Annotated in this window: 39 protein-coding genes and 2 pseudogenes (1 of these 41 running past the window's edge); 17 read left to right on the top strand and 24 right to left on the bottom strand. The window is 71.0% G+C overall.

Going from position 1 to position 57,671, the window contains the following annotated elements:
• Positions 1-112, top strand: partial view of a TcmI family type II polyketide cyclase gene (locus V6U90_RS23155; RefSeq protein ID WP_334440375.1) — the final stretch only. It extends 221 nt beyond the left edge of the window; only the last 112 of its 333 coding nucleotides appear in the window; its start codon lies off the left edge, out of view; the stop codon is at positions 110-112.
• A gap of 53 nt (positions 113-165) precedes the next feature.
• Positions 166-1,464: an FAD-dependent oxidoreductase gene (locus V6U90_RS23150; protein WP_334440378.1), complete on the top strand. Its 1,299-nt coding sequence runs from the start codon at positions 166-168 to the stop codon at positions 1,462-1,464.
• Positions 1,465-1,492: 28 nt separating this feature from the next.
• Here V6U90_RS23150 and V6U90_RS23145 read toward each other — a convergent pair whose 3' ends face one another.
• On the bottom strand, positions 1,493-3,220 hold the full coding sequence (locus V6U90_RS23145; protein WP_334440372.1) for a M28 family metallopeptidase: 1,728 nt from the start codon (positions 3,218-3,220) through the stop codon (positions 1,493-1,495).
• A gap of 253 nt (positions 3,221-3,473) precedes the next feature.
• On the opposite strand from V6U90_RS23145, the gene V6U90_RS23140 reads away from it, so the two are divergent.
• From V6U90_RS23140 to V6U90_RS23130, 3 genes are read left to right on the top strand one after another with little or no spacing between them, the layout of a single operon-like run.
• Entirely contained in the window at positions 3,474-4,403 is a 930-nt protein-coding gene (locus tag V6U90_RS23140) for a carbohydrate ABC transporter permease (RefSeq protein WP_334440370.1), read from the top strand.
• Positions 4,400-5,230, top strand: coding sequence for a carbohydrate ABC transporter permease (locus V6U90_RS23135; protein WP_334440367.1), 831 nt, complete (start codon positions 4,400-4,402; stop codon positions 5,228-5,230). Before V6U90_RS23140 ends, V6U90_RS23135 begins: the two co-directional genes overlap by 4 nt.
• Before the next feature lie 19 nt (positions 5,231-5,249).
• Entirely contained in the window at positions 5,250-6,650 is a 1,401-nt protein-coding gene (locus tag V6U90_RS23130; RefSeq protein ID WP_334440363.1) for an ABC transporter substrate-binding protein, read from the top strand.
• Positions 6,651-6,732: 82 nt separating this feature from the next.
• Here the strand turns inward: V6U90_RS23130 and V6U90_RS23125 are convergent, their stop codons facing one another.
• The gene (locus V6U90_RS23125; RefSeq protein ID WP_334440360.1) at positions 6,733-7,074 is read right to left on the bottom strand and encodes a Beta-galactosidase C-terminal domain; all 342 of its coding nucleotides are present in this window, start codon (positions 7,072-7,074) and stop codon (positions 6,733-6,735) included.
• A gap of 68 nt (positions 7,075-7,142) precedes the next feature.
• On the opposite strand from V6U90_RS23125, the gene V6U90_RS23120 reads away from it, so the two are divergent.
• Positions 7,143-7,766: a hypothetical protein gene (locus V6U90_RS23120; RefSeq protein WP_334440358.1), complete on the top strand. Its 624-nt coding sequence runs from the start codon at positions 7,143-7,145 to the stop codon at positions 7,764-7,766.
• A gap of 328 nt (positions 7,767-8,094) precedes the next feature.
• Here the strand turns inward: V6U90_RS23120 and V6U90_RS23115 are convergent, their stop codons facing one another.
• The 3 genes and pseudogenes from V6U90_RS23115 to V6U90_RS23105 form a co-directional block, all read right to left on the bottom strand.
• The gene (locus V6U90_RS23115; RefSeq protein WP_334440355.1) at positions 8,095-9,063 is read right to left on the bottom strand and encodes a carbohydrate ABC transporter permease; all 969 of its coding nucleotides are present in this window, start codon (positions 9,061-9,063) and stop codon (positions 8,095-8,097) included.
• A pseudogene (locus V6U90_RS23110) lies at positions 9,060-9,485 on the bottom strand (ABC transporter permease subunit); the annotation flags it as partial. The pseudogene V6U90_RS23110 and the gene V6U90_RS23115, both read right to left, overlap by 4 nt.
• A gap of 409 nt (positions 9,486-9,894) precedes the next feature.
• On the bottom strand, positions 9,895-10,161 hold the full coding sequence (locus V6U90_RS23105) for a hypothetical protein (protein WP_334440352.1): 267 nt from the start codon (positions 10,159-10,161) through the stop codon (positions 9,895-9,897).
• Between the two features lie 189 nt (positions 10,162-10,350).
• On the opposite strand from V6U90_RS23105, the gene V6U90_RS23100 reads away from it, so the two are divergent.
• The 4 genes from V6U90_RS23100 (at position 10,351) to V6U90_RS23085 (ending at position 17,290) form a co-directional block, all read left to right on the top strand.
• Complete coding sequence (locus V6U90_RS23100; RefSeq protein WP_334440349.1) at positions 10,351-11,745, top strand: ROK family transcriptional regulator; 1,395 nt, start codon at positions 10,351-10,353, stop codon at positions 11,743-11,745.
• Between the two features lie 316 nt (positions 11,746-12,061).
• On the top strand, positions 12,062-14,485 hold the full coding sequence (locus tag V6U90_RS23095; protein ID WP_334440346.1) for a glycoside hydrolase family 3 C-terminal domain-containing protein: 2,424 nt from the start codon (positions 12,062-12,064) through the stop codon (positions 14,483-14,485).
• 55 nt (positions 14,486-14,540) lie between these two features.
• Positions 14,541-15,554: a LacI family DNA-binding transcriptional regulator gene (locus V6U90_RS23090; RefSeq protein WP_442933652.1), complete on the top strand. Its 1,014-nt coding sequence runs from the start codon at positions 14,541-14,543 to the stop codon at positions 15,552-15,554.
• 161 nt (positions 15,555-15,715) lie between these two features.
• Positions 15,716-17,290 (top strand): NAD(P)-binding domain-containing protein, encoded by a 1,575-nt coding sequence (locus tag V6U90_RS23085; RefSeq protein ID WP_334440338.1) that lies wholly within the window; start codon positions 15,716-15,718, stop codon positions 17,288-17,290.
• A gap of 6 nt (positions 17,291-17,296) precedes the next feature.
• Here V6U90_RS23085 and V6U90_RS23080 read toward each other — a convergent pair whose 3' ends face one another.
• From V6U90_RS23080 to V6U90_RS23070, 3 genes are all read right to left on the bottom strand, one after another.
• Complete coding sequence (locus V6U90_RS23080) at positions 17,297-17,941, bottom strand: nitroreductase family protein (protein WP_334440335.1); 645 nt, start codon at positions 17,939-17,941, stop codon at positions 17,297-17,299.
• Positions 17,942-18,007: 66 nt separating this feature from the next.
• Complete coding sequence (locus V6U90_RS23075) at positions 18,008-19,195, bottom strand: carboxylate-amine ligase (protein WP_334440332.1); 1,188 nt, start codon at positions 19,193-19,195, stop codon at positions 18,008-18,010.
• 75 nt (positions 19,196-19,270) lie between these two features.
• Positions 19,271-20,467 (bottom strand): M20/M25/M40 family metallo-hydrolase, encoded by a 1,197-nt coding sequence (locus V6U90_RS23070; protein WP_334440328.1) that lies wholly within the window; start codon positions 20,465-20,467, stop codon positions 19,271-19,273.
• 474 nt (positions 20,468-20,941) lie between these two features.
• Here V6U90_RS23070 and V6U90_RS23065 point away from each other — a divergent pair, with 474 nt between their 5' ends.
• Positions 20,942-21,415: a hypothetical protein gene (locus V6U90_RS23065; protein WP_334440325.1), complete on the top strand. Its 474-nt coding sequence runs from the start codon at positions 20,942-20,944 to the stop codon at positions 21,413-21,415.
• A 34-nt stretch (positions 21,416-21,449) separates the two neighbouring features.
• Here the strand turns inward: V6U90_RS23065 and V6U90_RS23060 are convergent, their stop codons facing one another.
• From V6U90_RS23060 to V6U90_RS22990, 15 genes are all read right to left on the bottom strand, one after another.
• Complete coding sequence (locus tag V6U90_RS23060) at positions 21,450-22,466, bottom strand: DMT family transporter (protein ID WP_334440323.1); 1,017 nt, start codon at positions 22,464-22,466, stop codon at positions 21,450-21,452.
• The gene (cofC, locus tag V6U90_RS23055) at positions 22,463-23,188 is read right to left on the bottom strand and encodes a 2-phospho-L-lactate guanylyltransferase (RefSeq protein ID WP_334440320.1); all 726 of its coding nucleotides are present in this window, start codon (positions 23,186-23,188) and stop codon (positions 22,463-22,465) included. The genes V6U90_RS23060 and cofC overlap by 4 nt, the downstream gene beginning before the upstream one ends.
• Entirely contained in the window at positions 23,185-24,015 is an 831-nt protein-coding gene (locus tag V6U90_RS23050) for a nitrilase-related carbon-nitrogen hydrolase (protein ID WP_334440317.1), read from the bottom strand. Before V6U90_RS23050 ends, cofC begins: the two co-directional genes overlap by 4 nt.
• A complete protein-coding gene (npdG, locus tag V6U90_RS23045; protein ID WP_334440314.1) occupies positions 24,012-24,707 on the bottom strand; it encodes an NADPH-dependent F420 reductase in 696 nt (231 codons plus the stop codon). Before npdG ends, V6U90_RS23050 begins: the two co-directional genes overlap by 4 nt.
• Before the next feature lie 4 nt (positions 24,708-24,711).
• Complete coding sequence (locus V6U90_RS23040; protein ID WP_334440311.1) at positions 24,712-25,719, bottom strand: LLM class flavin-dependent oxidoreductase; 1,008 nt, start codon at positions 25,717-25,719, stop codon at positions 24,712-24,714.
• A gap of 47 nt (positions 25,720-25,766) precedes the next feature.
• Positions 25,767-27,182, bottom strand: a complete 1,416-nt coding sequence (hydA, locus tag V6U90_RS23035; protein WP_334440308.1) for a dihydropyrimidinase — start codon at positions 27,180-27,182, stop codon at positions 25,767-25,769.
• A gap of 44 nt (positions 27,183-27,226) precedes the next feature.
• Positions 27,227-28,576, bottom strand: a complete 1,350-nt coding sequence (locus V6U90_RS23030) for an aminotransferase class III-fold pyridoxal phosphate-dependent enzyme (protein ID WP_334440305.1) — start codon at positions 28,574-28,576, stop codon at positions 27,227-27,229.
• 28 nt (positions 28,577-28,604) lie between these two features.
• On the bottom strand, positions 28,605-29,168 hold the full coding sequence (locus V6U90_RS23025) for an amino acid synthesis family protein (protein ID WP_334440302.1): 564 nt from the start codon (positions 29,166-29,168) through the stop codon (positions 28,605-28,607).
• Positions 29,169-29,341: 173 nt separating this feature from the next.
• A complete protein-coding gene (locus V6U90_RS23020; RefSeq protein WP_334440300.1) occupies positions 29,342-30,190 on the bottom strand; it encodes a nitrilase family protein in 849 nt (282 codons plus the stop codon).
• Positions 30,184-31,668 carry an NAD-dependent succinate-semialdehyde dehydrogenase gene (locus V6U90_RS23015; protein WP_334440297.1) on the bottom strand — a complete coding sequence of 495 codons (1,485 nt, stop codon included), beginning with the start codon at positions 31,666-31,668 and terminating at the stop codon, positions 30,184-30,186. The genes V6U90_RS23020 and V6U90_RS23015 overlap by 7 nt, the downstream gene beginning before the upstream one ends.
• Positions 31,669-31,726: 58 nt before the next feature.
• A complete protein-coding gene (locus tag V6U90_RS23010) occupies positions 31,727-32,518 on the bottom strand; it encodes an IclR family transcriptional regulator (protein WP_334440294.1) in 792 nt (263 codons plus the stop codon).
• A gap of 111 nt (positions 32,519-32,629) precedes the next feature.
• Positions 32,630-33,793, bottom strand: coding sequence for an ABC transporter substrate-binding protein (locus tag V6U90_RS23005; protein ID WP_334440292.1), 1,164 nt, complete (start codon positions 33,791-33,793; stop codon positions 32,630-32,632).
• A gap of 32 nt (positions 33,794-33,825) precedes the next feature.
• Complete coding sequence (locus V6U90_RS23000) at positions 33,826-34,647, bottom strand: ABC transporter permease (RefSeq protein ID WP_334440290.1); 822 nt, start codon at positions 34,645-34,647, stop codon at positions 33,826-33,828.
• Positions 34,644-35,435, bottom strand: a complete 792-nt coding sequence (locus V6U90_RS22995; protein ID WP_334440288.1) for an ABC transporter ATP-binding protein — start codon at positions 35,433-35,435, stop codon at positions 34,644-34,646. Before V6U90_RS22995 ends, V6U90_RS23000 begins: the two co-directional genes overlap by 4 nt.
• Positions 35,436-35,473: 38 nt before the next feature.
• The gene (locus tag V6U90_RS22990; RefSeq protein ID WP_334440285.1) at positions 35,474-36,427 is read right to left on the bottom strand and encodes an ABC transporter permease; all 954 of its coding nucleotides are present in this window, start codon (positions 36,425-36,427) and stop codon (positions 35,474-35,476) included.
• Positions 36,428-36,702: 275 nt separating this feature from the next.
• On the opposite strand from V6U90_RS22990, the gene V6U90_RS22985 reads away from it, so the two are divergent.
• From V6U90_RS22985 to V6U90_RS22965, 6 genes and pseudogenes are all read left to right on the top strand, one after another.
• Positions 36,703-37,236: a YlcI/YnfO family protein gene (locus V6U90_RS22985; RefSeq protein ID WP_334440283.1), complete on the top strand. Its 534-nt coding sequence runs from the start codon at positions 36,703-36,705 to the stop codon at positions 37,234-37,236.
• Positions 37,237-37,312: 76 nt separating this feature from the next.
• Positions 37,313-38,158 (top strand): DUF4097 family beta strand repeat-containing protein, encoded by an 846-nt coding sequence (locus V6U90_RS22980; RefSeq protein ID WP_334440281.1) that lies wholly within the window; start codon positions 37,313-37,315, stop codon positions 38,156-38,158.
• A gap of 30 nt (positions 38,159-38,188) precedes the next feature.
• The gene (locus tag V6U90_RS22975; RefSeq protein WP_334440279.1) at positions 38,189-39,148 is read left to right on the top strand and encodes an ATP-binding cassette domain-containing protein; all 960 of its coding nucleotides are present in this window, start codon (positions 38,189-38,191) and stop codon (positions 39,146-39,148) included.
• On the top strand, positions 39,145-39,978 hold the full coding sequence (locus V6U90_RS22970) for an ABC transporter permease (protein ID WP_334440276.1): 834 nt from the start codon (positions 39,145-39,147) through the stop codon (positions 39,976-39,978). Before V6U90_RS22975 ends, V6U90_RS22970 begins: the two co-directional genes overlap by 4 nt.
• 169 nt (positions 39,979-40,147) lie before the next feature.
• Positions 40,148-40,416, top strand: a pseudogene (locus tag V6U90_RS33980) (IS3-like element ISMyma8 family transposase); the annotation flags it as partial.
• 354 nt (positions 40,417-40,770) lie between these two features.
• Entirely contained in the window at positions 40,771-42,783 is a 2,013-nt protein-coding gene (locus V6U90_RS22965) for an Hsp70 family protein (protein WP_334440273.1), read from the top strand.
• Positions 42,784-42,827: 44 nt separating this feature from the next.
• Here V6U90_RS22965 and V6U90_RS22960 read toward each other — a convergent pair whose 3' ends face one another.
• Positions 42,828-57,449 (bottom strand): toxin glutamine deamidase domain-containing protein, encoded by a 14,622-nt coding sequence (locus V6U90_RS22960; RefSeq protein ID WP_334440265.1) that lies wholly within the window; start codon positions 57,447-57,449, stop codon positions 42,828-42,830.
• Between the last annotated feature and the right edge of the window lie 222 nt (positions 57,450-57,671).

Below are 57,671 nucleotides of genomic sequence, written 5' to 3'. Positions count from 1 at the left end.
CCAACGGCTGGCCGGCTGTACCGAGCCGTACCTGCCGACCGCGCGCGACCCACGCGACGCCATGGCCGCCTGCTTCTACCGGTGGGACGCGCCGGGCGTGGTACGGCCGTGACCACCGCCCCGCGCCCCTTCCGGGTCATCATCGTCGGCGCCGGGACCGGTGGCATGTGCCTGGCCCACGGGCTGCGCCGGTCCGGGATCGCCGTCACCGTCTACGAGCGCTACCGCACCCGGACGGACGGGCTACTCGGCTACCGGATCGGCATCGGACCGATCGGCAGCCGTGCGCTGCGGGAGTGCCTGCCCCCCGAGTTGTTCGACACCTTCGTCGTCACCTGCGCCCGTACCCCACGCTACTTCAACGTGCTCACCGAGAAGCTACGCGAGACCGCCTCGTTCACCCTGCACGCGGATGCCGACGCGACCGACACCGACCAGTCGGTGTCCCGGATGACCCTGCGGCAGGTCCTGCTCACGGGCATGGACGACGTGGTGCGGTTCGACAAGACCTTCACCCACTACGAACAGCACGACGACGGGACGGTCACCGCGTACTTCGCCGACGGCACGCGGGACACCGCGGACCTGCTGGTCGGCGCGGACGGTACCCACTCGGCGGTACGGCGGCAGTACCTGCCGCACGCCCGGGTCCACCCGGCCGGCACCATCAACATCGCCACCAAGACCCCGCTCACCGGGCGGATCCGGGCCCTGCTGCCCGAACCCGTCCTGGGGGGCATCTCACTGATCTTCGGCAGCGGCGGCATCATGGGGGTGCTGCACGTCATGGAGTTCAAGTGGGACCGCAACGGCACCGTCAAGGCCGGCGTCGACGAGAAGGACGCCGAAGTGCTCGCCCGGTGGCCCGGACTGCGCTACGACGACACCCGTGACTACGTCGCCCTGGTCATCTGGACCGCCGGCCACCGCTTCCCGGCCGACATCATGGAGCGGCGCGGCGAGGACCTGGTCAGAGTGGCCCTCGGCCTGACCCCGAACTGGCACCCGCACCTGCGGGAACTGCTCGCCAGCAGCGACCTGGGCAGCGCGATGCCGGTCAAGGTGTCCACCTCGGAGCCGGTAACCCCGTGGAAGAGCAGCACCGTCACCCTGCTGGGTGACGCCATCCATACGATGACCCCGGGTCGCGGGATCGGGGCGAACACCGCGCTACGCGACGCCGCGCTGCTGCGCCGGCAACTCGTCGCCGCCGCGTCCGGAAGGAAGTCCCTGCTGGAGGCGGTCGCGGACTACGAGGCGAAGATGATCCCGTACGGCTTCGCCCGGGTCGCCGACTCGCTGCGCAACAGCGGCACCGACGGCGACGACCCGCTCTACAAGCCGGTGGTCGGGCGGCTCGCCCTGATGGCCGCCCGGGGCTACTTCACCGTCACCAGCCGGGTGCCGCCGCTGCGCCGCAAGTTCGTCGAGGGGATATACGCCTACCGGGGCGCCGAGGACTGACCGGTCTCCGGCACCCACCCGTCGGCCGTCAGCTCGCCTGCAGGGTCACGTCGTCGATGACGAAGCTGGTCTGCAACGAGGAGTCCTCCACACCGGTGAACTTCACCGTCACCGTCTGCCCCGCGTACGCCGCCAGGTTGAACGTCCGCAGCACGTATCCGGCGGCCTTGTTCAGGTTGGAGTACGTCGCCACGGTGGTGGTGCCGACCTGGACGGTGAGCCGGTCGTACGCGGTGGTCGTGGTGGTCTCCGCGGTGTCGATGTGCAGGTAGAACCCGAGGGTGTACGACGCACAACCCGCCGGGATGGTCACCGACTGCGACAACGTGTCGGTACGACTGGAGCCGTACCCGTTCAGCCACGCCTTGTACGAACCCGTCCGGGCCGGCTGGTCCACATCGTTGGTGATCACACCCGACGTGGCGGTCCACGGCGCACTACCACTCTCGAAACTGCTGTTACCGATCAACTGACCACCCGAGCAACCACCGGTACCGGTCACCGTCACGCTGAACGACGCCGTCCGCGTCACCGAACCGGCCCCCGTCACCGTGATCGGGTACGTACCGGCCGGCGCCGACGCGGACGCGGCAACGGTCATCGTCGACGACCCGCCCGAGGTGACCGACGACGGGCTGAACGACACCGTCACCCCGGCCGGTACACCCGAGGCGGAGAGGCTCACCGTCTGCGCCGAACCACTCGTCGTCGCCGTCGACACCGTCGCCGTGATCGAGGTACCCGGCGCGACACTGCCCGACGTCGGGCTCGCCGACACCGAGAAGTCATTCGTCGGGGTACCCGAGCCGACCGCGAGCTGCCAGAGGGCGTACGCGATGCCGTCCGCGGCCCGGTTCAGGTGGGTCGTGCCGATGTTGCTGGTGGTGTCGCAGGAGCGGTGGTAGCAGGGGTCGTACGAGGCGTTGGCGGTACCGCCCCACTTGGCGGCCTGGGTCGAGGTCTTGCGGGCGCTGGCGCCGGCGGCGTACCCGGAGGTCTGGATGCTGTAGCGGGCGAACGAGTAGTCGTCCGACCGGCCCTGACCCTCCACGTTCTCCTCGGGCTGCAGGTTCAACGAGTCCCAGTACGCCTTCAACGGCGCCGCGGTGGCCGAGGTGATCCGGTTGATGAAGTATCCGCCGTTGGTGGAGCCCACCATGTCGAAGTTGTAGTACCCCTTGATGTAACCGCGCTGGGTGGCGGTCAACGAGCGGACGTAGAAGTCCGACCCGTTGAGCCCCTGCTCCTCGTCGGTCCACCAGGCGAACCGGACCCGCTTGGTCATCGTCGGGTTCTGCTGGGCGAGGACCAGCGCGTTCTCCAGCAGCGCCGCCGAGCCGGAGCCGTTGTCGTTGATCCCGGGACCGGCCGAGACGCTGTCCAGGTGCGCCCCGAACATGACGACCTGGTCGGCCGGTCCGCCGGGCCACTCGGCGATCAGGTTGTTGGACGGGTACGTGCAGTCCGAGCAGTACTGCTCGGTGACCGTGTAGCCGGCCGACTGGAGCCGGGTCTTGAGGTAGGCGACCGAGGCGGTGTAGCCCGCCGAGCCGGCCCGCCGGTTGCCGCCGTTCTGGGTGGCGATGGTGTTGAACTGGGTCAGGTGGGCCTGGATGTTGGTGATGGAGATGTCCGGCGCGGCCAGGGCAGCCGGCGCGGCGGGCGGCACCGCCGGTACCGGCTGGGCGACGAACACCGCCGTCGCCCCGGCAAGGAGGGCGACGGCGGTGCCCAGGTTCAACGTTCTGCGTCTCATGGAGACTCCTAGGTGGGAGCGACGGACCCTGCACCCGGGGCAGGACCCGTGGTGCCGGCCGCTCGGCCAGCTCCTGCGGCAACCCCGGCGGGCTGCGCTGTCCATGCCCAGGTGACCGGAACAATGACATGCATCTATCTTGCAGTCAACGGTCATTCAGTCGGCCACGAAACCGCAGGTGAAGGTTGCTGTCAGGCAAACGGCAGGTAACTGGAGCATTTCTTCAATCGACCATCGTTGGTAGGGTGCGGCGGTGTCTCCCCCTCTGGTCGTGGAACGGTCACCCAGCGGAGCAACCACCACCTCCGGTCCCCGGCGCGAACGCGCGCTGTCCTGGTTGCTGCTGCTGCCCTCGGTGGCGGTCTTCGCGCTGTTCATCTTCTGGCCGCTCGGCCGGACCCTCTACCTGTCCACCCACGGCAACGACATCTTCGGCGCACCGGGCGCGTACGTCGGCCTCGACCACTACGCCGACATGCTCTCCGCCTCCTTCGCCGGGATCCTCGCCACCACCGCACTGTTCACCCTGATCAGTGTCCTGCCGGCGGTGCTCGGGGCACTGCTGGTGGTGCTGCTGCTGGAATCCCGGATCCGGGGCGTACGGGTGCTGCGTACCGCCTTCGCGCTGCCCTTCGCGTTCAGCGTGGCGACCGCGTCGGTGGTCTTCGCGGTCATCTACAACCCGGCCATCGGGATCGCCAACGGGCTGCTCGGCGCGGTCGGCGTCGACCGGGTCGACTGGCTGACCGACCCGTCCATCGCCCTGCCCGCGGTCGGCGCGGCCACCGTCTGGATGAACCTGGGCTACAACGTGCTGGTCCTCTCCGCCGGGGTGGCGGCCATCCCGCAGGAGGTGGTAGAGGCGGCCCGGCTCGACGGCGCCACCGGATGGCGGCTCGCCACCGGCATCACCATCCCGTTGCTCTCCCCGCAACTGTTCTTCCTCGTGGTGGTCTCCACCATCCACGCACTCCAGAGCTTCGGCCAGATCCACATCCTGACCAAGGGTGGCCCGGACGACGCCACCAGCACGCTGGTCTACTCGATCTACGAGCGGGCGTTCGCCTACGGCTCCTCGGACTTCGGCGCGGCCAGCGCCCAGGCCGTCGTCCTGCTGCTGATCATGCTGGCCTGCACGGCGGTGCAGTTCGGCATCCTGGAACGGCGGGTGCACTACCGGTGAGACATCTCCGACCCGGCCGGATCGTCGTCTACGTGGTCCTCACGCTGGCCCTGATCCCGGTCCTGTTCCCGGTCTACTACGCCTTCGCCGGCTCCGTGATGGGCCCCGGTGACCTGGCCAGCTACCCGCCGGCCCTGATACCGAGCGGGCTGCACTGGCGCAACTTCACCGACGTCTTCACGACCGTGCCGCTGGGCCGGTTCTACCTGAACTCGGCGGTGCAGGCCGGGGTGATCACCCTGGCCCAGGTGGTGACCAGCATCCTCGCCGCGTACGCCTTCGCGTTCCTGCGGATGCCCGCCCGCGCGGCCACCTTCGCCCTCTTCCTGGCCACCCTGATGGTGCCCTGGGAGACCATCATCATCCCCAACTACCTGGCCATCTCCGACTGGGGACTGACCCGGGGCGGACTCACCTACCTCGGGCTGGTGCTGCCGTTCCTCGCCTCGGCGTTCGGCACCTTCCTGCTGCGTCAGGCCTTCCTCCAGTTCCCGACCGAGTTGCGCGACGCCGCCGTGATCGACGGTTGCGGGCACTGGCGGCTGCTGTGGCGGGTGATCGTCCCGCTGTCCAAACCGTCCATCGCCGCGGTCGGGGTGTACGTCTTCCTCTCCGCGTGGAACCAGTACTTCTGGCCGCTGATCCTGATCCGGGACACCGAGTACCAGACCCTCCAGATCGGCATCTCCCAGCTCAACGACGCCGAGGCGGCCCAACCCGGCCTGATCCTGGCCGGCGTCGCGCTCTCCCTGCTGCCCACGCTGGCCGTGGTGATCTTCGGCCAGCGGTACATCGTCCGCGGACTCACCGCGGGCGCACTGCGTTGAACCCCCAGGAGGAGTGGCAATGGCACATTCGCGGTTACGCCGGACGAGCCGGGCGGTCGTCGCTCTGCTCACCGCCACCGCGCTGGTCAGCGGGTGCGGATCCGGCTCGGACGACGGTGGATCGTCCGACGCACTGGACGCCCCCGGCGCCGAGGTGCTCGACGGCAGCAAGACCACAGTGGAGTTCTGGCACGCCATGAAGGGCGCCAACGCCGCCGCGGTCGACAAGCTCGTCGCCGACTTCAACGCCGCCAACGGCGGCAAGGTCGAGGTCAAGGCGGTCTACCAGGGCAACTACGACGAGACCATCGCCAAGTACAAGGCGTCGGTCCAGCAGAAGAACACCCCCGCCCTGATCCAGGTCTACGACATCGGCACCCGGTTCATGGTCGACTCCAAGCAGGTCGTCCCGATGCACCGGTTCATCGAGAAGGACGGCTTCCCGCTCGCCGACATCGAACCGAACATCGCCAGCTACTACTCCATCGACGGCAAGCTCTGGTCGATGCCGTTCAACACCTCCACCCCGCTGCTCTACCTCAACAAGGAGGCCTTCGAGTCCGCCGGACTCGACCCGACGAAGCCGCCGAAGACCCTCACCGAGATCGGCGAGCTGGCCAGGAAGCTGACCGTCAAGGACGCCTCCGGCAAGACCACCCGGTACGGCTTCGGCGCCGCGATCTACGGCTGGCTGCTGGAGCAGCTCCTCGCCACCGACGGCAAGGAGTACTGCGACAACGGCAACGGCCGACAGAAGCTGGCCAGCCGGGTGCAGTTCGACCAGCCGGCCGCCGTGCAGGTCGCCCAGTGGTGGGCCGACCTGGTCAAGAACGGCTACGCGACGAACACCGGCCGTAAGACCGACGACGCCCAGGCCGCGTTCAAGGCCGGCACGGTCGCCATGCACCTGGAGTCGACCAGCGTGCTGCGCGGCTACGTCGACGCGGCGGCCGGGAAGTTCACCGTGCTGACCGCCCCGTACCCGAAGATCAGCGACGCCTCCACCGGCGGGCCGATCATCGGCGGCGCGTCCCTGTGGATCAACGGCGTCGGGCACAGCGCGGCCGAGAAGCGGGCCGCCTGGGAGTTCGTCAAGTTCGCCGCCGGGGCGACCCCGCAGGCCCAGTGGCACACCGGCACCGGCTACGTACCCATCAACGTCAAGGCGATGGAGCAGATCGACAAGGCGTGGACGGCGAAGTACCCGCAGTTCCGTACCGCGGTGGACCAGTTGCACGCGCTGCCACCGTCGGTCGCCTCCGCCGGTTGTCTGCTCGGGGTCATGCCGCAGGCCCGCAAGGCGTCCGAGGACGGCCTGGAGGCCGCCATCGTCGGCACCAAGCCCGCCGAGCAGGCGATGAAGGAGGCCGCTGCCAGCGTCACGGCGGCCATCGACAGCTACAACACGTCGGTGCGCTGATCCGGGATCATCGCGCCCCGGGGGAGGTCCAACGGTCCTCCCCCGGGTGCGGTGGCGGTGTGGACCACCGCCGCCCCGGGGTTCACCGGCCGGCGGGCTGCTCCCGGATCACCGCCACCCCACCGGGGGCCAGGGTCACCGCATCCGCGACCGGAGCCCCGGTCAGCAGGTCCACCCCGGCGGCCGGTACCCGCTGCGGCCGGTCGGTGTGGTTGAGCAGGAACAGCCAGCTCGTGTCTGCGGACCGTCGACGGACCGCCTCCACCCCGGGCGGGGCCGCCGGGCAGGTCGGTACCGCCCCGGCGGCGTGCGCCACGTCGGTCAGCAGCCGGCAATGGGTGGCGTCGTCGAGCCGGGTGGAGACGTACCAGGCCGTCCCGGCACCGAACCGGTGCCGGGTCACCGCCGGCTGACCGGCCAGCACCCCGGCGGCATACGCGCTGACCGAGCCGCCTGCCGTGGGACTTCCCGGCCGCGACCGAACGGGACGCGGTGGCGGCCCTGCGGCTGCGCTACCGGCTGATGCCGTACCTGTGGTCGTCGGCGGTCGAGGCGGCCCGGACCGGTGCGCCGATGATGCGGGCCCTGCTGGTGGACACCCCCGAGGATCCGGCCGCCTGGCGGACCGACCTGGAGTACCGGCTCGGCACCGACCTGCTGGTCGCCCCGATGACCAACCCGGACGGGCGACGGGAGGTCTACCTGCCGGCCGGCGACGACTGGGTGGACACGGTCACCGGCGACACCCACCACGGTGGCCGGTACCTGCGCATCGACGTGCCGCTGGACCGGGTACCGCTGTTCGTCCGGCACGGTGCGCTGCTGCCGGTCGGCCCGCCGGCCGAGACGGCCGCCGACGGCCCGTTCACCGACGTGACCCTGGTGAGCTGGGGCGGCACCACCGGCCAGACCGTGGTGCACGACGTCGACGGGGACACCGTCGTCGAGGCGGTCCGCGACGGGGACACCCTGCGGGTGGGCACGAGCGGTCCGCTGCGGCTGCGCGGGGTGGCGCTCGCCCCGGTGGCCGGGGCGGACGCGCCGGCCCGGGTACTGCTCAACGGTGAACCGGTGATCCCGGTCGACCTCGGCAACCTGTTCGGCGTCCGGGACTGACCACACCTCGACAACGTGCGGGAGGCGCTGGGTATCGCCCGGTAGTACCGGACGATCCCCGCGCCAACCGTGTCCGGTGGATAGCGGTGGTGGCATACCCGCCGGTCCTGTCGAGCTGCTGGCGTGGACGGGGCGCTCAGGTCGCTGACCGGGCCACGGCAGTGAAACCCCCGGCCCTCCACCGCTGACCGGGCCACGGCAGTGAAACCCCCGGCCCTCCACCGCTGCCCGCTCGCCCGCCGCTGCTAGCGCATCCGGTGCAGCTCGACAGCGTACGCCCACCCAGGTTGTCCCTGACGCGACAGCACCCGGCGACGGGTCGGCGGGGTCAGCCCTTGACCGCTCCGGTGATCACACCCTTGGTGAAGTGCCGCTGCACGAACGGGTAGACGATCACCGCCGGCAGGACGGTCACCACCACGACGGCCACCTTGACCGCCAGCGTCGGCGGGTACGCGGTGATCCCGGGCAGGCTCACCGAACCGCCGGACAGGTGCGGGGACTGCCCGGCGAGGATGTAGCTCTGCAGCACCCGCTGGATCGGGAACTTGTCGTTGTCGTCGATGAACAGCACCGCGTTGAAGTACGCGTTCCAGTAGCCGACCGCGTAGAACAGGCCGACCACGGCGACCACCGCCCGGGACAGCGGCAGCACGATCCGGGCGAGGATGCGGAACTCCCCCGCCCCGTCCATCCGCGCGCTGTCGATCAGCTCGGACGGCACGTTCATGAAGAACGCCCGGACCACCACCAGGTTGAACACGCTGATCGCGCTCGGCAGGATCAGCGACCAGAGGCTGTCCTTGAGCCCGAGGCCGGTGACGACCAGGTAACTGGGTACCAGTCCGGGGAAGATCAGGAAGGTCAGCAGGAACAGGAACAGCAGGAACCGGTGCCCCACCGAGCCGGGGCGGGACAGTCCGTACGCGGCGAGCACGGTCAGTGCCAGGCTCAGCGCGGTACCGACCACGGTGACCAGGGTGCTGGTCCAGACTGCCTGGGTGATCTGACCGCCCGAGAAGATCGTCACGTACGCCGAGGGGTCGAACTCTCTCGGTACGACGACCATCCCGCCGGTGTCGTTGATGGTCTCCCGGGAGGCGAGGCTGGTCACCGCCACCGACCATATCGGGAAGAGCACGGCCAGCACGAGCAGGACGAGTACGCCGCCCTTGCCCAGCCGGCCCACCAGCGACGGCGGCTCCTCCCAGACCGGGCGCCGGGACCGTCCGCGACGGGGGGTGACCGGGCCCGCCCGCACCGGTACCGGGCCCGCCGTTCCGAGTTGTGCGGTCATGACGTCGAGTACACCCCCTGCTCACCGAGTCGGTGTGCCACATGGTTGGCGGTGAGGATGAGGATCAGCCCGACCACGGCCTTGAACAGACCGGCGGCGGCGCCCAGCCCCCACTGCTGGGTGGCGATGGCGTTGTAGTAGACGAAGGTGTCCAGCACCTCCGCAGCCTGCGGGCCGACCGCGTCGCGTTGCAGGATGAACTGCTCGAAGCCGACCGACAGCGCGTCACCGAGCCGCATGATGAGCAGCAGGACGATCACCGGCCGCAGACCGGGCAGGGTGATGTGCCACAGCCGCCGCCACCGGCCGGCCCCGTCGGCCGCCGCCGCCTCGTACAGGTTCGGGTCGATCGCGGAGAGCGCGGCCAGGAAGACGATCGCGCCCCACCCGACGTCCTTCCAGACCGCTGGAACAGTGCCCAGGCGAAGGGACCGTCGGTGGGGAACGGCACCGCGTAGAGCCGACCGCCCCAGACCGAGTACTCCCAGGCCCCGGTGGGCAGCGAGGCCAGATAGGGGTAGGCCTTGGCGGCGTCACCCTTGAGATGGTCGGTCAGGTCCTCGAAGAGCGCCCTGACCGCGTCGGAGAACCGGGCGATCTTGTCGATCTCCCAGTTCGGTACGGAGAGCAGGTCCGGTACGTCCCGGGCGCCGAGCATCGCGTTGAGCTTGTCGGCGTAGGTGACGCCGTCCTGCAGGCTCGGGTTCACCTCGACGCCGAGCTTGGCGTTGACCGCCGTCAGGTAGGAGTTGCGACCCAGCCCCGGGGGTGTCGGCCCCCACCACGGGGTCATGGTCTTGATCTGCGGTCCACCCCGGCCGGGCTGCTCGGTCACCGCGTCGACCAGTTGGCGGGGTAGTTGAGGAACCCCTGCGGGATCGGCCCCTGGCCGGGGATGTCGGGTTTGACCAGCTCGGCGGGCTGGTAGGTCGGCAGGACCGCCTTGATCGCGTCCGCCTGGGTCGCGGTGCCCTTGCTTCCGGCCTCCTCACTGCAACCGGCGAGGGTACCGCCGCCCAGCGTCGCGGCGGCGCCGACTCCGAGCAGGCGGAGCACGTTCCGGCGATCGGTCGATGCGCCCGGCAGGGACGGCTTCACGGCGCACTCCCTTCATCCACGTGACGGGTGTACGGATCGGGCACACCCGGATATAGTTAGTTGGTCTTCTAGCCGAACAAACTAATCCACGGTGATCGGGCCCACAAGGGAGCACCAGCGCGGTGACCGCTCACCTGGACGTGGCCCCGACCTGCCGGCGGGGTCAGCGTCGGCCGGTGGTGGCGCGTGGTGGGAGGCGCCACCACCGCCGACGGCCCGGTCCGGGCACCGCCGGGCAGGCTCGACGGACGCCGGCCCGGCGGACAACCGGGCCGGCCGGGCAGGTACGGCATGATGGACGCGCCGGTCGGGGCGGGCGCGCCGGCCGGACACCGTAGGCGCAGGGAGCGGGACGTGATCACGATGCACAACGGGCCACAGCCGACCGACCTCGGTGACGTCCGGGCCACCAACCGCGCCGTGGTGCTGCGCCACGTCCGCGACCACGCGCCCTGCTCCCGGGCCGACATCGCCACCCACACCGGCCTGAACAAGGCCACCGTGTCCAGCCTCGTCGGCGAGCTGATCGGGTACCGGCTGCTGCGCGAGACCGGCGTGACCGAGAACCGGGTCGGCCGACCGGCCACCATGCTCGTCCTCGACGGCGAACCCTACGCGGCCCTGGGCATGCAGGTCAGCGCCGACGAGCTGGTGGTGGTCGCCGTCGACCTGGGTGGCACCCGGCTGCTCACCTGGCGCCGCGCGTTCACCACGCTGACCGCCACCGCCGGGGAGACCGTCACCGCGCTGGCCGCACTGGCCCGCCGGGCCCTGGGCCGGGTCACCGGGCAGGGTCGCCAGGTGCTGGGCCTCACCGTCGGGGTACCCGGCCTGGTCGACACCGACGGCACGGTGCCCCTGGCCGCCGCCCTGGGCTGGCACGACGTGCCACTCGCCGCCGACCTGCGCAAAGCACTGCGTGAGCCGGCCTTCCCGGTGACCGTCGACAACGAGGCCAACCTCGCCGTCCTGGCCGAGCAGCGGCACGGCGGCCACGCCGACATCGCCGACCTGGTCCACCTGACCGGTACCGCCGGTATCGACGCCGGGATCATCGTGGCGGGCCGGCTGCTGCGGGGCGCCCGGGGCTTCGCCGGCGCCATCGGCCACCTGCCGCTGGACCCCGCCGGTCCGCTGTGCCGCTGCGGCCGGCGCGGCTGCCTGGAGGCGTACGCCGGACTGCCGGCCCTGGTCGACCGGCTGCTGCCGGACACCACCCAGGACGGCCCGGTCACCGACTTCGCCCCGGAGATCGAGCGGATCCGTGCCCTGGCCCGGGCCGGGGACCCGACGGTCCTGACCGGACTGGCCGGGACCGGCCGGCATCTGGGGCACGGGGTCGCCCTGCTGGCCGGGGTGGTCAACCCGGCAACGGTCCTGCTCGGCGGGCACTTCGCGACACTGGCACCGTGGCTGCTGCCGGCGGCCCTCGAGGAACTGGCCGAGCGGACCGTCGCGCCCGGCACCGGTGGCTGCCACCTCGACGCCTCCACGCTCGGCGGCATCGCCGCAGCCCTCGGTGGGGCCACCGCGTCGCTGTCCAGAATCGAGGCCGGCCGACTGCCGAGCACCACCGGCGGATGAACCGCGATTGATTTCGCGGCCCCCCTTGACCCGGTCGGCGCGCTGGTGCAAGCCTCAGAGCGCCACCTCGAAACACGCGGGTAACGACGGTGGCGTGTTCAGCTGCGTCGTCGGAGCGCTTCGCGCTTACCGGGCACGACGGCCGCCCCCTGCTGCGATCCCGTCTGTCCGGGCCAGCGTCGAAGCGCTTCGACGATCCCCGGGCCACCGGTCCCGAAAGGCGACAGAGCAACCATGAACGACACCCCCGACGCACCCCGCCCCCCTCCGCGACCGCGTCACCGACCTGCTGGATCAGCTCACCCTGGCGGAGAAGGTGGCACTGCTGCACCAGCACCAGGCCGCGGTCCCCCGGCTCGGGCTGCCCGCGTTCCGCACCGGCACCGAGGCCCTGCACGGGGTGGCCTGGCTGGGACCGGCGACCGTCTTCCCCCAGGCGATCGGCCTGGCCAGCACCTGGAACCCCGACCTGCTCACCGCCGTCGGCACCGCCGTGGGCACCGAGGTCCGCGCCCTGCACCACGGCGACCCGGACCGGGTCGGCCTCAACGTCTGGGCGCCGGTGGTCAACCCGCTGCGCGACCCCCGCTGGGGCCGCAACGAGGAGGGCTACGCCGAGGACCCCTGGCTGACCGGCCGGCTCGCCACCGCCTACGCCACCGGCCTGCGCGGCGACCATCCCGACCGGCTGCGCACCGCGCCGACGCTGAAGCACTTCCTGGCCTACAACAACGAGACCGACCGGGCCACCACCTCCAGCAACCTGCCACCCCGGGTGCTGCACGAGTACGAACTGCCCGCGTTCCGCGCCCCGCTGGCCGCCGGGGCCGCCGTCGCCGTGATGGCCTCCTACAACCTGGTCAACGACGTACCGGCACACCTGAGCCCGCTGATCGAGGGCACCCTGCGCGGCTGGGCGCCGGAGGAAATCATGGTCGTCGGTGACGCCGGGGCGGTCACCAACATCGCCGACCTGCAAAAATACCTCCCCGACCAGGTCAGCGGCTTCGCCGCCGCCGTACGGGCCGGCATCGACAACCTCACCGAGAACGACGCCGACTCCGGGCCCACCGTCGAACGGCTCACCGAGGCACTGCACCGGGGCCTGCTCGACTCCTCCGAGGTGGACCGGGCGGTACGGCGCATCCTCAGCGTCCGGATCCGCCTCGGCGACCTGGACCCACCGCACACCGACCAGTACGCCGACGTCCGGCCCGACGTGGTCAACTGCCCCGCCCACCGGGAACTGGCCCGGCAGGCCGCCCGCGAGTCGCTCGTACTGCTGCACAACGACGGACTACTCCCCCTCGAACCCCGGCCCGGGCTGCGCGTCGCCGTGCTCGGTCCGCTGGCCGACACGCTCCACGAGGACTGGTACAGCGGCACCCTGCCCTACCGGGTGACCGCGTACGACGGCCTCGCCGAACGGCTCGGCGCGGACGCGGTCCGCACCCACGAGGGCGTGGACCGCATCGCACTACGGGTCGACGACCGGTACCTGCGCTGCACCACCGCACCCGACGGCGCCGAGGTCACCGCCACCGGCACCACCGCCGACGAGCAGACCTGCTTCGACGTGTTCGACTGGGGCCGGGACGTGGTCGCCCTGCGGGCGGTCGCCAACGGCCGCCACCTCGGCGCCGACGACTCCGGGCTGGTCCGCAACGACCGGCCCGGACCGGGCGAGTGGATCGTCCGGGAGACCTTCCGCCTCCGGTCCGGCCCCGACGGCACCGTCGCCCTGCACCACCTCGCCAGCGACCGGTACCTCACCGTGGACGCCGACGGCACACTACGGGCCGACGCCACCGACCCGGCCGGGGCGACCCGGTTCACCGTCGACCTGGTCCGCGACGGGGCCACCGACGCCGCCGCCCTCGCCACCGACGCCGACGTGGCGGTGGTGGTGCTCGGCAACCACCCGATGGTAAACGGACGGGAGACCGAGGACCGCGCCGACCTGGCCCTGCCCACCGGGCAGGAGACGCTGCTACGGGCCGTGCACGCCGCCAACCCGCGCACCGTGCTGGTGCTCAGCAGCAGCTACCCGTACGCGATCGGCTGGGCCGACGCGCACCTGCCGGCGGTGCTGTGGTCGTCACACGGCGGCCAGGAGTACGGCCACGCGCTGGCCGCCGTGCTCGTCGGCGACACCGACCCGGGCGGCCGGCTCACCCAGACCTGGTACCGGGACACCGCCGACCTGCCCGATCTGCTCGACTACGACATCATCGACGCCGACGCCACCTACCTCTACCACCGGGGTGACCCGCTCTACCCGTTCGGGCACGGCCTCAGCTACACCCGGTTCGACTACGCTGAGCTGAGCCTGAGCGCTGAATCGGTGACCGGCGACGGGGAGGTCGTGGTGAGCGTGACCGTGACCAACACCGGCGCCCGCCCGGGTGACGAGGTGGTGCAGCTCTACACCCGGCAACGACGCTCCCGGGTCAAGCAGCCCCTGCGGCAGCTACGCGACTTCGCCCGGATCACCCTCGACCCGGGCGAGCAGCGGGTCGTCCGGCTCCGGCTGCGCGCCGCCGACCTGGGCCACTGGGACACCGACCGCGACCGTCACCTGGTCGAGACCGCCCGGCACAGCATCATGGTCGGCCGGTCGGCGACGGACATCCGGCTGGTCGGCACGCTCACCGTGACCGGGACCGACCAGGACACCCGGTACCCGGCGGACACCGACCGGCTGCCGGTGGGGGGACCATCCGGTGCCGGCTGGGCCTGACGATCCGACACCCCCGGCGGACGGCACGGCCGAGCCCACCGCGAAGTCCCCGGACCTGGTCACCATCGCCGATGTGGCCCGCCATGCCGGGGTCGCGCTGAGCACCGTGTCGTACGTGCTCAGCGGCAAGCGGGCCATCTCCGCCACCACCCGCAACCGGGTGCTGACCAGCATCCGGTTGCTCGGCTACCACCCGAACGCCGGGGCCCGGGCCCTGGCCAGCCGGCGGGCCAACGTCATCGCGCTGGTGCTGCCGCTGCGCTCCGGCATGCAGGTACCGGTGCTCATGCAGTTCGCCATGGCCGTGGTGACCACCGCGCGGCAGTTCGACCACGACGTCCTGCTGGTCACCGCCGACGAGGGGCCGGCCGGGCTGCGCCGCATCGCGGCCAGTGCGATGGTCGACGGCATCCTGCTGATGGACGTGGAGATGCACGACCTGCGGGTACCGCTGCTGCGGGAGCTGGCCCGGCCCAGCGTGCTGATCGGCTTCCCCGCCGACAGCACCGGCCTGACCTGCATCGACCTGGACTTCCACCGGGCGGGTGAGGTCTGCGTGGCGCACCTGGCCGGCCTGGGGCACCGGCGGATCGCACTGCTCGGCGCCCCGGCGGCGGTCTACGACCGGGACACCGGCTTCGCCCACCGGACCCGGGCCGGCGTGCTGGCCGCCGCCGAACGGCACGGCATCACCGCCGTGGCGCTGCCCTGCCCGGAGGGCGCCGCCGCGGTCCGCACCGCACTGGTCGACCTGCTGGCCCGGCAACCGGACCTGACCGGGCTGGTGGTGCAGAACGAGGCCGCGGTCGGGGACGTCCTGGCCACCCTGCCCACCCTGGGTCGCCGGGTACCCCAGGACGTGTCGGTGGTGGCGATCTGCCCGGACCAGTTCGCCGAGCAGGCCAGTCCACGGCTGACGTCGGTACCGGTACCGGCCGAGGAGGTCGGCCGGCAGGCGGTGTCCCTGCTGATGCGCAAACTCGTCGACGCCACGGTGCCGGAGGCGACCATGCTCGACCCGCACCTGACGGTACGCGACAGCACCACCGCCGCCCCGCCACTGCCCTGACCTGTCGGTCAGCGACGCGGCGCGCCGTTCCCGCCACCCACTGCGCCGTGGGGTGATGGGAGATTCCGGGGCACCCGCAAATCGATCTCATCCGGCGTTGACAGAAATCCTTCCATCGGCCATGGTTCGCTTGCGGTACAAGCCTTCGGGAAGGTGTCCACATGGGACATGGCGGCAACCGGACGGACCTCGGCGACAACGAGGCGCACCGGTACGTCATCATCGGCGCCGGGCCCGCCGGCCTCCAACTGAGCTACTACCTCCAGCAGGCCGGCTGCGACTACCTCACCGTGGACCGCGCAGCCGCCCCCGCCGAGTTCTTCCGGCACTTCCCCCGGCACCGGCGACTGATCTCCCTCAACAAACAGCACACGGTGAGCACCGACCCGGAGATCCGGCTGCGCTGGGACTGGAACTCCCTGCTGCACGAGCCCGCCGACCTGCCCTTCGGCAAGTACAGCAGCGAGTACTTCCCGCACGCCGACGACATGGTGCGCTACCTGACCGACTTCCAGCGCTACCACCAGCTCGCCGTCCGCTTCGACACCACCGTGCACCGGATCGAACGCGACGGCGACGGCTTCCTCGTGCACACCGACGGCCCGGCCCTGCGCGCCCGGTGCCTGATCGTGGCCACCGGCTGGGGCCGGCCCAACGTCCCCGACATCCCCGGCATCGAACACGCCGTCGGCTACGAGGACATGGACACCGAGCCCACCGCGTACGCCGGCAAACGGGTCCTCATCCTGGGCAAGGGCAACTCGGCCTTCGAGACCGCCTCGGCGATCCTCGGCCACGCCGCCATGGTGCACCTGGCCAGCCCTCGCCCGATCCGCCTGGCCTGGAACACCAAACACCCCGGCGACGTACGCGGCCACCACGGCGCGGTCCTGGACAGCTACCAGTTCAAGACCCTGCACGCCGTACTGGACTGCGTCATCGACGAGATCCGCCCCCTCGGCGACCGGTACCAGGTGCACCTGACCTACACCCACGCCGACGACGAGACCGCCGTCGGAGAGTACGAATCGGTGCTGCGCTGCACCGGATTCGCCATGGACACCTCGATCTTCGCGCCGGACTGCCGCCCCGCGATGGTCGCCAGCGGCCGGATGCCCAGCACCGGATCCGACTGGCGGTCCACCAACGTCGACGGCCTGTACTTCGCCGGCACTCTCGCCCAGGCCCGGGACTTCAAACGCGCCTCCTCCGCCTTCATCGACGGATTCCGCTACAACCTACGCACTTTGACCGCGCTGCTGCGCGAGCGCTACGAGGGCGTACCCCTGCCCCACGACGTCGTCGACGGCGACGCCGACACCCTCACCACCCTGATCCTCGACCGGCTCAACTGGAGCTCGGCCCTGTGGACCCAGTTCGAGTACCTCTGCGACGCCCTCGTCGTCGACGAGGCCACCGGGCAGGTCCGGCACTACGTCGACCTGCCCGAGGACCACGTCCGCGACCGGTTCCACGACCAGCCGCACTACTACACGCTCGGGCTGCGCTGGGGCCGCGACGACTACCGGGACGTGTTCGCCATCGAACGCCACCCGGCACCCGACCGGGCCGCCGAGAGCGCCTTCATCCACCCCGTCATCCGCCGCTACCACGGCGTCACCCTGGTCGACGAACTGCACCTGCTGGAGGATCTGCTCGCCGAGTGGCGCCGCCCCGACCGGCACGTCGCACCCCTGCGGGCGTACCTCGAACGGGAACTCCCGCTGCGCCGGTGACCACCCTCAGTCCCTGATCAGGATCTCCGACAGCGGCTTCCGGGGCAGGTCGGGCACCGTCGCGTCCGGCGCCGCGTACCCGACCGGCATCACCAGGTACGGGCGCTCCTCCCGGGGCCGCCCGCACACCTCGTTGAGGAACCGCATCGGGCTCGGCGTGTGCGTCAACGTGGCCAGACCCGCCTGGTGCAACGCCGTGATCAGCATGCCCACCGCGATGCCCACCGACTCCTTCACGTAGTACGGCTTCGGGGTGCGCGGACCCTGGTGCACCTCGAACACCACGATCACCACCGGCGCCACCTCAAGGAACGGCTTACGCCAGTCCAGACCCAACGGCGCCAGCGCCGCCAGCCACTCCGGGGTCGCCCGCCGCGCGTAGAACTCCCGTTCCTCGGCCTCCGCCGCCGCCCGCAGTCGACGCTTGCGCTCCGGGTCGGTCAGCACCACGAACCGCCACGGTTGCAGGTTCGCGCCGCTCGGTGCCGTCCCGGCGGCCCGGACCGCCTCCTCGATGACCTCCATCGGTACCGGATCGGGCCGGAAGTCCCGGATGGACCGACGGGCGGCCATCCGGTCGGCGAAGGCCCGCGTCACCTCGACCATCTCCGCCGGCGTCAACCTGCCGACGCCGATCTGCCCTGTCGTCATGCCCAACGGAAGGCCTCCCTCATCCGGTCGACCAGTCCAGCATCCGGTACCGCCGCACGGATCCGGTTACGGCACCTTGCTCTCCTCCACCGGCAGCCCGACCGCCACCCGGCCGGACCCCCCGCCGCCGTCCCCGCCGGAACCGCCGCCGGTCTGCGCGACCAGGAAGTCCACCACGTCGGTGAGCCGGCCCCGGCGGGCCGCCGCCGCCCGTTGCCGGTCCGCACCACAGCCGACCGCCAGCAGCCGATCCGCCCCGGCGTCCACCAGTTCCTCGTCGCCGTGTGCCCGCAGCACCGGCCGTACCGCGCGTACCACCTCCGCGAGCAGCTCCCGGGCGGGCACCAGCCGGCCGGTACGCACGTCCAGCAGCTCGCCGGCCAGCCCGTCGCGGGCCGCCCGCCAGTACGCCACCCGCAGCACCTCCGCCGGGATGTCCGGCCCGTCATCCCCCCGGTCCACCGCCTCCGACGCGGCCACCACCAACGCCCGCACCAGCGCGGCGTACAGCACCGACTCCTGCGCGGTCACCGGCACGTCCGCCACCCGGACCTCCAGCGTCGGGTGGGTCACCGACGGCCGGATGTCCCAGAACAGGGTGCCGGTGTCCACCGTCGCCCCCGCTGCCAGCAGCATCTGAACCACCTGCTCGTAGTGGGCGACCGAGGTGAACCGCGGCGGCGGCCCGCCGACCGGCCACCGTGGCCAGATCATCGTCCGCCAACTCGCGTACCCCGAGTCCCGCCCACCCCAGTACGGCGAGTTGGCGGTCAGCACGATCAACAACGGCAGGTACGCCCGCAGATGGTTGCTGACCCGCAGGGCCCGCTCCCGGTCCGGCAGCTCCACGTGCACGTGCAGGGCACAGATCGCCAACTCGTCGTGCAGCCCCCGGAAGGTCGCCGTACCCCGGTCCTGTCTCGGCCCCTCGGTCACCGGCGGCACGGACGGACCGGGCAGCACCGGCGTGCCGGCCGCGACCACCCGCAGTCCCTCGGCGGCGGCCGACTCGACGACCACCCGCCGCGCCTCGGTCAGCTGATCCAGCAGCGCACCGGCCGACGACACCGGATCCGTCCGGGTCTCCACGTGCAGCTTGGTGATCTCACCGGACACCCTCGGCCCGAGCCGCGCTGCGGCCCGGGCGATGACGGGTGCCGCGTGCGGCACCACACACCGGGTCACCGGATCGACGACCAGGAACTCCTCCTCCACGCCGAAACGTGGACCTGGCGGGGCGTCCCGCTCTGCCACCTGCCCGGGAACCATGCGGAGCCGACCCGCCCTCCACTCGCCGCGACCGCCGCGCGACTGCGGCAGGCTGCCAGGCTAACGGCTGCCGTCCGCCGGACCCGGTAGCGACGAGCCGGCCGCCACCGACCCGACCGCCATCGACCCGACCGGCTCGGCCCCGGCGAGCAACCGGGCCATCAACCCGGCCAGCAGCGCCGCCCGCTCCGGCATCCGGGACACGTCGACGTACTCGCCCCGGGCGTGGGGACGACCACCCACCCCACCGAGCCCGTCCAGGGTCGGTACCCCCAACGATCCGGTGAAGTTGGCGTCCGAGGCGCCCGGCGCGGACACCCCGCGCACCGGCGGCAGCCCCAGCTCCGCCGCCACCACCTGCGCCACCTCCAGCACCGATACCGCCACGGCGGCCGGCAGCGGGTACCGGTTGATGCCACCACCGACGGTCAACCGGGCGCCGGGCAGGCGGGGCGTCAACGCCCGGATCAGCCGGTCCACCCGGTGCAGTTCCTCCCCGCTCCAGGCCCGCACATCCACGCAGAAGACCGCCGACTCCGGTACGACATTCGTCATCGTGCCCGCCGACAGCACCGTCGGCGTCACACTGGTCTCCCCGGCGGCGAAGTCCCGCACCGCGAGGATCTGCTGCGCCAGCTCGATCCCCGCGTTCACCCCCCGGTGCGGCTCCACCCCGGCGTGCGCCGCCCGCCCGTGCACGGTGACCCGGTAGACCGACCCGCCCTTACGCGCGATCTTCAGCTCCCCCGACTCGGTACTCGGCTCACCGACCAGCACCGTCCCCGACCGGCCGGCCTCCTGCTCGATCAGCGGACGGGAGGTCACCGAGCCGCTCTCCTCGTCGCAGGTGAGCAGCAGCCCGATCCGTGAGGTGTCCGGCAGCAGCTCCAACGCGGTGAGCATCTGCACGATCCCGGCCTTCATGTCGCAGACCCCCGGGCCGGTGGCGGTCACCCCGCGGACCGAGAACGGCCAGTCGCGTACCGTGCCCGCCGGCCAGACGGTGTCGTAGTGTCCGAGCAGCAGGATCCGCTGGTCCACCGCCGGCCAGAGCAGATGCGGAAGACCATCCACGACGACCCGGCGGGCCGGCCGGCCCAGCACCTCACTGCCCCAGGCGTCCAGCAGGTCGGCACAGGAGGTCAACTCGCGGACCGCCCCCGGTGGTGACTCGCATATCACCAGCTTCCGCAGCCGGGCCGTCATGAGTGCACCACGGGCCTCGGCCCCACGCCTGATCTCCGCACCATCAGCCATGCCTGGATGGTGACACCGGGTACCCCGCCAACCACGGTGCGCAGCAAGCTTCCTTGCAGCCCACCGCCCCGACCCGCTGGTCCCGGCAGTGGATCCGGCAAGGTGGGAGAACCAGGCTGGTCGAGCCGGGACCGCCGCTGACCCGGATCCAGCCCGATTTCCGCGATCCGCCGCTCGGCGAGGGCCGGCGTTTCGAACCGACGACCCGTGGACCCGGGCCATCGGGGCAAGCATTTCCGCACACCATCGAGCCATTGTCAACGATCAATACTTTAGGGCGGCGAGTTGTGGCACGCCGCCAACATGGGTCGCGGCCACAGCTTGGAAGGTCAATTCCCGCCGGGCCAATCCACCTGAAGCTCCTGGTCAGCGGCAGTGTCGACCTCTTGACGCATTGATGCTTGACACTTAATCTAATTTTGTTAACAGCTGCGACATGTCTCGGCTACTGTCCACTCAGAAGGAGAGCAAGTCATGCGACACCGCAAGCTGATCGGACTCTCTGCGCTGGCAATCATCTTCGTTGGGGCGCAGCCGGCCTATGCCGCCAGCAATGTGGTCGATGGGAGCATCACCGCCGGAAGCGCGGTCTGCAGCTGGACCAACGGCCGGACCAGCGCCAACCCGCCGAGCACCCTGACCATCGACCGCGCGAGCATCAACCCGCCTGGCGGCAGCCTACAGTGCAGTAGCGGCACGGCCGTGACGCTCAACAACAGTCCGACCGTGACGTTCAATGACGCGAACGCCACCGCCACCGGCGATGCCGTGGACGTGAGCGTTTCCCTCATCGGGATCATCTGCCGGTACAAGGTGAGCAATCCCGTCTTCAACCGCCAGGGCACCGCCCGCGACTACGTCGGCGGCCCCTACACCGCCAGCCGTGTCTCCGGCTTCCTCTGCCCGAGCACTACCACGATCGACCAGGCAACGTTGTCGTTCCGCTGAGGCACGGCCCCGGTGAGGCTCCCGCCCGGGAGCCTCACCCCCGATCGGTCACCGCCGATCCGCCGGGTTCACGCGCTGGCACAGGTACCTGGCGTACGGGTATGGACGGCCGACGCCGCGTCGACCCACGGTCGGCCCGGTGCCGCACCGACGGGCGCGTGCTGCGGTTCTCGTGCAGCGCGAGCAGGGCGACCGAGGCCAGGACCATCACCAGGCCGAGCCACTGGCTCGCGTCGAGGTGCCCGTCCAGCAGGGTGAGCCCGACCACGGCGGCCGTCAGCGGGAAGGCCAGTTCGGCCAGGGCCGCGCTCGAAGCGGGCGTCCGCCGGAGGGCGTGGTAGTACAGCACCAGCGCAAGAAGGCCGGGCACGGCCGCGAGCAGCACCAGCCGGGGCACCAGTTCCACCGGTACCGCGACCGGTGTGCGGGTCGCCCCGGCGAGGATGACGAGCGTGACCAACCCGACGGCGAACCGCAGCGTCGTGACGTGCAGGAAGGGCAGTTCGGCGCTGACCATCCGGCCGAGGACGGTGCCGGCCGCCCAGAGCACCGCGGCCCCGGTGGCGAGCCCGGCGGCGGCCAGGCTCTGCGGTTGCGCCCCCAGCGGATCGGGGAAGGCCAGCAGCCAGGCACCCGCGAGCGCGGGCACCGCGAAGAGGAGGAACCGCCGGTTCACCCGCTCGCCGAGCAGCGCGGCGGCCAGGACGATCGCCAACCCTGGCTGCAGTTTCTGCAACACCTGCGGCGTGATCGGGTCACCCAGCCGGAACGCGGCGGTGAACAACGTCGTGGCCAGCGCCGACGAGCCGGCCCCGATCACCAGCACGCCCACCTTCGTCCGGGCGGAGCACCGGGCGACGGACCGTACGGCCCCGACCAGCCAGGGCGACACCAGGAGTACGAGGACGACATGTTCGGCCAGGACCACGCTCAGCGCCGGAAGTTGCCGAGCGAGCGGCTCCCGCAGCAGGCCGGAGAAGCCCCAGAGACTTGCGGCGACGGCGACCAGCCAGGTGCGGTCGCCGGAGGCGCGGGCGACAAGGGGAATCATCGTGTCCTTTCCCGGGCCGGTAGGGCGCCGAGCAGCGGGCCGGCATCGCGTTCGTCAACCCTTGGCGGCAGGCCGGGTGGGCCGGTCCGCATCCCCGCCGGTGAGCCGGCCCACGAGCGGGTCGTGGCGCCGAGTCGGTCGATCCCGAGCGAGACCAGGTGGGCGACGGTGTCCACGTCCCGCCGCAGCCCGGCGGCGGTCACCGGGAGATCGTGGTAGCCGCCGGCGAGGAACCTGCGCCGCGAGCCGGGTCCCAGGAAGGGCCGGAACTCGCCGGGAGCGGTAACCATCACCATGGTGGTCCCGGTGCCGTCGGCGTCCGAGACGATGGCCCGTGGGCGGGATCCGGCCGCCGCCAGTGCGTCGTCGAAGTCCGAGGGCTCCGCTCCGACGAGATCGGCCATGGCGACGGCCAGCCGCGCGTCGGGGAGCGCCGCCGAGGCGGCGGTGAGCGCGTCGATGACCTCCTGGTTCAGGTCCGGTCCTCGGGTGGTGCCGGCGACCGCGGCGCCGCAGGCCAGTGCCGCGCCGACCACGTCCGGGTCGGTCGCGGCGACGACGACGGCCCGCACCCGGCGGGCCTGCGTCAGCCTGCCGACGACGTCGACCAGCATCGCCCGGGCGAGGGTGCTCCGTTCGGAGCCGTCGAGTCCGGCGCACCTGGTCTTGGCCGCGGTGAACGGCTTGGCGGGTACGACGACGACCCACGAGCCGTCCGTCACGTGTCGGGTTCCATCCTCGTCAGCCGTTCGTAGAGCTCGGGGCGCCGGTCGCGGAGGAAGGGGCGCCGGCGCCGGGACAGGTCGACCAGGCTCAGGTCCACCTCGGCCACCGCCACGTCGTCCTGGTCGTCGGCGGCCTGGGCCAGTACGTCGCCGCTGGGGCCGTAGACCGCGCTGAGCCCGAAGTAGTCCTTCACGCCCTCCTTGCCGACCCGGTTGGAGCAGATCACGAAGAGCCCGTTGAACACGGCGTGGGCGCGCAGTTCCAGTTGGAACACCTCGCGCATCGGGGCACTCGCCGACGCGACGGGGACGCAGAGCACCGATCCCCCGCGCAGGGCGACGATGCGGCTCAGCTCGGGGAAGTGCCGCTCGTAGCAGATGATGGTGCCGACGCCGGTCTCACCGGTCTGGACCACCTCCGGTTCGGTGCCGCCCGGTTGGAAGTAGAACTTCTCCGGGAAGCCGTTCGAGAACGGCAGGTGCGACTTGCGGTACACCGACCTCAGTTCGCCGTCGACGTAGGTGCAGGCGGTGTTGTGGTACACCCCCGGCACCTGCCCCGCCTCGAAGATCGACGAGACGACGGTCATCCGGTGTTTCAGCGACCGTTCGGCCGCCATCCGGTTGGACGGGCCGTCCAGTCCCTCGGCGAACCGGAAGTAGTCGAGGTCGGGTTCCGGCTGGACGAACGGCACCGCGAACAGCTCCGGCAGCAGCAGGATCCGGGCGCCCTGGGCTGCCGCGTCGTCGATCAGGTCGGCGGCCCGGCCGATCGTCTCGGCCCGGTCGTCGGTGGCGCGTAGTTGCAGCGCGGCGAGTTTCACGCGGGGACCTTTCCGATAGCCGGGGCCAGGCCGGTGACGGCCAGCCCCGAGCGGGTCTTGTACCGCTTGTTGACGCTGAGCAGTACCGCGGTCAGTGGTTCAAGCTGGCGGGCCAGCCGCAGCCGGCCGGCGTCGACCGCGCGTCCGCCCGTCACGTCGGTGGCCAGGGCCATCACCCGTTCCTTGGCAGTGATGTCGTCGCCGCAGACCAGGACGTCCTCGTGGCTCAGGTCCGCCTCCGGATCGAGCAGGAGAGGGGCGGCCAGGTGGTGGAACGCCCCGATCACGGTGGCCGAGCCGACGATCCCGGCGGCCTCCTCGGCGGCGCTTCCGGCGGGTACGGTGCGGCCGAACGGCCCGAACCGGTCGAAGCCCAGCGGGTTGACGCAGCTGACGACGATTTTGCCGGTCACCGCCTCCGCCAGGCTGGTCACCAGTTCGGCGTGTCCGTCGTACGGCACGGCGAGCAGCACGATGTCGGCGCTGTCCGCCGCCGCCAGGTTCGACGTACCGGTGATCCTGGCGCCGTCGGCGAGTAGGGACAGTTCCTCGGCGGCGACGGTGGCCCGCTCGGCGTCACGTGACCCGAGGACGACGTCGTACCCCGCACGGGCCAGGCGGTAGCCCAGCCCCCGGCCCTGCGGCCCGGTGCCGCCGACCACCGCGATCCGGGTGGGAACGCTGTCGGTCACCGGGTCACCCCTTCGCTGCCTGGGCGAGCCGGGTGAGGGTCTGCTCCTTGTCACCCAGCGTGGAGATGATCGGGCTGCGCACCCCGGCCTCGTGGTACGACACCAGCTTCTCGAAGGCGTCGTCGGTGGAGCCACAGGCCGTGACGTTCTGCACCAGGCTGTTGGGGACCAGTTGCATCGCCCGCTTGATGTCCTCCGGCGAGGCCGGCCAGCCGGCGATCTCCTGCAACCGGTCGACGAGTTCGCGTTCCACTCCGCAGTGCTCGGCGATGTGCGGTTGCTGGCAGAGGTAGAGGGTGAGGAAGGCCTTGCACGCGTCGATGGCCTCCTGCGGGTCGTCGTCGTTGACGCTGCACGCCACGATCTGGGTCAGGTCGATGCCGTCGCGGCCGTCGGTCCGCTTGGCGACGCCCCGGTCGATCGCCTCGCGGGCGCCGACCAGGTACGACGGGGGCAGCAGGAAGTCCATGTGTACGCCGTCGCTGATCTCGCCGGCGAGTTCGAGCATCCGGGGGCCGACCGCGCCGATGTAGATCGGGATGTCGACCGGCTTGTTCTCGCGGTACATGCTGTCGAAGCGCACGTCCCGCATCTGCACGAATTCGCCGTCGAAGGAGACGACCTCGTTGCGGAAGAAGGTCTGTAGGACGGTGATGTACTCGCGCATCGACTTGAGCGGCTTGGACAGCGGCTGGCCGACCTTCGTCGCCAGCGGTTCCCACCACGCGCCGATGCCCAGGATCGCCCGGCCCGGCGCAACCTCGTCCAGGGTCTTGAAGGTGACCGCCATCAGGGCCGCGTTGCGGCTCTTGTTGTTGACGACACCGGTGCCGATCTTCACGTTCCTGGTTCGGCTCGCGATGATCGCCGCCGGGACGATGCCGTCGCGGGCGAGTCGTCCCTCGGCGACCCACACGGACTCGAAGCCGTTCTGGTCGGCGAACTCGGCCTGCCAGTAGGTCTGCTCAAGGCTGAGTCTCTCGCCGACGTGGATGCCCAGGGGAATTTTCATCTCGGTTGTCAGCTCCGCTCGGTGCATGGGGTCAGGTCAGGAGTCGGTTAGAAGAGGTGCGGTTCGGCGCGGGTCAGGAAGGTTCCCCGGCCGGGCGTGTCCTGCCGGAGGCCGGTCCCGTCGACCAGGTGCTCGCCCCGGGAGAACACGTGTTCCGGCTTGCCGGTCACCCGCATGCCCTCGTAGATGTTGTAGTCGGTGCGCATGTGCGAACCCGCCGCCGTGATCACGTGGTCGGCCGCCGGGTCCCAGACCACCAGGTCGGCGTCCGCTCCGACGGCGACGACCCCCTTGCGGGGGAAGAGGCCGAACAGCTTGGCCGGCCGGGTGGCGACGAGGTCCACGAACCGGCACGGGTCGATCAGTCTGCCGGCCACCCCGGCCTGCCAGAGGACCATCAGCCGGTCCTCGATGCCGGGGACGCCGTTGGGCACCTTCGGGAAGTAGCCCGGACTGCGCATCTTCTGCGGTGGCAGGTCGTCGGGCTGGTGCAGGCAGAAGCCGGCGTGGTCGGTCGCGACGGTCGACAGGGCGCCGGTGGCCAGCATCCGCCACAGGCCGGCCTGGTTGCTGCGTTCCCGGATGGGCGGGGAGCAGACGTACGCGGCGGCCCGTTCCCCGAGGTCCGCGTAGTCCTCGTAGGCCACGACCAGGTACTGCGGGCAGGTTTCGCCCCACACTCTCGACCCGGCCGCCCGGGCCCGGCTGATCTCGTCGGCCGCCGCCGCGCTGGAGACGTGTACCACGTACAGCGGCGTACCGACGTGCTCGGCGAGCACGACCGCCCGGTGCACCGCCTCGGCCTCGGACTCGTGTCCGTGCGCCCGCAGGTGGAAGCTCTCGGCGGTCCGGCCGCTGTCGACCAGCCGCCGGACCTCCCGGGCGACCATGTGTCCGTTCTCGGCGTGCACCATCGGCAGTACGCCGTACTCGCGTGCCAGTTCGAACCCGTCGAGCAGTTCGCTGTCGTCGACCATCTGGCCGGGGTAGGCCATGAAGAACTTCCAGCTCGCGGCGCCCTCCTTGACCAGTCGGCGCAGATCGTCGAGGACGTCGGGCTGGGCGGCGCGGGGCGGGACGATGGCGTGCAGGCCGACGTCGACGACGGCCTTGGCCGCCGCCACGTCCCGCCGACGCAGGTAGGTGTCGTACAGCGACCGGTCCGGCTCCTTCTTCACGAAGTCGAGGACGGTGGTCGTGCCGCCGTACGCCGCCGCGATGGTCCCGGTGTGGAAGTCGTCGGCGGTGTGGGTGGTGAACCCGTCGACCGGGTACTCCAGGTGGGTGTGCGCGTCGACACCACCGGGGATGACCAGCTTCCCGGTCGCGTCCACGACGTGGTCGGCGGTCCAGCCCGGCCCGGCGCCGAGGGCGACGATCCGGCCGTCGCGTACCAGCACGTCGGCGCGGACCGCCGCGTCGGCGTTGACGACCGTCCCGTTCTTGATCAGCGTCGATGGCATCGTGTCTCTCCTCCCTGTCGGGTTCCCACCCGTTGCGCCGCCGGTCAGCCCTGGTAGTGCTCGTCGGCGAGGGACAGGACCTCGTCGAGGACGCCGAGCGCGAGGTCGATCTCCTCAGCTTTGATGACCAGTGGCGGGGTCAGCCGCAGGACGTTGAAGTTGGCGGTCAGGTAGACGCCCTGCTGCATCGCGGCCTTGAGCAGGCGGCTGACCGGGGCCGCCGCCGGCCCCTTGGCGTTGAACGGGACGAGCGGCTCCCGTGTCTCGCGGTTGCGGACCAGTTCCACGCCGTAGAACAGCCCCCGGCCGCGGATGTCGCCGATGCTCGGGTGACGTTCGGCCAGCCTGGCCAGGCCGGCCCCGAGCCGCTCCCCCATCGCCCGTGCGTTCTCGACCACGCCCTCGTCCTGCATGATCCGCAGGGAGGCGACGCCGGAGGCGCAGGCGAGCGGGTGCCCGGCGTAGGTCAGGCCGCCCCAGAACATGTTGTCCCGCAGCCAGTCGGAGAGCCGGGCGGAGACCGTCATGGCGCCGAGGGGGACGTAGCCGGAGTTCAGTCCTTTGGCGGTGGTGAGGATGTCGGGCACGACATCCCAGTGGTCGCAGGCGAACCATTCACCGGTACGGCCGAAGCCCGCCATCACCTCGTCGAAGATCAGCAGGATGCCGTGCCGGTCGCAGACCTCGCGCAGCGACCGCAGGTAGCCGTCCGGTGGGTAGAGCAGGCCGTTCGTGCCGGTGACCGGCTCGACGATCACCGCGGCGACCGTCTCCGGGTTCTCGTACTGGAGGATCTCCTCCAGGTGCGGGCCGCCGGAGCAGACCGGGCACGGGTCGGGGTGTCCGGACGGGCACCGGTAGGTGTAGGGGTCGAGCATGCGTACCACGCCGGTCATCCCCGGCTCGGCCGCCCACCGGCGCGGGTCGCCGGTCAGCGACATCGCGCCGGCCGTGGCACCGTGGTACGAGCGGTAGCGGGCGATGATCTTCTGCCGGCCGGTGACGTGCCGGGCCAGCCGGACGGCGTTCTCGTTGGCCGCCGCCCCGCCGGTGGTGAAGAAGCTCATCTTCAGGTCGCCGGGGGTCAGTCCGGCCATCAGCTCGGCCAGCTCCGCCCGGGAACGCTCGGCGAAGCCGGGTCCGATGTAGCACAACTGCTCGGCCTGGGCGCGGATCGCCTCGACCAGCCGTGGGTGCTGGTGGCCCAGGTTCAGGTTGACCAGTTGCGACTGGAAGTCGAGGTACCGGCGGCCGTCGTAGTCCCAGAACCACGAACCGGATCCGCCGGCCACGGGGATCGGGTCGAGCGCGCCCTGCACCGACCAGGAGTGGATCACGTACTCCTTGTCGACGTCCTTGAGCCGCTGGCTGGTCCAGGTGTCGGTCATCGTCATCGGCTGGCCTCCGTCCCGTCCGGCTGGGTCAGTTGCTCGTCAGCTCGGCGCCGAAGGCGGCGAGCCGGGCCAGCGGGCGTCCGGCGTTCGCCGCGGCGCAGACCACGAAGATCTCCCGTGGCCGGGGCACGTCGGCCACCTGGAGGGTCACCGTCTGGTGGTGCGAACGGGTCTTGGCGTCCAGCTTGTGCTTGAGCGGGATGTCGATCGGGCTGCCGGGCAGGCCGATCTTCTCGGCGGCGGGCAGCAGTTCGGTGCCGCCGGCCGCACCGCGGAAGACGTTACCGAAGCGGAGGTTGTGGATCAGCGCCGAGCCGTGCTCGACCTCTCCGTCGATACCGACGAGAGCCGCCTTGCCGAACGCCTCGACCTCGTCGCCGAGCAGTTCCACGCAGGCGGGGCCGACCAGGTTGCCGATCTCCTCGCCGATCTCGTCGGCCAGGCTGACCAGGTCCTGGACGTACTCACTGGGGTAGGGATTCTCGATGACCGCCCCGACGAAGGCGACCCGGTGCAAGGGCTGCACCGGGTGGCCGTTCTCCAGCCGTGTCTCTTCGAGGTGACGGATCAGCTTGCGAACCCGGATGCTCACGACCACTCCTCTTGTCGGTTCATTGAATGAACCATCGGTTCATATATTGGCTTTGCGGGGAGAGCGAGTCAATAGCCTTCGAGGACAGATCCCGTTGATCGGAACGTCGGCGCGTCACCCGGTCCCCGCAGGTCCGCAGAGTGCGCCGGCCTACCGCCCGAACGGGAACACGCTCAGCTCACGGCTGGCCCATCAAGGACATAGAGGTCGGTCCGCCGGTCGGCCAGCGGCTGGTTGAACGGGTTGTCCAACCGCCCGGCACGCGAGCCGACCAGGTCCACCTCCGCCACCACGAGTTCCTCGCGGTCCGAACTCGCCGGGCCGGCGAGCGGCCAACCGTCCGGTCCCACGAGGACGGACCGGCCGACGAACGCCTGGCCGCGCTCGACCCCGATCCGGCTGACACCGGCGACGTAGTACTGGTTGCAGTGCGCCCCGGTCATGCACATGAGGTTCGCCATCGCCGGGGCGGCCGCAGGCTGCCCCGGCACCGGTACCCAGTTCGACGGCAGCACCACCAGGTCGGCGCCCTGCAACGCGGCGCTGCGGAACGTTTCGGGGAACCACGCGTCGTAGCAGATGCCGATCCCGATCCGACCCAGCGGCGTGTCGAAGACCGGGAAACCGTCCTGGTTGGGGTCGTAGATGTCCTTCTCGTCGTTCCACAGATGGGCCTTGCGGAAGGTTCCGACATGGCCGGTGGGGCCGAGCAGCACCGCCGAGTTGAAGACCCGGTCCCCGTCCCGCTCGGTGACCCCTCCCACGATCCACACGTCCAGTTCCTCGGCGAGCCGCGCCCAGGCGGCGACCGTGGGACCGTCCGGCACCGGCTGGGCGTGACGCGCGGCCTCCGCCCGGTCGGCGAAGACGTATCCCGCCGAGGATGCCTCGGGCAGTACCACGAGTCGGGCCCCACGGGCCGCCGCCTCCCGGATCCAGTACGACGTCCTGGCGATGTTCGCCGGGATGTCACCGAAGACCGGCTCCAGTTGGACCCCGGCGAGCAGGAATCCGGTCACCATGACGCCCGGACCGCCGCGTACTTGACGTTCAGGTACTCGTCGATGCCGACCTTCCCGCCCTCGCGCCCGAGACCGGACTGCTTGACACCGCCGAACGGCGCCGCGGGGTTGGAGATGATTCCCTGGTTGAGCCCCACCATCCCGCTCTCCAGGCGCTCGGTCACCCGCAGTCCACGGCCGACGTTCTCGGTGAAGACATAGGCAGCCAGGCCGTACTCCGAGGCGTTGGCCATGCCGACCGCCTCGTCCTCGTCGTCGAACACCACGACCGGGGCGACCGGGCCAAAGATCTCCTCCCGGACGGTCCGGACACCGTCGGGCACCCCGGACAGGACGGTCGGCGCGAAGAAGTAGCCCTCCCCGGCGATCGGCCCGCCGCCGGTGACGACCCTCGCCCCCGCCTGCGTCGCCGCGCCGACCAACTCGGCGACCGACGCCACCGCAGCCCGGTCGATGAGCGGCCCGACCTCGGTCGACGGGTCCAGTCCGTGACCGACCCGCAGCCCGCCCAGCCGCTCGGCCAGACCGCCGACGAACCGCTGCGCCACCGACCGCTGCACGTAGAACCGGTTCGCGGCGGTGCACGCCTCGCCGACGTTGCGCATCTTCGCCTGCACGGCCCCCTCGACCGCCAGGTCGAGGTCGGCGTCGTCGAAGACGATGAACGGCGCGTTCCCGCCCAGCTCCATCGACGTACGCAACACCCGGTCGGCGGACTGGGCGAGCAGCGTCCGGCCGACCGGAGTCGAGCCGGTGAACGACAGCTTGCGCAACCGGTCGTCGGCAAGCAGGGCCGAGGTGACCCGGCCCGACTGCGAGGTGGTGAACACGTTGACCACGCCACGGGGCAGGCCGGCCTGCTCCAGGATCTCGACCAGCGCCAGCATCGACAGCGGCGTCTGCTTGGCCGGCTTGACCACGACGGTGCAGCCGGCCGCCAGGGCGGGACCGATCTTGCGGGTCCCCATCGCCATCGGGAAGTTCCACGGGGTCACCAGCAGACACGGTCCGACCGGCTGCCGCATGACGACGACGCGGGAGCCCCCGGCCGGGGCCGTGAGGTAGCCGCCGTCGATCCGGACCGCCTCCTCGGCAAACCAGCGGAGGAACTCCGCAGCGTACCCGACCTCGGCCTGGGACTCGGCGAACGCCTTGCCCATCTCCAGGGTCATCATCCTGGCCAGGTCGTCCCGGCGTTCGATGATCAGGTCGAACGCCCGGCGCAGCACCTCCCCGCGTTCCCGGGGAGGCGTGGCGGCCCAGGTGGACTGGGCACGGGCGGCGGCGGCCAGGGCGGCCAGCCCGTCCTCGACCGAGGCGTCCGCCACCTCGGCGACCGTCGACCCCGTCGCCGGGTCCTCCACGGCCAGGACAGCACCGCCCCGGCCGGCGCGCCATTCGCCGTCGATGTACAGGCCCTTGGGGGTCTTGTCGACAACGGACATCGCCGCTGCCAACGCCTCGGCTGGTACGGCCATTGTTTCCTCCTTCACCGCAGGCGTCGCCACGGGCGAGCCGGTACGGTCGGCGGGTGCCCTAGCCTCTGGCAAAGGCACTCGGAATATCGATGTCGGCATTGCTCAGCAGGTCGGTGAGCTGTCGGGCGGCCTTGATCACCGACTCCGCCACGGTGTCGATGCGGTCGCGGGTGATCCGGTAGGTGGGCCCGCCGATCCAGACCGCGTACGGCGTCGTCCCCCGCAGGCGCACCGGTGCGGCGACCGACGCGGCCCCGACCTCCAGTTCGTCGTACGCGAAGGCGAACCCCCGGTTCCGGACCGCCTCCAGCGAGCCCATGAAGGAGTCGAGGTCCCCCACCTCCGGCGGGGCGTGGTCGGCGAACTCCTCGGCGAAGTCTGCCCGGACCGACTCCGGGTTCAGCGCCGCCAGCAGCACCTTCCCGGTGGAGGTCGCCCACACCGGCTGGGTGCGCGGGACCGGCTTCAGGGTCTGCCCGATCAGCGACGGCCCCGGCACCTGGGCGACGACCATCACCCTCGGCGGGAGCAGCACGTCGAAGCCCGCGGTCTCCCTGGTCTCCTCGGCCAGGTTCCGCAGCACCTCCCGCATGTGGCCGTAGGCGCCGCCCCCATCGAGCAGGCCACCCACGATGGAGAGCAGTCCGAGCGACACCCGGTAGCGGCGGGTCACCGGATCGAGGGTGAGCCAGCTTTCCCGCTCCAGCACGGTGAGCACCCGGTAGCAGGTGGCCTTGGGGATGCCCGCCTCCCGGGCCACCTCGCTGAGTCCGACACCCTCCGGATGAGCCGCCACGGCCCGCAGGAGCCAGATCGTACGTCGCACCAGGCCCGCCTCACTGGGCGCCATCGGTTCCTCCATCATCGCATCGGCAGCACGGGTAATACGGCCCACATCTTGGCAGACGTCACTGGCCGCGACCGGGTGCCGAGCGGTGGCCCGCCCGGCACCCGCCGGTCGCTAGTTCCCGCCCTCCGTGATCGTCACGGTCTGCGGTTTGTAGGAATCCCCGCGCACGTCGAAGCTGTCGGCCTTGAGTTCGTCGTTCGCGCGCTGCGACAGATCGGTGCGGAACGCGTCCTTGTCCGGCACGCCCTTCAACACGCCACCGTCGATCGCGATCTTGATCGTCTGGTCCCAGGCGGCCTGGTCCATCATTCCCACGCCGTTGGCCGAGGGCCAGATCAACTTGTTGATCTCGTTGAGCATCCAGGTCTGGTGCCCCTGCCCCAGGGCACTGCCGTTGTTGAGCACGACGTCGACACAGCCTGCCACGTCGTCGCGGCAGTAGCCCCAGCCACGGTAGGACGCCTTGAGGAACTTCACCGCGGTGTCCTGGTTGGCCTGCTCCCCCAGCCAGTCACCACGGGCGTAGATGCCGTCCTCCAGGCTGGTGTAGCCGGAGTCCTGGAGACTGATCACCGAGAAGTCCGACGGCTGGTAGAGCTTGCCGGTCTTCGGATTCTTGGTCTCCAGCAGCTGGGCGTACTCGTTGTAGGTCTTGGCCTGGGCGGCGTCGACCTCCCTCCGGAGCAGCAGCGACATGTCGAACGGCTGCTGGATGATCTCCGCGTCGCGCTTCGGGTCGACACCGGCGTCCTTCATCGCCGCGAACAGCACCAGCTCGTTGCCGTAGCCCCAGCTTCCGACCTTCTTTCCCTTGAGGTCGGCCAGCGCCTTGATACCGGAGTCGGCCCAGGCGACCTGGAGGTACGCGCCGCGCTGGAACACCTGGCCGATGTTCACCAGGTTCGCGCCCTGCGCCCTGGTCACCATCGTCTTGGTGACGTGGCTGACCGCGAACTCGGCGTTACCGGCGGAGAGCACCTGCTGAGGAACGATGTTGACGCCGCCCTCCTGGATCGTGACGTCGAGACACTCCTCGGCGTAGTAACCCTTCTCCTTGGCCGCGTAGTAGCCGGCGAACTGGGCCTGGGCGACCCACTGGAGTACGACCCGGACCTTGGTGGTCGACGCGCAGTTCTTGCCGGCCTCGGCTGCGGACGGGCTCGGGTCATCGGACATGCCACCGCACGCCGAGGTGGCGAGGAGGGCGGCGGTGAGGGCGGTGGCGATTACGGCGGGTCGGCCCTTCCGGGAGGTCCGCCAAATTTGCAGGGCCATTCTGACTCCAACAGATCGTGGTGGCCCGTGGCTCACGAGTCGCTGTCGTGCAGGGACTCGTGCCAGGGCATCAAGAGGCGTTCCAACAGGGACATGGCACCGAACATCAGCAGGCCGAGAGCGCTGGCGACGGCGATCCCCGCCCAGGCGAACTCGAAGCGGGGCAGGGCCGCCTGATAGGCGATGTACACCCCGAGAGCGTTGCTCGGTCCCCCGAAGTACTCGGTCACGATCACGCCGATCACGGCGAGCGTGGTGCCGAGCTTGAGCGCGTTGAACAGGTACGGCAACGCGTTGGGCAACCGCAGCATGAGCGCCACCTGTCGTGGCTTGGCCGCCAGCGATTGCATGATCTCCAGGTGCAGGGGTGAGACCTGGAGGAGCCCTCTGGTGGTGTTGACCAGGACCGGGAAGAAGACCATCACCGCGGCCACACCGGCCTTGGACATCGGATTGGTGACCCCGAACCAGTTGTTGAAGATCGGCGCGAGGGCCACGATCGGGGCGCAGTTGATGACGACGGCCGCGGTCAGCACCGGACCGGAGAGTCCCGGAAACCGGCTGAGCGCCAACGCCACCGTGACCCCCCCGACCGCGCCGAGGACCAGGCCGATGAGGACCTCCTGCACGGTGACCACCGACGCCGACATGATCGTGCCGAACTCGGCCACGAACGCCGTCGAGATGTCGGCCGGCGCCGGGACGATGAACGACGGGACGTCGAAGACGGTCACCAGCAGCTGCCACGAGCCGAGGATCACCAGCGCGGTGAGGACGACCGGGAGGGCCCGGCCGACCGCCGCCCGGGCTCCGGCGCCGGGCGAGGTGCCCCGCGCGATCCGCATCGTGCTCATCGGGCCGCCTGCTCGGCCGGGAGGCCGTGCAGCGCCGTACGGACCTCGGTGACCTTGGCGAAGAACGCCTCGGTGGTCCGGGTCGCCGCGGTCCGTGGGTACGGCAGGTCAACGTCGATGCTGGCGGCGATGCGTCCGGGACGCGCGGACATGACGGCGATCCGCGACGAGAGGAACACCGCCTCGGAGATGCTGTGCGTCACGAACACGACGGTGGTCCGGGTGTCCGACCAGATCCGCAGCAATTCGCCCTGCAACCGCTCGCGGTTCATCTCGTCGAGAGCACCCAACGGCTCGTCCATGAACAGGATCTCCGGGTCCGCCGACAACGCACGGGCGATCGCCACCCGCTGCTGCATGCCGCCGGACAGTTGCCAGGGGAAGTGCCGGGAGAAGTCGGAGAGCCGGACCAGTTCCAGCATCTCGTGGGCCTTGGCCCGCCGGGTCTGCTTGTCCACCCCGGCCACCTGCAAGGGCAGCTCCACGTTGCGCTGCACGGTACGCCACTCGAAGAGGCCGGCCTGCTGGAAGACCATCCCGTAGTCCCGGTCGGTCCGGGCCGCGCCCGGCGTCTTGCCGTTCAGCGACACCGTGCCGCTGGTCGGCTCGGTCAGGTCGGCCAGGATCCGCAGCAGGGTGCTCTTGCCGCAGCCACTCGGGCCCAGCAACGACACGAACTCGCCCCGGTTGATCGACAGGTCGATGTCCTGTAGCGCCGTCACCGTACGGTTCCCGCCGGTGAACTGCTTGTTGACTCCTCGCACGGAAATGATGGCGGCCTCAGACATCAGCATCTCTCCAGGTGTTGTTGAGGCGGAAGGAACGTTCACCGTGTGTGCCGGTGCCGGAGCGCCATGCGCTCGATGAGGGCCAGGGACTGCACGAACACGATGCCGGCCGCCGCCGCGACCAGTACGGCCGCGTACAACTTCTCCGGCCCGTTCGAGTAGTAGTAGGCGAAGGTGAGAATCGCCCGGCCGATACCCCGGCCGGTTCCTGCGGACAGCTCGCCCACGATGGCGCCCACCACGCTCGCGGTGGCCGCGAGCCGGAGCCCGGCGAACACGAACGGCAGGGCCGCCGGAACCCGGAGCCACCCCAGCACCTGCCAGCGGTTCGCGCCCACGCTGCGCATGAAGTCCAACTGGACCTTCGGCGGCGACGTCAGGCCGCGCAGGGCGTTGATGGTGACCGGGAAGAACGCGAGATAGGCGGCGATCCCGGTCACCGCCACCCACGGCGGTGCGCCGGCCTTCCCGCTCCAGATCACGATCATCGGTGCGATCGCCACCAGGGGAACCGTCTGCGACGCCACCAGCCAGGGCATCAACCCCTTGTTGAGCGGGACCACGTGCAGGAAGAGGACCGCCAGCACCAGTCCCAGTGACGAGCCGGCCACCAGTCCGTAGAACGCCTCGCGGAGCGTCACACTGGTCTCGCCGGCGAGGTAGCTGCCCAACGACATCGGGTCGCCCCGCCGGGCCGGCTCGACCAGGGCGCCGAGGATCGACCAGACGTGCGGCATCGAGAGATCGTCGGTGGCAACCGGGAAGGAGACCCGGGTACCGGGTACGACGTCACCGACGGCACGCCCCAGCGCCTTGTAGCCCTCCCACATGCTGGCGAGCACCGCCACGACCAGCACGGCCCCGGCAGCGTTCAGCACGCGATTCTTCGCGGCGGACACCCGCCCGGGTCGGCGCGGCGTCGCTCGTTTCACCTGTCCGGCCGGTTCGGCCTCAACGTCCACCGAGGAGGTGGCAGTTCTTGTCGCAGTCATGCAGGCACTCTCCGAAATCCCTCGGAAGCGTCGTCCGGCGTCGGATCCGTCGGCCATCCTGCCGATCGGATCACTGAGTGAACTGGTGGTTCACCATAGGAGCGTGACTGAGGCCACGTCAACGGTTTGCCCAGGACATCGGATTCTGATCTGAACGCTGACCACTGACCCCCGCCACCTGCGGAGCCGCCGTCCGGATCAGGCGGCGCCAAACATGACACCTCTGTGAGCCAACATGGCTTGCTTATGTGCCATCTGTGTGCCACATTGGCACCATGGACTTGACCTCGTATGTGAGCAACCTCGGGCGTGAGTTCGCCACGCTCGCCGAAGCCGGCGGTGAGGAGGCGCGCACACTGGTCGAGCGCCTGACCGGGTCGCTCGAGTCGGCGATCCGGATGACGCTGCTGGACGCGCTGTCGGCCGCCGCCGACGAGATCACCCGGGACCTGGCTCCGGGTTCGGTGGAGCTGCGCCTGCGTGGACGCGAACCGCACTTCGTCGTGACCGCGCCACCCGCCGAGCCGCTCGGCCTCGCCACCGAGGACGCTGCGGCGAGGGTCGACGGCGCGCCGGACAGCGATCTGCTGATCGCCGAGGACGGCCCCGCCGCGCGGATCAACGTACGCCTGCCCGAGCAGCTCAAGGCCGCGATCGAGGAGGCCGCAGCCAAGGAGGGGCGCTCGGTCAACGCCTGGCTGGTCCGGGCGGCCGCCGCCGGCCTACAGCGCGCGGACCGCGATCAGCGTCCCGAGCTACGCGGCAGCGGGAAACGCACCCAGCAGCGCTTCACCGGCTGGGTGCGCTAGCCGCACCGCACGCTTTCCGCACACCACGTCCCCGACCTGCGGGGACGGCTCACCTACCCATGATGCGGGGACAACCATGCCAACTTACGAGACGCCCGAACCGATTTCCGTCACGCTCGAACTCGGCGTCGGCGACGTGCGGATCGCCGCGAGCGACCGGACCGACACCGTCGTCGAGGTCCGCCCGAGCGACGAAGCCGACGAGTCCGACGTGAAAGCCGCCCAGCAGGTCCGTGTCGACTACACCAACGGCACGCTGCGAGTCACCGGTCCGAAGGCGCGCGTTTTCGACTTCTCCCGCCAGACCAGGTCGGTCGACGTGTCCATCGAACTGCCCAGCGGCTCGCAGGTGTCCGCCGAGATGCAGGCAGGCGACTACCGCTGCGCCGGCCGGCTCGGGCAATGCCGGCTCAAAACCTCCGCCGGGGACATCTGGCTCGAACGAACCGGCCCGCTGCGCCTGGACACCTCGGCCGGTCACATCACCGCCGACGAGGTCACCGGCAACGCCGAGATCTCCACCGGCTCCGGCAAGATCCAGATCGGCGAGGTCGAAGGCACCGCGGTGATCAGGAACTCCAACGGCGACACCACGATCGACGTGGTCACCGGCGACCTACGAGTCCGCGCCGCCAACGGCGACATCCACATCGAACACGCCGGCGCCGGCGTCGATGCGAAAACCTCCAACGGCAGCATCCGCCTCGGCGAAGTGAACCGCGGCTCGATCATCCTCGGCACCGCCATGGGCAACCTGGACGTCGGCATCGCCGAAGGCACCGCCGCCTGGCTCGAGGTCAACACCGGGTTCGGCCACGTACGCAACCTGCTGAACAACACCACCCGACCCGACGACACCGACCAGACCGTCGAGATCCGCGGCCGAACCTCCTACGGCGACATCACCATCCACCGCTCCTGATCCACTTCTGGCCCTGGAGAAAAGGTAACCATGACCATCACGCAATCCCGGCCGGCGATCGCCGCGACCGGGCTACGAAAATCGTTCGGCGACCAAGTCGTGCTCGACGGTCTCGATCTGAACGTGCCACGGGGAACGGTCTTCTCGCTGCTGGGCGCGAACGGCGCCGGAAAGACCACCACCGTCAAGATCCTGTCCACTTTGCTCAGTGCCGACGCCGGTGACGCCCAGGTCGCCGGGCACGATCTCGTCCGCGAACCGGACGCGGTGCGCGCCGCGATCGGTGTCACCGGTCAGTTCTCCGCGGTGGACAACCTGCTCACCGGCGAGGAGAACCTGCTGCTGATGGCAGATCTGCACCACCTCGCCCGGGGCGAAGGCCGGCGGCGCGCCGCCCAACTGCTCGAACAGTTCGACCTGACCGAGGCGGCCAGGAAGCCGGCGTTGGCCTACTCCGGGGGCATGCGGCGGCGGCTCGACCTGGCGATGACCCTGGTCGGCAGCCCGCAAGTGATCTTCCTCGACGAGCCGACCACCGGGCTGGACCCGCGCAGCCGCCGGGACATGTGGCAGATCGTCCGGGACCTGGTGGCCGGCGGCGTCACCATCTTCCTGACCACGCAGTACCTGGAGGAGGCCGACGAGCTGGCGGACCGGATCGCGGTCCTCGACCGCGGCCGGGTGGTCGCCGAGGGAACCGCGGAGGAGCTGAAGCGCCGCATCCCCGGTGGACACGTTCGCCTACGGTTCGCCGACCCGCAGGGCCTCGACGCGGCCATGGGCGTGCTGGGTGAGGCCTCGCGCGACAACGACGCCCTCGCCCTGCGGGTGCCCAGCGATGGCAGCCTTCGCTCGCTGAAGACCCTGATCGGCCGGCTCGACGACCGGGCCATCGAGGTCGACGAACTGTCCGTGCACACCCCCGATCTCGACGACGTCTTCCTCGCCCTCACCGGCAACTCCACCAACGAGAAGGTGACCACCCGATGAGCACCCCCGCCCTCACCGGCCCGGCTCCGGCAAGCCTCCGTTTCCATCCGCTACGCGACTCGGCGACGATGCTGCGCCGCAACCTCAAGCGCATGCTGCGGTACCCGTCGATGACCGTGACGCTCGTCGGGATGCCCGTCGTCTTCCTGCTGCTGTTCGTCTACGTGCTGGGCGGCACGCTGGGCGCCGGGCTCGGCGGGACGGTACCCAGCGGCGCAGCCGACGGGCGCGCCGCGTACGTCAACTACGTGGCGCCCGCGATCATCCTGATGACCGTGACGGCCACGGTCCAGGGGACCGCGATCTCGATCGCCATGGACATGACCGAAGGCATCATCACCCGGTTCCGCACCATGCACATCGCCCGCGTCTCGGTGCTGACCGGACACGTCCTGGGCAGCATGATCCAGGCGGTGTTCAGCCTGGCGATCGTGATCGGCGTGGCGCTGCTGGTCGGCTTCCGGCCCACGGCCGGGCCGGGCGCGTGGCTGGCCACGGCCGGTTTCCTGGTGGCGGTGACCTTCGCGCTCGTCTGGTTGTCCGTCGCGCTCGGCCAGGTGAGCAAGAGCGTCGAGACCGCGAGCAACCTGCCCATGCCCCTTGTTCTGCTGCCCTTCCTCGGCAGCGGGTTCGTCCCCACCGACTCCATGCCGGCCGGTCTGCGCTGGTTCGCCGAGTACCAGCCGTTCACGCCGATCATCGAAACCCTGCGCGGCCTGTTGATGGACAAGCCGATCGGGAACAACGCGTGGATCGCGCTCGCCTGGTGCGCCGTCATCGCGCTGGGCGGATACCTCTGGTCGAAACGACTGTTCAACCGCGAGTCCTGAGCCTGCCGCCTCTGCTCCCGAGACGGCCAGCGCCCTCGCTTGAGCACTCCCGCTCCCTCATCCCCCCTGCCGTGATGGCATCGCCATGCCCAAACCCGACGCCAGGAAGGGATAAAACGGATGAGCATCACCAAGAGCGCGGTTTGGTATCTTTCGCCCATCGTGGCCTGCCGGTCGGCTCAAGGACCTGGAGCGGGAGAATGCCCGGCTGAAAAAGATCGTCGTTGAGCATCTGCTCGACATCGACATGCTCAAGGAGTCGAACCGGGGAAACTGGTGAGTCCAGAGCGCCGTCGCCGTATCGTGAGCGTGCTGCCGCAGCACTTCGGAGTGTCCCAGCGCAGGGCCTGCCGGGTGGTCGGGCAGCACCGATCGGCCCAACTCCGGCCCGCCTCGACCCGTCGTGACGCCGATGAGGTGTTACGGGCCAGGTTGCGGCCAAACCGCTCCTCGCCCGCGAGGTCTGGGCCCTGCTACGCGCCCCCCACACGTCCGCCCTCGCTACTTGACCGCTATAGGAGCGTCAACGCCCTGATGAAGAACTTCTCCTCCAGCCTCAAGATCGAGTTGGGGTATCTCGCACCAGCAGGGCGTACGCGTGCGGAAGCCGAGAACGCGCTCTTCTCCGACAAGCCACCGCAACGTCCCTGGCTCGCCTCCCGATGACCAACACCGACGATCTTGTGATCCCTGGAAACAGCGGCGTATCTTGGTGGCGCGGTTACGGCCAACGATGACGTTTGCACGGTAGCGGCGGCCGGGCTCGGCGAGGGGATCCTGAGTATGTACAGCATGGGTATCGACCTGGGCACCAGCTTTACCGCCGCAGCGACCGCCTCCGCCGGGACCGTGAACATGGTGCCGCTGGCCGGGCAGGCGATCGTCACCCCATCGGTCGCCTATCTCGACGAGAAGGGCGCGCTGCTGAGCGGTGAGGCGGCCGACCGCCTCGGTCTGCAGGACCCCAGCCGGGCGGCGCGGGAGTTCAAGCGCCGCCTCGGTGATCCCACCCCGGTGATCCTGGACGGGGCGCCGTACTCCCCCACCGCTCTGATGGCCGCCCTGCTCCGTTCCGTGCTGGACACCGTCAGCCAGGCACAGGGCGGCCCGCCCGAGCGGATCGTGCTGACCCACCCGGCGGTGTGGGGCCCGTACCGGCGCGAGCAGTTCGCCGCCATCCCGCACCTGGCCGGCCTGCCCCGCCCGCAGACCGAGCCGGGGTCCGGGGCCGGGTCGGACGGCCCGACCGTCATCACCACCACGGAGCCGGTGGCCGCGGCCACGTACTACTGCTCCACCCAGCCACTGCCCCCGGACGGTCTGCTGGCGGTCTACGACCTGGGCGGGGGCACATTCGATAGCGCGGTGGTACGCAACGGCCGAGACGGGCTGGAGATCATCGGTACCCCCGAGGGCATCGAATGGCTCGGCGGCGCCGACTTCGACCAGGCGATCGTGGACCACGTCGACCGCCAACTCGGCGGTGCGATCACCGCGCTGGACCCGACCGATCCCGGTACCACTTCGATCCTGGCCACCCTGCAGCGCGACTGCATGCTCGCGAAGGAGGCGCTGTCCACCCACGAGCAGGCCGAGATTACGGTGGCGCTGCCCGACGCGGTCCGGCACGTGACCGTGACTCGGGAAGCGTTCGAGCAGATGATCACGCCGCCCGTGGAAACCACCATCGAGACGTTCCGGCGGACTCTGACCGCCGCCGGCATCACCCTGCAGGACCTCACCGCCGTGCTTCTGGTCGGCGGATCGTCCCAGATCCCCCTGGTTACCCGGTTGCTGCGGGACACACTGCGGCGACCGATCATGATCAATACCCATCCGAAGCACGCGGTCGCGCTGGGCGCCGCGATGCTCAGCGCCGACGCCCGCACGGCGCGCCGCATCCCGGCGCCCCGGCGGCCCGAGCCCGACGCGCCGGCCACCACGGCGGCCCGAACCGGCGATCCACGCACGGCGGCCGGACGTGGCAGCGGCGCGCCCGCAGCCGTGGCCGCAGCCATAGGCACGCTGGCGCTTAAGGCGGGGCGCGGCGTGAAGCACCGGGCGCAGCCGCCGGCCAAGCCGGTAAGCCCGGTCAGCAGCCCTGCCGGGCACAAACCCCCGGCGGCCGTGCCGCCCCCGGCGCGGCAGCGGTGGTCACGGCTCGCGATCGCGCGCTTCGTCGTCGCCCTGGTCGTGATCTTCGGCCTGCTGGGCGTAGCGATCATCATCGAGACCAACGCCCCGAGCGACGGGCCGCAGGTGCCCAGCGCAACGTCCGGGACCAACACCCCGAGCGGTCGGCCGCAGGTGCCCAGCGCAACGCCCAGGACCAACACCCCGAGCGGCCAGCCGGTGCTCAAACTGGAGAACGTCCAGGTACGCAAACCGTCGAAGCTGACTGCGGTTCGCCCCGCGGAAAAAGGCGCTAAGCACTTCGTCGACCGGACGGTCACCCTCGTCAGCCTTCCCGACCCGCTCACCGGAGGAGTGCTGATCCCCGGCGCCAGCAACGACAAGCGACTGACCTCCCCGGCGGACTACCTGGTCTTCAATGTCGCGCGCGACGCCACCGTGTACGTCGCCTTCGACGGACGCGGAGCACCGGATGTGGACAACTGGTGGCCGGCGTGGTTAGACCAGCAGGGCTTCACACGCACTGACATGACCATCAAGAGCACCGACAGGGACCAGCCCGCCCTCATCGTGTTCGCCAAGAATGTGCCGGCAGGGCGCGTCACGCTCGGACCGAACGCGGCAACAAGCCAATTTTCCACCAGCTACATCACGGTCGTAACCGCTAGATAATAATTCCCTGACAAGGTCCCGAACTTCGCCGACCTCTCCCCCCTTCAAGAATCCAGCCCGACCGGCCGGGTCGACGGGATGGTGGTCACCGGTACCGTCGGCGCCTGCTCGCGCATGACGTAGAGGCCCCTCTCCACGTCCACGAGCAGGGTGCCGTGCGGACCGTAGATGACAGCAGTGACGTCGTAGCGGTACTGATGGAACGTCCGCTTCGCCTCCACGTTGCGCTCGTTGACCTCGCTCATCTCGGCCGCGTGGGCTTCGCCGTCCTCGCGACCGACACCGAAGCCGTCGCCGTTCCAGCCGAGCTTCTTGACGCCGCCGGTGGGAGCGCCACCCTGCGGGCCGAACGAGAACTCCCAGCCCGAGGACGAGTCGCCCTTGTTGATCGGGCCCGCCTCGTTCTGCTGGTATCGCCGGGCCTTCTGCTCGAAGGCCAGCGGTCGGCCATCCTTGTCGACATAGATCTCCGCCCGCCGGATGTCCAGCCCGAGAGTGACGCCGGCGCCCGGAACCTGGTAGCGGTGTTCGAGCAGCGGCTCGAGGCGAGATCGCAGCATCATCTCGGACGCGTGGTGCGCCATCAAGCGGTCGAAATCGCTGCCATCGTGCACGCCCGGCACTCGCCAGGCGTCGTCGGTGCTCAGGTCCAGGCCCTGACGCAGCCGCGGCGGTTGGGTGGTCAGCGCCGCCCAGCGTTCGAACTCCCGGGCCACCCGGTTCAGCCGCCACGGATGGACGTTGCGGTCACTGACCAGGTCGTCGTTCAACCGGGGCCGGTGGGGCCTGGGCTCCGCCCATCGAGGTGTCGGCTGGCCGGCGCCGGCCGGGGCCGGGGCCGGGTCCGGACCCTGCCAACTCCCCGGCTGTTCGGCCGTCGGTCGGGTCAGGTATCGCGGCACGATGAGCCGGACGTCCCCAGTGACCTGAATCTGCTCCTGCCAGCCGAGCCCGGGGAGGTTGTGCCAGAGGTCGCGGACCGACCGTTCCAGGTTCGGCTGCCAGAGGCCGGCGAGCCAGGCGCCACCGAACAGCACGTTGCGCACCGAGTCGAGCACGTACGTGACCGCCTGGGGCATCTCCGTGGTCAGCGTCATGTCGACGGTGAAGTCCAACGGGTACTCGACCTCGTGTGACTTCTTGGGTCCGGTCCGGAAGATGTCCTTGGACTCGGACTGCGTGCCGCGTTCACTGGACTCCGCGCTCTCGTGCCCGTAGTCACCATGCCCGCCGAGAACGCTGCCCTGGTCGTTCCACGCGCCACGGCCGGAGAAGTTGACGAGCCCACCCCACGACGATCCGAAGGTTTCCGTGTTGGACTGGGCGTCGTGCGTCTCCCCCCGCAGGGTGAGGCTGACCTGCTCTCGCGGGCGGTCGCTCGACTGTGCGGCGGACGGGGTGGCGCTGACCCGCACCCACAGGTATTGCGTGGTGTGGTACGGCGTGGGCACCGGGAACCAGCCGTACACGCCCTGGCCGGACAGCGGAAGATACTGCGGCTCCAGGTTGCGGGAGGAGAACCGCTTCACCAGCGCGCGCCGCAGGTGGTCGGGGATACTCTCGCCGGAGGCGAACAGGCCGCGTTCCCGCAGCCGTTGCAGGATCGTGTCCAGCACGGCGTTGGCCCGCAACCGCTCGGGGTGCCCCACGGCGGGCAACAGCTCAGGGTCGATGATCTCGCGCGATGGCGCCGGGTCGGCCGTTTGCGTCCGGGGACGGTGCAGCCTCAGATCCTCGGCCGCACGATCGGTCGCCAGGAGATCCACCGCGTCGTCGGCGTCCAGGTAGACGGGTGCGGTGGCCGTGGTCTCGCCGTCCTTGGTGCGCAGGGCGGTGACCTCGAAGACCACCTGCCCGTGATAGGCGTGGACGACGTCGTTGTAGGTGGCCCGGGTGATGTCGATGGCGCCGTAGTCCCTGCCGTCCGAGCCGCCGAACGACACCCCACCCTCGACGTACAGGCCGCCGCCGGCGCGGCCGCGCTCGTGGGCCTTGTCCGAGTTGCCGCTGTCCGAGTTGCCGCTGTCCGGGCCGCTCTTCTTCGCCATGGTCGCGTGGTTCAGGTACTGGCCCCCGACACCGGCCTTGCCGCCGAGGCTGAGCTCGTTGCTCGTCCCGGCGGCGTGACTGATCGCCGACTGCCGGTACTGCTCGAGTTCGACACCGTTCGCGCTGTCGATGCCGTCGCTGCTGTACTGGTATTCGAGACCCGCTGCGAAGAACCGCTCCCGGATCCGGACGGCCTGCTGGTACCCGTCATGGGCAGGCAGTTGCAGCTCCCACCCGTGCTCCTCGACCGCCTCCGGGAACCCGGCGGCCAGTTCCGAGCCGGCGCCGAGATCGAAGATCGCGTCGGGCCAGTTCATCGGCTCGTCGAACCACTCGTCGGGCAGGCCGTTCACCTGCTGGTACAGCCGCGCCGCGGTGGCGGGCAGCTCGGGCACGTACCGGAAGGCCGCGTACATGCCGGCGCTGCCCTGGACGTCCAACGGCAGGTGCGGCGGTCGGCCGGCCGGTGCCCACGCGGAGTCGGATCGCGGGTTCGCGCGGGTCACGCCCGCGCCGTCGAGCTGCGCCGGCGTGATGGCCCGCTCCTCGCCGGTGCGCGGATCACGCGGCACATGCTCGACCGGTACCGCGATGTGGGTCGCCACCTCGGCACCGCTCCCAGCACCGATCAACCAGGTCTCGCGGGGTCCCCAGCCGCTGTCCGTCTGCTCGCGGATCACCACCTCGAACGCCGTACGGTAGCGATGGTCGACGACGTCTCCGACGGTCTCGGTCCGGCGGTACTCCTGCACCACCTGGCTGAGCTCGTGCTCGCTCGACCGTGCGTGCTCCGCCGTGACGCCGAGCCGTGGGAAGAACACCCTCCCCTGGTGTTCCGTCCCGCTCTCCGGCGTCTGCTCGTTCCGGTCGGACTGCTCGATGGTGCCCACCGGGTTCGACACCCGGCCACCCAACCGGCCACTGACACTGCCCTCGGTCGACCGGGAAGCCGACGTGGTGGCTCCGGTCAACGCACGGGCATTGACCGTCATCGGGTATTCCGGACTGTCCAGCAGTTCCCTCCGGTGCTCGGTCACCAGGATCTGGTACCGCTCGCCGCCGACCCGCACGGTGAACTTCTTTCCGGCCTGCGTCCGCGTCGGATCGGCCTCCATCGCGGCCCGACCCACCTTCGCCAGGATGGTGCGGCGCGCCACGGCGCCGATGTCGGCGCGCCCCGACTTCTGTCGCAGCACCGACTGCACCAGGTCGGCGACCTGTTCTGCCCCGGGCATGTTCGCCGCGATCCCCAGACCCTGGCCGCGCCGCATCGCCAGCGCCAGCGGCTCGCGGGGCGCCGGGCCGGCGGGGGGCACGTAGGGCTGCCGCGCCTGCGGCGCCCAGAGCACCCGCGGCGACAACCGGACGGCGATCTCGTCTGCCGGTGTCGGCGCCGGTGCCAAGGTCGGGGCGGCCGGCGTGATCACCGCCCGCTGCCGCCCCGTGCCCGGCCCACCGAACTCCGGGGTGAAGACCGTCCCGAAGACGCTGCGCTCGAACTGCTGCGCCTCGCTCACCGGCACGCCCAGCTCCGCGACCACCCGCCGGGTCACCGGTGCCACCGGAGAATCGCCATGCGTGGTCACCGTGAGGTCGAACACCACCCGGTAACGCGCCTGGTCCTCCTTGCGGTTCAGCACCGTGTGGTTCAGGGCCTTGCCGCCCACCTCCAGCGCGGACTCGCGTTCGGACTCGCCACCGAAGCCGAACGAGAAGGCACCGGCCGTCTTGTCGGCGGCCTCCTCCCGGCCACTCGCGTCGGCCGCCGCGTGGGTCAGTCCGAGGACCACCGCGTCCACGTCGACGCCGGTGCCGCTCGTGTCCGACACCTCCTCGCCGGAGGTCGCGATCACCCCGAGGTCGTCCCGCACCGTGACACCCTCGGTGATCCCCGCCAGCTGCAACTCCCGCATGACCGCGGTCGTGGCGACGTAGCCGCGGAACCTGCCGACCGTGAGCCGCTCGTCGATCGTGTCCGTCATGTCCCCGTTCGACAGCACCCAGCGACTACGGTTGCGGGTCGTTCGCTCGTTGAGCAGTTGGCGGGTGACCTTCGCGGCGACGCCCGCCGCGGTCTCGGCCGGCAGGGCAGCCGTCAGTGCCTGGTGCCAGCCGGTCACGAGTGGGGTCAGGTCGATCGCGTTGAGCACGTCCCGGGCCTGCGACGTCGACCGTGCCGGTGGCCCGGGTGGCGACGGCGCGAGCGGGGCCGCCGGGTTCGGCGCGGCGCTGCCGTTGGCGTACAGGGTGGGCAGGGAGATGTCGAGGAGGCCGGTCTCGGCCGGCACCGACGCCCGTCCCCACTCGACGCCGTTCACGAAGACCTGGAAGGACACTCCGCTGGTGAACGACGTCGACTGGGTCACGAACATCTTCCGGCCCCAGATGACCCGGGTCTCCCGGGACATCGCCTGCTGGCGCTCGCTCTTGATCGACACAGAGGGGAGGTTCGCGATCAACCTGGACGCGTACCCGGTCGAGATGTCGAAGGTCTCCTCCAGCCCACCGTCGGCCTTCCGCCCGCTGGACACGGACGTGTCGTTGCCGACCTTGGTCGAGCCGAACGAGACTCCGTACACCCGCGTGCCTCCGGCATCCCCGGCGGGCGACGGTCGCGCACCGTACGGCACGGGACGGATCCACACCAGTCGCCCGCCCGCGCTGAGGGTCTCTCCGGAGAACAGCACCCGCTCCCAGCGCTCACGGTGTTCCTCGACGGCACGGGAATCCCCCGGATCCGGTGCCGTCAGCAGCCTGTGCAGCGCCGCCGACACCCGCGTGCGGATGGCTGCCTCCTGGTTGGCAGTGCCCAGGTCCAGCCGGTCGGTCGTGCCCATCTCGATGTCGTCGGCTCCCCCGGTCGGCCACCCAGACGGCAGGTCGTCCATCACCTGCACGACGGTCTCCGTCACCTGCTGCGGCGTCAGGTGCCGCACCGCCGAGACGCTCAGCTCACCGAGCGCACCGGTGGCGAAATACCACGGCGTCGCCGGCTCGAGGTCCCTGGCCGTCCCCGTGACCGCAGCCCGAGCCGCGTCGACTCGATCCCGCTCCCCGACCGCACGCTCCCAGGCCGTACGCGCATCGGACGCCGCATTCTGGGCGCGGTCGAACCGCCCCTGGTGCCGTGCGGCGTTCCGCTCCAGCCGGGTCCGTTCCGCCGTACGCGCCGCCGCGTCGACCGCGTCTCTCAGCTCGGCCTGACGCCACGTCTCCGCCTGGCGCTCCGCGTTGTCGGCGTCCCGCCGCTCCGCCTCCACGCGCTCGCGTTCCTCCTCGACCGCACGCAGGTCGGCCCGCTGCCGCTCGACCTCCTGCTGTCGCGCGGCCTCGTCCGCCCGTACCCGATCGGCCTCCGCCAACTCGGCTTCCCGCCGGCCCTCCTCCCACCGCCGCTGCGCCTGCTCGGCCAACTGGTCGTCGGCGCGCTGCTGGTCCTGCCAGGTCTTCGCCGCCCCCTCGGCCAGCTCGCGCTCCCGCGCGCGCCACTGCGCTGCCGCGGCGGCGGCCTGCCGTTGCTGCTCACGCTCCGCCGCCAGGTGTTCCTGCCCGGGGTCCTGATCCGCCAGCTGGCGACGCGCCTCCTCCTCCGCGGCCCGCGCCTCCTGCTCCTGGCGCCATTGCTCCTGCCGGTCAGCTTCCGCCCGCGCGGCATCGCGGACCGCGTTCCGGGCCGCCAGCGCCCGCTGTACGCCCTGCCACGTATCCCACCGCGCCTGCTCGTCCCTCCGGGCCTGTTCGCGTGCCGCCGCCCGCTCGCGTGCCTCCTGACCCGCCACCAGGCGCTGCGCCGCCCGGGTGGCTGCCTCCTGCCGGGCCACCTCCCGCTCACCGGCTCGCTGGTCCGCGAGCTGCTCGGCAGCCGCCCGCGCCGCGTTCCGCTGCCGGAATCGCTCCGCCGCCCGGTCCGCCGCCGCTGCCGCGCCGGCCCGCAACGCCGGTAGGCCGTCCGTCCACTGCTGTGCCGCCGTCCGCCAGTCCGCCTCCCGGCTGGCGGCGTCCTGCTCCAGCTCCTGCCGCGTCCGGTCGGCCGCCCGCACTGCCCGCTCCAGCAGCTGTCGCGTCGTCCCGCGCTGCCGTTCCAGCTCGGCGACCCGGTCCTGGGCCCTGGTAAGCCGCTCCCACGCCGCACGCTCCGCCGCCTGCGCGGCATCACCGCTGGCCGGCGTCCCATCGGCGTCGGTCGGGGTCTGCGTCGCGGGCACCGGTGGCACGGCCGCGCGGGCGTCGACCTCGCGCGCCACGGCCTCCCGCGCCGACGACAGCTCGCTCCGGGCCGCGGCGAGGTCACTCTCGACGGCAGCGGCCGTGTCGCGGATGCCGGCCAGCTCCTGGGTCAGCCGTTCGACCTCCGGCGTGCTCCCGGCTGGCGTCGCGTCCACGTCGCCACCCTCGACGATGCCGGCCGCCGTGGGTGACGCGGGGGCGATTCCCTCGCCGGCACCGGCCAGGTCCTTCCCTGCCGGAACCGTCGCGGTCGCGTCGTCTCCCGCCGTCGAGGGCGCCCGCGGAACACCCACCCCGTCGGTCGTCGCCACGAACCGCACCCGACCAGGTCGGGCGGGCCCCCGGGCCAGCCCACCCCGCTGACCATCGAGGAACACCACCTTCCCGTCATCGGTCCGCACCACGTTGACCGCGTGTGAGATCCGGTCACCCTCACCCGTCACCACCACCACACCACGGGCCCCCGGCTCCGCAGCCTTCATCACCTCCACCACCGCCGAGTAGTCGGCCACCTCCACCAACGGCCGGTCCGCGTACCGCTTCAGCCACGCCACCGGCAGGTACGCCTCCGGCGGCACCTGGTGCCCGACCCCGTCCGCCAACGACATGTCGGTGCCGATCGCCGCCAACACACAGTTCGTCGCCGAATCCCGCCTCCGCGAGTTCGGACTGTCCGGATCGTCAGCACGGCCCGGGTTCACACTGCCCAGCCACGGGAACCAGACCGACACCTCAGCCGGCGACAACTGACTCGGAAGCAACACGTCATCGCGTCCCGCCTCACCAGCCACATCCGCCGGAGAGTCCGACCCGCCCGCCTCGGAGTCATTCCCCGCGTCAACCGGCCCATCCGGCGCGCCGGGCAACCCCGCCGGCCCGCCAGCACCATCGGGTAGGGACCACAACCGCACCGTGTGGTCGTCACTGGCGGAGACCACCACCCGTCGGCCCGGCTCGCCCTGCAGCGACGTCACCGTCCGCACCCTGCCGGTGTGGCCCTCCAACGTCAGGAGCAGCGCACCGCTGTCCGCGTTCCAGACCCGCACCGTCCCGTGCGCGTCGGCGGTGGCCAACCGCCGGTCCGACCCCGCCTGCCACGACGTCACCGCCACCGCCCCGCCGGTGTGGCCCTCCAATGTCAGGAGGGGCGCACCGGTGACCGCGTTCCAGACCCGCACCGTCCCGTGCGCGTAGGCGGTGGCCAACCGCCGGTCCGACCCCGCCTGCCACGACGTCACCGCCACCACACCGCCGGCGTGGCCCTGCAACTCAAGGAGCGGCGCACCGGTGACCGCGTTCCAGACCCGCACCGTCCCGTCCCAACTGGCGGAAGCCAACCGCCAGTCCGACCCCGCCTGCCACGACGTCACCGCCCCCACCACACCGCCGGTGTGGCCCCGCAACGTCAGGAGCCGCGCACCGGTGACCGCGTCCCAGACCCGCACCGTCCCGTGCGCGTCGGCGGTGGCCAACCGCCGGTCCGACCCCGCCTGCCACGACGCCATCGCCCCCACGCCGCCGGTGTGGCCCCCCAACGTCAGGAGCCGCGCACCGGTGACCGCGTCCCAGACCAACACCGTCCCGTCGTCGCTGGCGGAGGCCACCCGTGGGCCCGACTCCCCCTGCCACGACCTCAGCGCCCACACCGGGCCGACGTGGCCCGCCAACGTCAGGAGCCGCGCACCACTGTCCGCATCCCAGATCAACACCGTCCCTTGCATGTCGGCAGTGGCCAACCGCCGGTCCGGCCCCGTCTGCCACGACGTCACCGCCACCACACCGTCGGTGTGGTCCGGCAACGTCAGGAGCGGCGCACCGGTGACCGCGTCCCAGACCCGTACCGTCCCGTCGTCGCTGGCGGAGGCCACCCGTGGGCCCGACTCCCCCTGCCACGACGTCACCGCCCACACCGGACCGTCGTGGCCCGCCAACGTCCGGCGCTCCACACCGTCGACGACGTCCGCCGATGATGGGTCAGCATCGGTGCGCACCTGTTCGAGGTGTTGGTCCAGCTCCGCGGCCGCTGTCTCGACCTGGCCGAGCCGGTCCCCCAGCCCCCCGAGCTCGGTCGCGGGCAACGATTCGACGTAGGCGTCCACGGTGCGCGGCATCCGCGCACGGCTGAGACCCTGCATCTCCTGGAGGTACCGGTCGGACAGCCCCGCCAGGACGGACCGCGCCGGGCTGTCGTCCTGACCGGGGGCGGTCATCTGCCGCAACACTCGGTCAGCGGCCTCCATACGCGCCGCGTGGCCGTCGGCAAGAGCCCCCCACCGCTCGAGCAGATCCGCACGCGCAGCGGCGACCTCGGCGGAATCCCCCACCGTCTGCTCACCCGAGCCGACCGCACCCTCCCCGGCCTGCCCCGGCACCACCGCCGCCGCCTGAACCGGCAACGACGGGATCTGCTCCTCCACCCACTGCCGCGCCAGGCCGAACGCGCTCACCGCGGAGAACAACTCCGCCCGCCACTGCTCGGACACCTCCGGCACCCGCCCCACCACACGCAGGTGGGGCACCGGCGGTGACACCCCAAGGGCTGCCAGCAGCTCGGGCACCTGCTCTGCCGCACCGTCCGCCGACCACAACAACGCCACGTCCTGGCCATGATCCGTCAGGAACCGGTCGAAGTCCGCCACCCCCAGACCCCGCACAGCGGACAGGTCAACAATCCGCCGACCATCTTCTCTCTGGACCCCCTCTGGCAGGTTCTCGTCCGGGTCTACAGGTCTCTCGGTCACCACCCGCCGGCCCGATGCCGTATAGAAGACCCAGGCACCCAGATACACCGCCCGCAACACGTACTGGACGGCCTCCGGCACCTCCCCCCCCGGTGTCACCACCGCGTCCCACACCCGATAGATCTCATCCTCGAACCGTTCCATCACCCCCTCGGCCATCACCCCGTCAACCCGCGCCAACGCCGCCGCCAGCCGCCGGCTGCGCTCGTCGCCGGCCCACCTCTCCAACCGCAGATCAGGCCGATCCGTCCCCACCGGGAGCGCACCCTCACCCGTCCACCCGCGCGTGAGCCCGACCAGCCGCTCACCCAACGCCACCAACTGATCAACCCGCTCACCCATCCGGCGCTGCCCGTCCACCCCCACCGCCGGATCACCCACCACATCGGGAAGCGCCGCCCTCAACTCCCCGACCCAACCCACCCCACCCGACGCCCCCACCGCCTCCGCGATCCCCTCCACCTCGGCCAACACACGGGTCCACCCCTCCGCCTCGACCAGATCCCGCGCCTCCCGAAGGCCCCCACCCACCGGATCACCGACGGCCAACTCATCCATCCGCACCGGCCACAGATCATCCTCAGCCGTATGCGTCAACACCACCGTCGACGTCCACCCACCGAACCCGTGCACCACCACATACACCGGCTCCCGCAACCCCGACCCCACCGACGGCAACGCACCATTCAGGAAGGCGAACATCGACGACACGACCGCCTTGGGATCGCCCGGATGCGGCCCCGGCACACCCACCACCAACACCCGCGCACCATCCGGCACCCACGCCGGCCCCGCATCCGGCACCCCCGCCGCCAGACTCTCCCCCAGAGCCGCCACCGCGATCTCCTCCGCGAGCAACTCCGCCTGCCGCAACTGCGTCACCCGCAAACCACGCTCCGACCGCACGCTCGGAAGGAACACCCAATCCCGGAAATGCGAGAACGCCAGCTGCCGCCACCGCCACCAATCCACATCAAAAGACAGGAGGTACGGCCCATGGTCAACGGGCAATCCCTCCAGCCTCCGACGGCCCCGATAAGCAAGATCAGCGTCCTCATTGATCGGATGCGCCTGGAACTCCCGCAACAACGCCGGGAACGTCTCCCGACCCGAGAAATCGACAGCGACCAACTCACGCGGAACCACTCCCGCGTCCGGGTACGCCATATGCTGCCCGAGGACCGCCACCGCCCCCGACTCGTCACGCGCTGCCCGCAACGCCGCGACCTCGACCAACGTCCGCGGCTGCACTTCAGGAACACCAGACGGGTCGGCACTGTACGGCGACAGCTCGATCACCGCCGCCTCCGGCACCGTTACCCCCAACCCACCATCAAGTAACCGCTCCGCCAGATCCAGCACGTCCTCATGCGCACGGTCCTCGAACGCCACCACCACCCGCCACACGGCATCACCCGCGGGCCGACGCCTCCCCGTCCTCGCCTCCCACGCCTCGGCATCCGTCACCGCCTGCTCCTGTGCCACCGCGGCAAGACGCTCCAGATCAACCCCGGCGCCCACACCCTCCGGATGCACCACCGCCCACCCACGACCCGACAGGTGAGCGACGGGAAGGTCCAGTGCGACGGTCCGGTCATGCCAGGGTGCGACACCGCCGTTCTCGTGAGGTCCGGACCCGGCCGGGGCCACGGTGACGTTGACGGAGAACGCCTCGGACAGCAGGTGTGGTAGCGCCCCCGTGAGGCGGGGAACCGACGTCCCCCGCGCATCCAGGGCCTGCCGCAACAACGCCCTGTCGTCCGGGGACAGGCCGGCCCTTCCTTGGTCGAGAACGTTGGTTCTGTCGACGAAGTGGTCGAACGAGTCGCGCAGGTGGTCGCGGACGGCGTCCGGTGTCCGCTCACCCAGCGACGCCGCGACCCCATCCCCCGTCCTGTCGAGGAACTGCGTGAACAACCGATCCCACACGTCCGACCGCAGCAGCCCGGCCGGCAGGGACGGCAACGGCACAGAACCCGACCCGTCCATCCCGGCCAGATCTGCTTCTTCCGGGACGATCACGGTCGTGTCGTCTGCCACCCTCGCCGGCGGGCGTGGGGTGCCCACACCGTCGGTGGTCGCCACGAACCGCACCCGACCAGGTCGGGCGGGGCCCCGGGCCAGCCCACCCCGCTGACCGTCGAGGAACACCACCTTCCCGTCATCGGTGCGCACCACGTTCACGGCATGGGAAACCCTGTCGCCCTCACCGGTCATCACCAGCACACCCCGGGCACCCGGCTCCGCCCCGGCCATCACCTCCACCACCGCGTCGTAGTCAGCCACCTCCACCAACGGCCGACCCTCCGCGTACCGCTGCAACCACACCACCGGCGACGGCACCTCAGGCGGCACCTGCCAACCCTCTCCGTCCGCCAACGACATGTCAGTACCAATCACCGCCAACACACAGTTCGTCGCAAACTGCTTTTCCCGGCCCCGGTACGGGTTCACCCCACCCAGCCACGGGAACCAGACCGACACCTCAGCCGGCGACAACTGACTCGGAAGCAACACGTCATCGCGTACCGCCTCACCAGCCACATCCGGTGGGGGTGGCGGCTGGTGTGGCGCGGTCGCCTGGCCGGGCAGCGACGATTCGTCCTGGATGCGCGGACGCACGTCACCGCGTACCGCGCCGGCCACGCCCGCCGAAGGGTCCGCCTCGACCGGCGGGGTCGACGTCGACGTGGTCCGCGCTGCCACGTCCACGTGGTGCGCGAGGGCCGACGGGTCACGGGGGCGGTCGGTCCCGTCCGGTGTCAGGACGATGTACCAGATGCCGTCCGGTCCGGCGTCCTCGCCGGCCCGGTCGTTGGCCCAGGTGCCGAGCATCCGCATGCTGCCGGTGTGGATCTGGTTGCGGGCGGGTTCGTACCAGTGCAGTTGCGTGGTGGGCAGGACCACCCCGGCGGCGGCCGTGGACCCGGCCACGGCCAGCACCCGGGCACCGGGGCGCTGATCGGCCGGCAGTTCACGGGTCGGCCGGCTCACGGTGAACCCGAGCCCGGGGACGGCGTCCAGCATGTCGGCGAGCATGTCGGCGAGCATGTCGGCGCGGTACTGCGGGGTGTACGCCAGCCAGGCGGCGGCCACGGCGTCGGGGCGGCCGGTCTCCACCGGTCCGGCCGGCGGGGTGCTGGTGGGCTCCGGCCAGGCCGTGGTGTCCAGGCCGTCGGCCAATGCTCGTAGGCCAGCGGTGTCAACCGGCGGGACGGCCTGGGTGACCCACCGGTGGGCCAGGTATCCCTGGTGTCGGTTCAGGTTCTCCACCAGGCCGGTCACCGCCGTGGCGAAGTCGTGCCGCGACTCGATCTCCGCCTCGTGCAGGATCTCCAGCCGGGAGTGCACGTCGGGCCGGCCCCGGTGGGCGGCCAGGTCGTCCTGGACGCGCTGCGGCAGCCGCCGCACGGCGTCGTCGAGGGTCTCCGGGCGGCCGGTGACGTCCAGCCGCACCATCTCTCCACCCGGATAGGCGAGGTACGGCGGCTCGGCGCTGGTGCCGCCGTTGACCCGCAGTTCGACCGGGACCGTCAGGGTCGCGGCGAGGTCCCGGGCCAGTTGTACCCGGTCCAGTTCGTGTACGGCGGTCTCGTCCGCCGGGGCGGTCGCGGCGTTGCCGGCCTGCCGGGTCGGGTCGGTGCTCAGCACCACGCGTGCCGGGAGCGTGCCGCCGTGCTGGGTGCGTACCGCGCGTTCCAGTTCCGGGACGACGGACCGGCCGTGGCCGGAGCGGGCGATCTCGGCCAACGCCCCGTCCACGTCCACGACCGGGGTGTCGCGCGGGACCGGCGGGACCGGCAATGCCATCGCGTCGACCTGATGTTGCGCCACGTCCCGGGCGGCCACGCGGGCGGTCCTGGCCTCGTCGAGCACCCGGACGGTGTTGGTGTACGCCTGCGCGGCGATGTCGCGGGCCCGGAACTCCTCGTTCGCGGTCTCGGCCTGCCGGCGCAGGTCCGGCAGCTCCGAGCGGACCCGGTCGAGGTGCTGTCCGGCGTCCCGGAGGTCGCTGGTGGCCTTGTCCAGCGCCGTCCGGGCCGCGTCCAGTTCCCGCCGCGCCTGGTCGAGCTCTGCCTGGGCGGCGGCCAGCCGCTGCTCGTCCTGACTGGTTGCGGGGTCGTCGACCGCCTGCCGGGCCGCTGACTCCAGCTCGATCCGCTGGGCCATTTCCGCTTCCAGGACCGGCATCGCACGGTTGAGGTCGCCGATCTTCCGCTCGAGCCGGGCACGTTCGCCTTCGGCGGCGGTGACGGCGTTCCTGGCGGCGTCGAGCGACGCCTCCGCGGTGTCCCGAGCGTCCTGCGCGACCTGTTCGTTCCGGCGCGCCTGGCCGAGGTCGTCGACGGTGCGCTGGAGTTCCTGGGTGGCCTCCTGGAGGCGCTGCCGCATGGCCTGCCGCGGGGCGTCCGGAGCGTCCGGGGCCGGATCGGGATCCTGTGTCGTGGTGTACAGCCGGTCGGCGAGGTGGCGTAGTGCCGGCCCGCGGGCGCCGGTGGCGTTGGCACCGAGGTTGCGGATCGTCTCGGCCCACTGTTGCCGCTGCTGCACGGAGAGGGTGTGGCGCGCCTCCTGCACCAGCGTGGTGACGGCGGCATCGGAGACGTTCAGGCTGGCGAGCGCATCGGCGGTCAGCTGCAGGATCGCCGCGTCCACGGCGTCGACCGGGCCGGGCAGGGCGGCGCCCAGGTAGGCGGCCAGGTTCCCGAGGGCCGACACGGCGGCCGGGTCGGCCAGGTCCGGCCGGGCCAGCAAATCCATCAGTATTTTCTGCCGCCAGGTCAGCGCCCCGGGTGTCGGGGCCGCCGCCGGTGAAATGAGGCCGATCAGGTACCGGTACCCGTCCTCGACGCGGCCGTACCGGGCCAGGGTGAGCAGCGCGACATGGGCGGCGAGCTCGTCGTCGTGGGGCAGCTCCGCCTGCCGGATTTGAAGCTCCCTGTGCACCCGGTCGGAGAGCAGGTCCGCCCGGTGTGTGTCGAGGAAGTCGCGGGAGCGGTCCCAGTTGCCGAGGGCGAGCCACTGGTCGAGGGCTGCGGATACTGCGGGCATCGGGTGGTGCACGACGTGGGCCGGCGGCGGAGGGGTGGCCGCCGCCAGTGGGGTGGCCGCCACCGTCCCGGCCCAGACGCCAGCCGCTGGGGGCAGCGCCGGGATCAGGTCGTCGAGAGTGGAGACGTTCCGCCACGCCTGGGCCAGGGCGGTCACGGTCGTCCCGGACGCGGTCAGCCTGGCGGCGGCGTCCGGTGCCAGGTTGTCGAGCAGGTCGATGTTGTGGTACAGCATCCGCTCGTTGACGTCGAGGGCGTCACGTAGCGCCGCCACGTCGTCGCGGCCGGGTGCCGTGGGGGGCAGCCGGTCGGCCAGGGCTTGCAGGGTTTCCGACCAGTTCTGTTGGGGGTTGATGGTCCACGCGGCGGAGGCGATGGCCCGGAAGGTGTCCAGTGGTCCGACGGCCGGGTCGAGGATGTCGGCCACGGCCCGCAGGATGCCCGCGTCGGAGACGGCCTCCCGCTCCGGCCGGGGCTGGGTCACCCGCGGGTCGGCGTCGATGAGATCCGCCAGCGCCCGCAGCCCGGCCGGGGCGGCCGGGGCGATCGGGGCGGTCGGGTCGATCGGGGCCACCTCGGCCACCGCGTCGGCGAGCACGCGGTGGCGGGCCGCTGCGTCGGCCGCGTCGAGGTAGTCGAAGGCGGCCGTCAGTTGTCCGGCGCGGATCGCGTCGAGCAGGGCCTGGTGCCGGTCGAGTACCGGATCGCCGGGCGGTGCCGGGGTCGCGTCGGGCTGGGCCGGCTGGGCCGGGGGTGGCGCCGGCCGGGCCTGCTGCTGGTCCTGCGTCAGCCGCGTCGCGGTCGGGTCGGCGCGCAGCAC

It is taken from the genome of Micromonospora sp. CPCC 206060 (assembly GCF_036906895.1).
GTDB lineage: Bacteria > Actinomycetota > Actinomycetes > Mycobacteriales > Micromonosporaceae > Micromonospora.
Note: the sequence above shows the minus strand (reverse complement) of the source record. Positions and strands in the feature narration are given on the sequence as shown.

Excerpts from the sequence above, each read along its gene's own strand:
- V6U90_RS23115 (WP_334440355.1), bottom strand. The coding sequence starts at position 9,063 with ATGACCGCACAACTCGGAACGGCGGGCCCGGTACCGGTGCGGGCGGGC.
- V6U90_RS22980 (WP_334440281.1), top strand. The coding sequence starts at position 37,313 with ATGCCAACTTACGAGACGCCCGAACCGATTTCCGTCACGCTCGAACTC.
- V6U90_RS23040 (WP_334440311.1), bottom strand. The coding sequence starts at position 25,719 with ATGAAAATTCCCCTGGGCATCCACGTCGGCGAGAGACTCAGCCTTGAG.
- V6U90_RS23150 (WP_334440378.1), top strand. The coding sequence starts at position 166 with ATGTGCCTGGCCCACGGGCTGCGCCGGTCCGGGATCGCCGTCACCGTC.
- V6U90_RS22975 (WP_334440279.1), top strand. The coding sequence starts at position 38,189 with ATGACCATCACGCAATCCCGGCCGGCGATCGCCGCGACCGGGCTACGA.
- V6U90_RS23085 (WP_334440338.1), top strand. The coding sequence starts at position 15,716 with ATGGGACATGGCGGCAACCGGACGGACCTCGGCGACAACGAGGCGCAC.
- V6U90_RS23015 (WP_334440297.1), bottom strand. The coding sequence starts at position 31,668 with ATGGCCGTACCAGCCGAGGCGTTGGCAGCGGCGATGTCCGTTGTCGAC.
- V6U90_RS23060 (WP_334440323.1), bottom strand. The coding sequence starts at position 22,466 with ATGATTCCCCTTGTCGCCCGCGCCTCCGGCGACCGCACCTGGCTGGTC.
- V6U90_RS23005 (WP_334440292.1), bottom strand. The coding sequence starts at position 33,793 with ATGGCCCTGCAAATTTGGCGGACCTCCCGGAAGGGCCGACCCGCCGTA.
- V6U90_RS23000 (WP_334440290.1), bottom strand. The coding sequence starts at position 34,647 with ATGAGCACGATGCGGATCGCGCGGGGCACCTCGCCCGGCGCCGGAGCC.
- V6U90_RS22970 (WP_334440276.1), top strand. The coding sequence starts at position 39,145 with ATGAGCACCCCCGCCCTCACCGGCCCGGCTCCGGCAAGCCTCCGTTTC.
- V6U90_RS22965 (WP_334440273.1), top strand. The coding sequence starts at position 40,771 with ATGGGTATCGACCTGGGCACCAGCTTTACCGCCGCAGCGACCGCCTCC.
- V6U90_RS22995 (WP_334440288.1), bottom strand. The coding sequence starts at position 35,435 with ATGTCTGAGGCCGCCATCATTTCCGTGCGAGGAGTCAACAAGCAGTTC.
- V6U90_RS22985 (WP_334440283.1), top strand. The coding sequence starts at position 36,703 with ATGGACTTGACCTCGTATGTGAGCAACCTCGGGCGTGAGTTCGCCACG.
- V6U90_RS23080 (WP_334440335.1), bottom strand. The coding sequence starts at position 17,941 with ATGACGACAGGGCAGATCGGCGTCGGCAGGTTGACGCCGGCGGAGATG.
- V6U90_RS23070 (WP_334440328.1), bottom strand. The coding sequence starts at position 20,467 with ATGGCTGATGGTGCGGAGATCAGGCGTGGGGCCGAGGCCCGTGGTGCA.
- V6U90_RS22990 (WP_334440285.1), bottom strand. The coding sequence starts at position 36,427 with ATGACTGCGACAAGAACTGCCACCTCCTCGGTGGACGTTGAGGCCGAA.
- V6U90_RS23020 (WP_334440300.1), bottom strand. The coding sequence starts at position 30,190 with ATGGTGACCGGATTCCTGCTCGCCGGGGTCCAACTGGAGCCGGTCTTC.
- V6U90_RS23145 (WP_334440372.1), bottom strand. The coding sequence starts at position 3,220 with ATGAGACGCAGAACGTTGAACCTGGGCACCGCCGTCGCCCTCCTTGCC.
- V6U90_RS23065 (WP_334440325.1), top strand. The coding sequence starts at position 20,942 with ATGCGACACCGCAAGCTGATCGGACTCTCTGCGCTGGCAATCATCTTC.
- V6U90_RS23130 (WP_334440363.1), top strand. The coding sequence starts at position 5,250 with ATGGCACATTCGCGGTTACGCCGGACGAGCCGGGCGGTCGTCGCTCTG.
- V6U90_RS23030 (WP_334440305.1), bottom strand. The coding sequence starts at position 28,576 with ATGACGATGACCGACACCTGGACCAGCCAGCGGCTCAAGGACGTCGAC.
- V6U90_RS23010 (WP_334440294.1), bottom strand. The coding sequence starts at position 32,518 with ATGGCGCCCAGTGAGGCGGGCCTGGTGCGACGTACGATCTGGCTCCTG.
- hydA (WP_334440308.1), bottom strand. The coding sequence starts at position 27,182 with ATGCCATCGACGCTGATCAAGAACGGGACGGTCGTCAACGCCGACGCG.